The sequence below is a fragment of the Rhizobium sp. 62_C5_N11_2 genome (assembly GCF_051811185.1).
Taxonomy (GTDB): Bacteria; Pseudomonadota; Alphaproteobacteria; order Rhizobiales; family Rhizobiaceae; genus Rhizobium; species Rhizobium leguminosarum.
Window position 1 is genome coordinate 4,500,001 of sequence record NZ_JBPWPW010000001.1, and the last position, 57,671, is coordinate 4,557,671.

Annotated in this window: 44 protein-coding genes, 1 tRNA gene and 2 rRNA genes (2 of these 47 only partly in view); 26 read left to right on the forward strand and 21 right to left on the reverse strand. The window is 60.3% G+C overall.

The window, feature by feature from the left end; all coding sequences use genetic code 11:
- Positions 1-1,059: ribosomal RNA gene (locus tag AB8B31_RS22000) — 23S ribosomal RNA — on the forward strand; it begins 1,756 nt to the left of the window's first position.
- 242 nt (positions 1,060-1,301) lie between these two features.
- A 5S ribosomal RNA gene (gene rrf, locus AB8B31_RS22005) occupies positions 1,302-1,416 on the forward strand.
- A gap of 13 nt (positions 1,417-1,429) precedes the next feature.
- Here the strand turns inward: rrf and AB8B31_RS22010 are convergent.
- Positions 1,430-1,600, reverse strand: coding sequence for a hypothetical protein (locus AB8B31_RS22010; protein WP_165403101.1), 171 nt, complete (start codon positions 1,598-1,600; stop codon positions 1,430-1,432).
- Between the two features lie 64 nt (positions 1,601-1,664).
- Between AB8B31_RS22010 and AB8B31_RS22015 the strand changes: the two genes are divergently transcribed.
- The 3 genes from AB8B31_RS22015 to AB8B31_RS22025 all read left to right on the forward strand — a co-directional run bounded on the left by AB8B31_RS22015 (position 1,665) and on the right by AB8B31_RS22025 (position 5,676).
- A tRNA-Met gene (locus tag AB8B31_RS22015) sits at positions 1,665-1,741 on the forward strand.
- 726 nt (positions 1,742-2,467) lie between these two features.
- Positions 2,468-3,700: an HlyD family secretion protein gene (locus tag AB8B31_RS22020; protein WP_131607305.1), complete on the forward strand. Its 1,233-nt coding sequence runs from the start codon at positions 2,468-2,470 to the stop codon at positions 3,698-3,700.
- Entirely contained in the window at positions 3,682-5,676 is a 1,995-nt protein-coding gene (locus AB8B31_RS22025; RefSeq protein WP_131607307.1) for a glycosyltransferase, read from the forward strand. Before AB8B31_RS22020 ends, AB8B31_RS22025 begins: the two co-directional genes overlap by 19 nt.
- A gap of 146 nt (positions 5,677-5,822) precedes the next feature.
- On the opposite strand, the gene AB8B31_RS22030 is transcribed toward AB8B31_RS22025, so the two are convergent.
- From AB8B31_RS22030 to AB8B31_RS22055, 6 genes are all read right to left on the reverse strand, one after another.
- Positions 5,823-7,475, reverse strand: coding sequence for a GNAT family N-acetyltransferase (locus tag AB8B31_RS22030; protein WP_131607309.1), 1,653 nt, complete (start codon positions 7,473-7,475; stop codon positions 5,823-5,825).
- 270 nt (positions 7,476-7,745) lie between these two features.
- A complete protein-coding gene (locus AB8B31_RS22035; protein WP_018244207.1) occupies positions 7,746-8,237 on the reverse strand; it encodes a hypothetical protein in 492 nt (163 codons plus the stop codon).
- Positions 8,238-8,341: 104 nt separating this feature from the next.
- A complete protein-coding gene (locus tag AB8B31_RS22040) occupies positions 8,342-9,691 on the reverse strand; it encodes an HlyD family type I secretion periplasmic adaptor subunit (protein ID WP_026188567.1) in 1,350 nt (449 codons plus the stop codon).
- Between the two features lie 5 nt (positions 9,692-9,696).
- The gene (locus AB8B31_RS22045) at positions 9,697-11,997 is read right to left on the reverse strand and encodes a type I secretion system permease/ATPase (protein ID WP_247265845.1); all 2,301 of its coding nucleotides are present in this window, start codon (positions 11,995-11,997) and stop codon (positions 9,697-9,699) included.
- 25 nt (positions 11,998-12,022) lie between these two features.
- Positions 12,023-14,062, reverse strand: coding sequence for a hypothetical protein (locus AB8B31_RS22050; protein WP_032981543.1), 2,040 nt, complete (start codon positions 14,060-14,062; stop codon positions 12,023-12,025).
- Positions 14,063-14,207: 145 nt separating this feature from the next.
- The gene (locus AB8B31_RS22055) at positions 14,208-15,149 is read right to left on the reverse strand and encodes a fibrinogen-binding protein (RefSeq protein ID WP_439007507.1); all 942 of its coding nucleotides are present in this window, start codon (positions 15,147-15,149) and stop codon (positions 14,208-14,210) included.
- 846 nt (positions 15,150-15,995) lie between these two features.
- On the opposite strand from AB8B31_RS22055, the gene AB8B31_RS22060 reads away from it, so the two are divergent.
- Positions 15,996-16,778, forward strand: a complete 783-nt coding sequence (locus tag AB8B31_RS22060; RefSeq protein WP_018244212.1) for a helix-turn-helix transcriptional regulator — start codon at positions 15,996-15,998, stop codon at positions 16,776-16,778.
- 19 nt (positions 16,779-16,797) lie between these two features.
- On the opposite strand, the gene AB8B31_RS22065 is transcribed toward AB8B31_RS22060, so the two are convergent.
- Positions 16,798-17,112, reverse strand: coding sequence for a hypothetical protein (locus AB8B31_RS22065; RefSeq protein ID WP_131605364.1), 315 nt, complete (start codon positions 17,110-17,112; stop codon positions 16,798-16,800).
- Between the two features lie 386 nt (positions 17,113-17,498).
- Here AB8B31_RS22065 and AB8B31_RS22070 point away from each other — a divergent pair, with 386 nt between their 5' ends.
- The 5 genes from AB8B31_RS22070 to AB8B31_RS22090 are packed head-to-tail and all read left to right on the forward strand — an operon-like array spanning position 17,499 to position 22,906.
- Positions 17,499-18,521: a UDP-glucuronic acid decarboxylase family protein gene (locus AB8B31_RS22070; protein WP_018244214.1), complete on the forward strand. Its 1,023-nt coding sequence runs from the start codon at positions 17,499-17,501 to the stop codon at positions 18,519-18,521.
- Between the two features lies 1 nt (position 18,522).
- Positions 18,523-19,506 carry a UDP-glucose 4-epimerase GalE gene (gene galE, locus AB8B31_RS22075; RefSeq protein ID WP_131605365.1) on the forward strand — a complete coding sequence of 328 codons (984 nt, stop codon included), beginning with the start codon at positions 18,523-18,525 and terminating at the stop codon, positions 19,504-19,506.
- Positions 19,503-21,371, forward strand: a complete 1,869-nt coding sequence (locus AB8B31_RS22080) for a glycosyltransferase family 2 protein (protein ID WP_439007508.1) — start codon at positions 19,503-19,505, stop codon at positions 21,369-21,371. Before galE ends, AB8B31_RS22080 begins: the two co-directional genes overlap by 4 nt.
- A gap of 37 nt (positions 21,372-21,408) precedes the next feature.
- Positions 21,409-21,930: a DUF995 domain-containing protein gene (locus tag AB8B31_RS22085; protein ID WP_065276719.1), complete on the forward strand. Its 522-nt coding sequence runs from the start codon at positions 21,409-21,411 to the stop codon at positions 21,928-21,930.
- A 4-nt stretch (positions 21,931-21,934) separates the two neighbouring features.
- Positions 21,935-22,906, forward strand: a complete 972-nt coding sequence (locus tag AB8B31_RS22090) for a glycoside hydrolase family 26 protein (protein WP_065276720.1) — start codon at positions 21,935-21,937, stop codon at positions 22,904-22,906.
- Positions 22,907-22,984: 78 nt separating this feature from the next.
- On the opposite strand, the gene AB8B31_RS22095 is transcribed toward AB8B31_RS22090, so the two are convergent.
- Positions 22,985-24,271, reverse strand: coding sequence for an ABC transporter substrate-binding protein (locus AB8B31_RS22095; RefSeq protein WP_065276721.1), 1,287 nt, complete (start codon positions 24,269-24,271; stop codon positions 22,985-22,987).
- Between the two features lie 144 nt (positions 24,272-24,415).
- Between AB8B31_RS22095 and AB8B31_RS22100 the strand changes: the two genes are divergently transcribed.
- Genes AB8B31_RS22100 through AB8B31_RS22110 form a run of 3 tightly spaced genes read left to right on the forward strand, consistent with a single transcriptional unit; the run spans position 24,416 to position 28,317 of the window.
- The gene (locus AB8B31_RS22100) at positions 24,416-25,444 is read left to right on the forward strand and encodes a LacI family DNA-binding transcriptional regulator (protein ID WP_112905626.1); all 1,029 of its coding nucleotides are present in this window, start codon (positions 24,416-24,418) and stop codon (positions 25,442-25,444) included.
- A gap of 9 nt (positions 25,445-25,453) precedes the next feature.
- Positions 25,454-27,310: a DUF2264 domain-containing protein gene (locus AB8B31_RS22105; RefSeq protein WP_065276736.1), complete on the forward strand. Its 1,857-nt coding sequence runs from the start codon at positions 25,454-25,456 to the stop codon at positions 27,308-27,310.
- Positions 27,307-28,317: a hydroxyacid dehydrogenase gene (locus AB8B31_RS22110; RefSeq protein WP_065276723.1), complete on the forward strand. Its 1,011-nt coding sequence runs from the start codon at positions 27,307-27,309 to the stop codon at positions 28,315-28,317. Before AB8B31_RS22105 ends, AB8B31_RS22110 begins: the two co-directional genes overlap by 4 nt.
- Positions 28,318-28,415: 98 nt before the next feature.
- Here the strand turns inward: AB8B31_RS22110 and AB8B31_RS22115 are convergent, their stop codons facing one another.
- The 5 genes from AB8B31_RS22115 to AB8B31_RS22135 all read right to left on the reverse strand — a co-directional run bounded on the left by AB8B31_RS22115 (position 28,416) and on the right by AB8B31_RS22135 (position 33,836).
- Positions 28,416-29,693 (reverse strand): Gfo/Idh/MocA family protein, encoded by a 1,278-nt coding sequence (locus AB8B31_RS22115; protein ID WP_065276724.1) that lies wholly within the window; start codon positions 29,691-29,693, stop codon positions 28,416-28,418.
- Between the two features lie 154 nt (positions 29,694-29,847).
- The gene (locus tag AB8B31_RS22120; RefSeq protein WP_065276725.1) at positions 29,848-30,672 is read right to left on the reverse strand and encodes a sugar phosphate isomerase/epimerase family protein; all 825 of its coding nucleotides are present in this window, start codon (positions 30,670-30,672) and stop codon (positions 29,848-29,850) included.
- 28 nt (positions 30,673-30,700) lie between these two features.
- Entirely contained in the window at positions 30,701-31,864 is a 1,164-nt protein-coding gene (locus AB8B31_RS22125) for a dihydrodipicolinate synthase family protein (protein ID WP_018244225.1), read from the reverse strand.
- A 3-nt stretch (positions 31,865-31,867) separates the two neighbouring features.
- Positions 31,868-33,016 carry a Gfo/Idh/MocA family protein gene (locus AB8B31_RS22130; protein ID WP_028731882.1) on the reverse strand — a complete coding sequence of 383 codons (1,149 nt, stop codon included), beginning with the start codon at positions 33,014-33,016 and terminating at the stop codon, positions 31,868-31,870.
- A gap of 142 nt (positions 33,017-33,158) precedes the next feature.
- On the reverse strand, positions 33,159-33,836 hold the full coding sequence (locus AB8B31_RS22135) for a TetR/AcrR family transcriptional regulator (RefSeq protein ID WP_018448053.1): 678 nt from the start codon (positions 33,834-33,836) through the stop codon (positions 33,159-33,161).
- Positions 33,837-34,033: 197 nt separating this feature from the next.
- Here AB8B31_RS22135 and AB8B31_RS22140 point away from each other — a divergent pair, with 197 nt between their 5' ends.
- The 7 genes from AB8B31_RS22140 to AB8B31_RS22170 all read left to right on the forward strand — a co-directional run bounded on the left by AB8B31_RS22140 (position 34,034) and on the right by AB8B31_RS22170 (position 42,881).
- Positions 34,034-35,320, forward strand: coding sequence for an ABC transporter substrate-binding protein (locus AB8B31_RS22140; RefSeq protein ID WP_026230929.1), 1,287 nt, complete (start codon positions 34,034-34,036; stop codon positions 35,318-35,320).
- 6 nt (positions 35,321-35,326) lie between these two features.
- Positions 35,327-36,286 (forward strand): carbohydrate ABC transporter permease, encoded by a 960-nt coding sequence (locus AB8B31_RS22145; RefSeq protein ID WP_018244229.1) that lies wholly within the window; start codon positions 35,327-35,329, stop codon positions 36,284-36,286.
- Positions 36,279-37,166, forward strand: a complete 888-nt coding sequence (locus AB8B31_RS22150; protein ID WP_027682265.1) for a carbohydrate ABC transporter permease — start codon at positions 36,279-36,281, stop codon at positions 37,164-37,166. The genes AB8B31_RS22145 and AB8B31_RS22150 overlap by 8 nt, the downstream gene beginning before the upstream one ends.
- On the forward strand, positions 37,166-38,263 hold the full coding sequence (locus AB8B31_RS22155; protein ID WP_028731881.1) for a Gfo/Idh/MocA family protein: 1,098 nt from the start codon (positions 37,166-37,168) through the stop codon (positions 38,261-38,263). The genes AB8B31_RS22150 and AB8B31_RS22155 overlap by 1 nt, the downstream gene beginning before the upstream one ends.
- Positions 38,264-38,295: 32 nt before the next feature.
- A complete protein-coding gene (locus tag AB8B31_RS22160; protein WP_018448050.1) occupies positions 38,296-39,372 on the forward strand; it encodes an ABC transporter ATP-binding protein in 1,077 nt (358 codons plus the stop codon).
- Positions 39,373-39,554: 182 nt separating this feature from the next.
- On the forward strand, positions 39,555-40,430 hold the full coding sequence (locus AB8B31_RS22165) for a phosphotransferase (RefSeq protein ID WP_028731880.1): 876 nt from the start codon (positions 39,555-39,557) through the stop codon (positions 40,428-40,430).
- Complete coding sequence (locus AB8B31_RS22170; protein ID WP_028731879.1) at positions 40,431-42,881, forward strand: GcvT family protein; 2,451 nt, start codon at positions 40,431-40,433, stop codon at positions 42,879-42,881.
- A gap of 6 nt (positions 42,882-42,887) precedes the next feature.
- On the opposite strand, the gene AB8B31_RS22175 is transcribed toward AB8B31_RS22170, so the two are convergent.
- Together AB8B31_RS22175 and uxaC are read right to left on the reverse strand one after the other, a co-directional pair.
- On the reverse strand, positions 42,888-44,342 hold the full coding sequence (locus tag AB8B31_RS22175) for a mannitol dehydrogenase family protein (protein WP_028731878.1): 1,455 nt from the start codon (positions 44,340-44,342) through the stop codon (positions 42,888-42,890).
- Positions 44,339-45,754 carry a glucuronate isomerase gene (uxaC, locus tag AB8B31_RS22180; RefSeq protein ID WP_018244236.1) on the reverse strand — a complete coding sequence of 472 codons (1,416 nt, stop codon included), beginning with the start codon at positions 45,752-45,754 and terminating at the stop codon, positions 44,339-44,341. The genes AB8B31_RS22175 and uxaC overlap by 4 nt, the downstream gene beginning before the upstream one ends.
- Before the next feature lie 532 nt (positions 45,755-46,286).
- On the opposite strand from uxaC, the gene AB8B31_RS22185 reads away from it, so the two are divergent.
- Entirely contained in the window at positions 46,287-46,496 is a 210-nt protein-coding gene (locus AB8B31_RS22185) for a SlyX family protein (protein WP_012759624.1), read from the forward strand.
- Positions 46,497-46,542: 46 nt separating this feature from the next.
- On the opposite strand, the gene AB8B31_RS22190 is transcribed toward AB8B31_RS22185, so the two are convergent.
- Together AB8B31_RS22190 and AB8B31_RS22195 are read right to left on the reverse strand one after the other, a co-directional pair.
- Positions 46,543-48,024 (reverse strand): NAD-dependent succinate-semialdehyde dehydrogenase, encoded by a 1,482-nt coding sequence (locus AB8B31_RS22190; RefSeq protein WP_028731876.1) that lies wholly within the window; start codon positions 48,022-48,024, stop codon positions 46,543-46,545.
- Positions 48,025-48,090: 66 nt separating this feature from the next.
- The gene (locus AB8B31_RS22195; protein WP_018244239.1) at positions 48,091-49,371 is read right to left on the reverse strand and encodes a 4-aminobutyrate--2-oxoglutarate transaminase; all 1,281 of its coding nucleotides are present in this window, start codon (positions 49,369-49,371) and stop codon (positions 48,091-48,093) included.
- A gap of 171 nt (positions 49,372-49,542) precedes the next feature.
- Here AB8B31_RS22195 and AB8B31_RS22200 point away from each other — a divergent pair, with 171 nt between their 5' ends.
- From AB8B31_RS22200 to AB8B31_RS22210, 3 genes are all read left to right on the forward strand, one after another.
- Entirely contained in the window at positions 49,543-50,352 is an 810-nt protein-coding gene (locus tag AB8B31_RS22200) for a MerR family transcriptional regulator (RefSeq protein ID WP_065276729.1), read from the forward strand.
- Positions 50,353-50,606: 254 nt separating this feature from the next.
- A complete protein-coding gene (locus AB8B31_RS22205; protein ID WP_028731874.1) occupies positions 50,607-51,233 on the forward strand; it encodes a ribonuclease D in 627 nt (208 codons plus the stop codon).
- A gap of 230 nt (positions 51,234-51,463) precedes the next feature.
- Positions 51,464-53,005, forward strand: a complete 1,542-nt coding sequence (locus AB8B31_RS22210) for a hypothetical protein (protein WP_065276730.1) — start codon at positions 51,464-51,466, stop codon at positions 53,003-53,005.
- A 76-nt stretch (positions 53,006-53,081) separates the two neighbouring features.
- Here the strand turns inward: AB8B31_RS22210 and rpsA are convergent, their stop codons facing one another.
- From rpsA to aroA, 3 genes are all read right to left on the reverse strand, one after another.
- Positions 53,082-54,785 carry a 30S ribosomal protein S1 gene (gene rpsA / locus AB8B31_RS22215; RefSeq protein ID WP_003544285.1) on the reverse strand — a complete coding sequence of 568 codons (1,704 nt, stop codon included), beginning with the start codon at positions 54,783-54,785 and terminating at the stop codon, positions 53,082-53,084.
- Between the two features lie 174 nt (positions 54,786-54,959).
- Positions 54,960-55,607: a (d)CMP kinase gene (cmk, locus tag AB8B31_RS22220; protein ID WP_065276737.1), complete on the reverse strand. Its 648-nt coding sequence runs from the start codon at positions 55,605-55,607 to the stop codon at positions 54,960-54,962.
- Positions 55,608-55,679: 72 nt separating this feature from the next.
- Entirely contained in the window at positions 55,680-57,038 is a 1,359-nt protein-coding gene (gene aroA, locus AB8B31_RS22225; RefSeq protein ID WP_065276731.1) for a 3-phosphoshikimate 1-carboxyvinyltransferase, read from the reverse strand.
- A gap of 275 nt (positions 57,039-57,313) precedes the next feature.
- Here aroA and AB8B31_RS22230 point away from each other — a divergent pair, with 275 nt between their 5' ends.
- On the forward strand, positions 57,314-57,671 hold the 5' portion of the coding sequence (locus tag AB8B31_RS22230) for a TIGR02300 family protein (protein WP_003544290.1). It continues 26 nt past the right edge of the window; only the first 358 of its 384 coding nucleotides appear in the window; the start codon lies at positions 57,314-57,316; its stop codon lies beyond the right edge, outside the window.

Sequence of the window (57,671 nt, forward strand, 5' to 3'; positions counted from 1 at the left end):
AGGGTCTGACGCCTGCCCGGTGCTGGAAGGTTAAGAGGAGAGGTGCAAGCTTTGAATCGAAGCCCCAGTAAACGGCGGCCGTAACTATAACGGTCCTAAGGTAGCGAAATTCCTTGTCGGGTAAGTTCCGACCTGCACGAATGGCGTAACGACTTCCCCGCTGTCTCCAACATAGACTCAGTGAAATTGAATTCCCCGTGAAGATGCGGGGTTCCTGCGGTCAGACGGAAAGACCCCGTGCACCTTTACTATAGCTTTACACTGGCATTCGTGTCGGCATGTGTAGGATAGGTGGTAGGCTTTGAAGCGGGGACGCCAGTTTCCGTGGAGCCATCCTTGAAATACCACCCTTATCGTCATGGATGTCTAACCGCGGCCCGTTATCCGGGTCCGGGACAGTGTATGGTGGGTAGTTTGACTGGGGCGGTCGCCTCCGAAAGAGTAACGGAGGCGCGCGATGGTGGGCTCAGACCGGTCGGAAATCGGTCGTCGAGTGCAATGGCATAAGCCCGCCTGACTGCGAGACTGACAAGTCGAGCAGAGACGAAAGTCGGTCATAGTGATCCGGTGGTCCCGCGTGGAAGGGCCATCGCTCAACGGATAAAAGGTACGCCGGGGATAACAGGCTGATGACCCCCAAGAGTCCATATCGACGGGGTTGTTTGGCACCTCGATGTCGGCTCATCGCATCCTGGGGCTGGAGCAGGTCCCAAGGGTTTGGCTGTTCGCCAATTAAAGCGGTACGTGAGCTGGGTTCAGAACGTCGTGAGACAGTTCGGTCCCTATCTGCCGTGGGTGTAGGAATATTGACAGGATCTGTCCCTAGTACGAGAGGACCGGGATGGACATATCTCTGGTGGACCTGTTGTCCTGCCAAGGGCATAGCAGGGTAGCTATATATGGACGGGATAACCGCTGAAGGCATCTAAGCGGGAAACCCACCTGAAAACGAGTATTCCCTATCAGAGCCGTGGAAGACGACCACGTTGATAGGCCGGGTGTGGAAGTGCGGCAACGCATGAAGCTTACCGGTACTAATAGCTCGATCGGCTTGATCGTTCTCATTGACTATGCTCATCTCAAGGCGACCGCAAAGCGGTCGTCCGGATCGATGATGCAAGACCTTTGTCCTGACGCGCCAATGGCGCTGCGGACGGCCCGCGCTACCAAGCGCGACGGCCTCTGGCCTGTATGGGTGCCACAAGCATCCGCAGTCAGAAGAGGTTCCAAAGACGTGTTCAAAAAAAGAAAACAGGCTAATGCCTGCCAGCTTCTCAAAACATATAGTTGCGCTTTGCCGACCTGGTGGTTATGGCGGGGTGGCTGCACCCGTTCCCTTTCCGAACACGGCCGTGAAACGCCCCTGCGCCCATGGTACTTCGTCTTAAGACGCGGGAGAGTAGGTCGCTGCCAGGTCTGCAAAGCGCAACTAATCAATCTTCTCATCACTAAACAAACGGCCCAAAGCCGAAACAAAAGGGCCGCTCACAAAGCGGCCTTTCGTGTTATAATACACCAGCAAATCCCAGCGATTTGCGCATGGCGCGGGGTGGAGCAGCCCGTTCGGCCTGAAATCGATCCACTGGATCGATTCCTTCACGGCCTCACCTCGTCAGGCTACGCCTGACAGCGCTCCCGGGCTCAAACAGCTCGGAATACATTAACGCGGGGTGGAGCAGCCCGGTAGCTCGTCAGGCTCATAACCTGAAGGCCGCAGGTTCAAATCCTGCCCCCGCAACCAGATACACAAAGGCCCGCCTCGTGCGGGCTTTTGTGTATCTGGTAACGGGTCGAGGATTTAACGCCTCCTCAGGGGCCCGCCAAGAAGGCGAAGCCGACGCAGCGGGACAGAAACTTCAAATCCTGCCCCCGCAACCAATCCTTCATTCCAAAAATCAAAACGCTCCTCGTGGAGCAGCCCGCTCGGCGGGCAATCGATTCACTGGATCGATTGCTTATCCGCCTCGCCTCGGCAGGCTCATAACCTGAAGGGTCCGAAGGACGGTTCAAATCCTCCCCCGCAACCAAATCCCAAATATACGAACATTGACACACAAATGCCCGCCACTCCGGCGGGCTTTTTTTGCGTCTAGTCTACGGTACATCGCAGCAACAATCGTCAATGCAGACGCGGTCGGCGTCGCTCGCTGAGATACCGTCCAAATTTCCAGGGGACGATGGTCTAAAGAAAAGCCCGCCTCGTGCGGGCTTTGTGCGTTTGGTAACGGGGCGAGGTTAACGCCTCTTCAGGGCGCCGGCGCGGTCCATCCTCATACAAAACGAGCCTCCGCTGCAGTACATAGCTAATCCCAGGTTAGCCTTATTGCGACTTTTTACCGAACGTATCGAGTGCAGCCAGCTCGTCCCCTTGTCTATGGCCATGGTGCGCCTACATCTCTACAAGATATGGTTGCAGTTACGCAAGCCTCACACGAGTGCCTTGCGGTTGATGATTTTGGAATTGCCAATGATCTGGAACCACCGCATTACCCGCATTCTGATCGGCATATTACTGTTCGCGCTTGCCATCGTCCTTCTGCTGCCCGGCCTAACTGGCTTTACAAGTCTCGACGGTACAGTCAATGCGCGATTTGCGATCGTGAACGCTCCTATCGACGGTGAAGTCGCAGAAACGCCCCCAAAAGTTGGTGCGCGCGTGTCGGCAGGAGCGCCGCTCGCCGTGATACACAATGCCCGCGTGAACCGCGCAATACTGACTTCGCTGCAGGCCGACCACATGACTGCTGTCGAACATGTTGCGGCGCTAAAGCGGGAACGTGATGAGCTTGTAAGGCTTCGTGATCAATTGGGCGCACGCATGGAAGTCTTTACGCGGACAACCGTTGCCGACTTGGAGCGACAAGTTGAAATTCTAAACAAACGGGTCAAGGTTTCCAAGGCGCAGGACAATGTCGCGCAAGTCGACTTTGACCGGCGGCTCGCGCTTGAGGCGAAGGGTATCCTGTCCACCAAGATGGTCGAGTCCGCCCGAGCCGCCTGGGAAGCGGCGGGGGGCGAACTCGAAATCAGTGGCTTGACCGTAGCCCAGCTCGAACAAAAGCTGGAAGCCGTTCGCAAGGGTGTTTTCGTTTTCGGTGACGGCCAGAACGACGTACCCTATTCTCGCCAGCGACAGGATGAGGTCATCGTTCGGATCAACGATCTCAATACGCGCATCGCCGAAAACGAAACACGGGGCGCGCAGGTACAGATGCAGCTGATTGAGGAGGAAAACCGCGTCCGCAGTCTCACTTCGGCATCAGATCCATCACCTTTCGACGGAGTCGTGTGGAGTAGCAACATCGTCAACGGCTCGAACGTCATCCTCAATACCGAGCTGATGCGCATCCTCGATTGCAGCGATCTTTTCGTCGATATCCTTGTTCCGGAGGTCGATTACCAAGAGATTTATCCAGGCCTTGCTGCGGAGGTGCGCTTGTTAGGCGGAGGCGAGGCCTTCAAAGGCGTTGTCCTATCGGTAAGAGGCAGTTCCGCGGTCGCCGAGAAGGACACGCTGGCAGCCAATCAGCCCGAAACAACCAAACGCAACGATCGAATACGCGTCGGTCTGGCTCCCTCCGCTCTCAATACGGATTATGCGAACTTTTGTCAGGTGGGGCGTTCTGTTCAGGTGCGCCTTCCCAAACCTAACCTCCACATATGGAACTGGGTAGAGAGCCTGTGGTTCAGTATCTCATAGCACTGGCTCCGACATTTTCGGTTTTGGCGTTCTTTTTGCTTGGGCCTTTCAACTGGTCGCGTAACTATAGCTCGACGCGCGCAATCACATGCGTGGTCGTTGGCGCCATTGCGTTGCGCTATATACTCTGGCGGTTATTCGAGACGGTACTTCCCTATCCCAACAATGGCCTCAACTTCTACTGGGTCTGGTTTCTGTTCATCGTAGAAATCCTCGCATTCTTCGAAGTCGTGCTCTTCCTGGTTTTGATGAGTCGATACGTGGACCGGAGCGCAGAAGCCGACAGGCTCGCGCCAGACTTCTTTAGAGGTGACGAGGATGAATTGCCCACGGTGGATGTGTTCATTCCTACCTATAACGAGCCGCTCGACGTCCTGGAACGGACGATCATAGGGGCGCTTGCGCTCGATTATCCGCAAGACAAGCTGAAAGTCTACGTGCTCGACGATCAGCGTCGTAATTGGCTCAAGGCCTACTGCGAGGAGAAGGGAGCAATCCACGTCACACGGCCCGACAACAGCCATGCCAAAGCCGGCAACATGAACAATGGTCTGAAGGTCAGCTCCGGCGACTTCATCGCGATATTCGATGCTGACTTCGTGCCCTATCGTCACTTCCTGCGCCGGACGCTTCCCTTCTTTTCCGATGCGACCATCGGCATCGTTCAAACGCCACAGCATTTCTTCAATACCGATCCGGTGCAAACAAATCTCGGCCTCGAAAATATCTGGCCGGACGAGCAGCGTTTGTTCTTTGATGAAATTGCACCGAGCCGAGATATCTGGGACGTCAGTTTCTGCTGTGGGTCATGTTCAATCGCGCGACGCAAGGCGATCGATGAGATTGGGGGGTTTCCAACGGAATCCATCACGGAGGATCTGTTGACCACCCTTTCCATGCTCAACAAGGGCTACAAGACCCGTTACCTGAATGAGCGCCTGTCGATGGGATTGGCCGCTGAGAATCTGACTGGCTATTTTGTACAGCGTGAGCGCTGGTGTCAGGGGGGAATTCAAACACTTTATCTTCACAACGGCCCACTGCGCGGACCTGGTCTGTCGCTTTTTCAACGCATCATGTTCCTTCCGCTGTCGTGGTTGGTGCAGTATCTGGTGCGCTTTACGATATTGATCATCCCGATCATATATCTCTGGTTCGGCTTGCTGCCGCTCTACTTCACCAACGCTGCAGACTATATCTCCCATCAGGTGCCGTTGCTGACGGCCTATTTCCTTTTGATGCTCTGGATAACACCGACCCGATATTTGCCTGTCGTATCGAGTGCCGTCGGGGCTTTTTCGACGTTTCGGATGTTGCCAACCGTTATTTCCAGTGTGGTGCGTCCCTTCGGCAAGCCATTCAGGGTGACCCCGAAGGGCAGCGGCAACGAGGCGATCGGATTTGACGGATACAGCCTTGCCTGGATAGCGGCGTTGATCGTGGCGACGGCCATCGGTCTTGTCATCAATATTGTCCCTGAGACCTCCCATATCGAGGCGCAGTTCTCGCCGATTGCGGTTTGCTGGTCGGGCATCAACATTCTCGTTCTCGCTATTGCGTCCTTGATCTGCTTCGAAAAACCGCGACGGCTCTTCGATGCGTTCAAACTTGACGAAACGGTTCACGTCGACGGTGTTTCCGGCCGCATAGTCAGTCTGGCGCTCGACAAGGCAGTCGTTGCTGTGCCACCGGAGACGCGCTTTGCATCCGCCGATGTCACGCTGTCGCTCGAGGGGTTCTCGCCCTTCAAGACCGAACTAAGGACGGTCACCCAAAGACGAAGGAGCATTGCCCGCTCAGGCGACAAGGAGGCCTTCTACCTGCACCTTTTTTTCAATCTTAGCGGTTCGCCCCGCGATAAAATGATCGTGAAACTTTATACCGGGCGTTACTCCCAGGACGTTCGTGACATTGACAAAGTCGCTGTCTCGATCAACCTTCTGCTTCGGACATTCGGTCGGACCCGGACGCTTTGAGCGAGGCGTTTCCCGGCCCGGCAGCCGGCCAATCGCCAGGCCGGCCGCAGGTTCAAGTCCTGCCCCCGCAACCAGATACACGAAAGTCCGCCTCGTGCGGGCTTTCGTGTGTTTGGACACTGGGCATCGCGCGTCCACAACAATCGTCAATGCAGCCGCAGGCGGCGCCGCTCGCTCAGATGACGGCCGCGGCTCCAGCGGGCGAGGGTCTCCGGCACGACGTCCGTCTTGCGAGCGGTGGCCTCGGCACTCATGCGGATCCGTTCAAGGGCAACACCCGCCTTGACGGCATAGTCGAGGGCGGCCGGATCGTCCGAATGCACCTCCTGGATCGCGGCGAAGACGGTCTCCGCCTCGGCCAGCCGTTTGCTGGCCGCAAGGGCGATACCGCGCTTGTAATGCGCCTGGATGAGATGCGGCCCGATCTCGCCAACCCGGCGGAAAGTCTCTGCGGCCTGCTCATATTGATGTAGCGCAAGCTGCGTGTCGCCAAGCCGCATATGGATCGGCGTCGGATCGGGCGCTTGCTCGACGAGGGCCTTGTAGGCAGCCAGTGCCTCTGTCAGCTTGCCCCGGTCGAACAGCAGATTGGCGAGCCCGAATTCCGCGCCGGTATGGCCTGGAGCCGATTGCAGGACCTGGTTGAAGGCGATCTCCGCCTTGCTCCGGGCCCCATTGCGGTACATGTCGAGCGCCTGTTCATAGACGAAACGAATGCTGCGCGGGTTGAGCACGCCATGCAGATTCTGGCCGCTGCGGGTGCGGAACAGGGTGCAGCTGATCCGCCTTTCCTCCACCCCGAACATGTACTTATAGGGTTCGTTTCCGCGCAGGAAGTCATAGGTCTTGAAGCCGTGCTCAATAGCTCGCCGGATGCAGTATCCATGCAGGATGAGGCCGGGAGACGGCGTCTTCCAATTCTCGTCGCGGCCGGTGATATAGAAGAGGATGGCCTTCCTCTGCCGGTCGACGATATTCGCCAGCGCCCCGAGCGGCTGGTCGCCATGCCAAAAGACCGGCACCTCGAGATTGCCGCAGTGGAAGCTGTCCATCAGCATCTCGCGCGTGGTGATGATCAGCCGCTCGGTCCGCTCCGCGCCTTTGCGGGCACTCCATTTGATCCGCCAGAGATTGAAGAGGATGTCCATGTCCCGATCGATGGTCTCGGGAGTTGCCATCGTGATCCGGTAAATATCGTCGCCTTCGACCTTGCGCAGGAACCGCCGGAGCTTTTGGCGCGTCTGGCTGCTCATCCGCTGCTCGAGATAGTCGTCGAAGCTGGCCGGCAGGGGGACGATGGGACAGATCGTATTGTCGATATTCTCGCTGTTCTTGGGCGAGCTGTCGCGAAACATCACCTCCGGTCCCTGCAGCGCCTCGATCATCTTCTCGCGCCGGCCGGCAGGGCCGCTGAAATATTCGAGCTTCAGGTCGGTCCAGTTCTGATGTTTGAGAAACGAAGCAAAGCCGGCAATGGCATGATGCTCGTAATCCGGTCTGACGATGAGACCGGTATAATCGGCCGCAAAATTCCCGGCCATGATGATCTCGTCGTAGAAGAGCCCGGTCTTCTCGTTCAGATGCGTGATGAGGCGCAGCGGAAAGAAGGCGACATAAGGTGCTTCGGGGTCGCGTTCGCGCAGAGCAAGGATGAACCAGCGGCGTCGGCGGGACAGATAATTCTTCAGCCAGATCCAGGAGAGGAAATGCTGCGCGTCGGGGTCTTCCATGAAGACCTGATCCCAGTTGTCGCGTACCGCCTCGAGCCCGGCAATGGTGTCGATGATATCTATGCGCATGCCGCCCCCCAATACCCCATACGTCACTCGGGAGATTTCATTCTAATGGCAAACACCGATCTTCAAATAAACCGTCCGGATGATTTGCAGGACCTAAATGTGATTAGTCCGGAGCCGGCGTATAACCCAAAATCGCGACCCGTTTTTGGTGGAAATCATGCATAGATTCAGAGTGATAGAGCGTACCGCCTCTTGGAGGACGGCGCGCTTCAATGTACATCGCCCGAAAGTGTGCAGCGGTTTTGAGAACATGCATACATAAGGATTAGGTCAGAGCTCACCGGCGATCTGCGGGCTCGCATGGATGAAGGCCCAGAGCGTCCGGCTGATGGCGACGATTTCGGCGATCGACTTTTCCAGAAGGTCGATCTCGCGTGCGTCCATCTGCTCGATCTTGCCGTAGCGGATCTCCTTGTCGTCCTCGACGAGCCGCATCAGCTGCGTGCTCGAGATCTCTCCCTTATCGTCGAAGGAATAGATGCAGTGATTGTATTTGTTGCGTGTCTTGGATTCCTTCTTCAGCCGTGACATGGCCGAAAGGATCGCCTTGCGGTCGGAAGGAGAGGTCGAAGCGAGCTTGGAAAGCCGTTCGATGAGATCGATCCGGGCGCGCGTCGTGTTGAGCGTCAGGAACACGACGATTGCTGCTTCCTTTTCGACCCGGAGAAGATGGGCGATGATGTAGATCAGCAGGCTTTCGGTGTTCGTCCAGACATAGTTCAGCCGGCCGACCCGCAACAGGACATCGGACATCGCCGCCATGCTTGACCCTTTCTCCCCGGAGGGGATCCATCCATGAAGGATGGCATATGGACATTACATCAGAACAACGGGCAAGTCCGTCGCATTTACCGGATCGCGGGCGATCAGCGTTCCTTGAAAGCCCGCGACATGCTGTCGGTGATTGGTTTGCTCAAATATTCGAAGAAGGTGCGTTCCGACGTCTGGATCAGCACTTCGGCCGGCATGCCGGGAACGGGATGGAAATTGTGCACCCGTGCAATCTCGGAATCGGGTATTCCGACGCGGACGATATAGACGTCCTTGACTGAAGCTCCCGAATTTTCCTCGATCGAATCGGCTGAGACATAGAAGACCTTGCCCTGCAGAACAGGGGTCGTGCGCCGATTGAGCGCCGTGAGGCGGATCGAGGCCGTTTCGCCCTCATGCAGCTGATCGATCGAGGTGCGCAGCACCTGCGCTTCCAGGATCAGCGGCACATGCGCCGGCAGGATCTCCATGATCGGCTTGCCTGTCGTGATGACACCGCCGGCTGTGTGAAAATAGGAGCGCACGACCGTGCCCGACACCGGCGAACGGATGGTGGTGCGTTCGAGCACGCCGGCGGCCTCGCGCATCTGTTCGCGCACGCTGTCCAGATCGGTTTCGGCGGTCTCGAGTGCATCGAGTGCCGCCTGCTTATTGGAGTTGACGGCGATGACGGCTTCCTGGCGGAATTTGGCGATCTCCGCCTCGCTCTCGTTGAGCTCACCATTCAGTCGAGCAATGTCGCCCATCGCATCGGCGATCGCCCGTTCGATGGCCAGAAGATCCGTCTTGCGCATATAGCCGACCTTGACCAGTCGGGCCTTGGAATCGCGTTCCTCGGTCAGCAGCGACAATTGCCTTTCAAAGGATTCTCGTTGGCCCTTATAGCCGGCGAAACGGTATTCCAGCGACTTGATGTTCTTCTCGATCAGGTTGAGCTGTTCTTCGAGCTTGATCTGCTTGCTGTGGAAGACGACGTTCTGGCTCTGGATGATCGCGTTGATGTCGGGATCGCTTGCCTCTTTCATCACGATATCGGGAAGCTGGAATTCGCGCAGGCCCTGCGCTTCGGCGCGGAGCCTTGCGACGACAGCTTCCAGGCGCAGCCGGCGAAGCTGCAGCATCCGCTCATTCGAGCGGGACGCTGTAGGATCGAGGGTCAGCAGGATATCGCCTTCCTTGACCGTATCGCCCTCGCTGACGCGCATCTCCCTGATGATGCCGCCTTCCAGATGCTGGACGATCTTGTTGTTGCCGGTCGCGACGAAGCTTCCTTGCGCGATAACAGCGGAAGCAAGCGGTGCCGTCGCCGCCCAGAAGCCGAAGCCTCCGAACGAGGTGAAGAGTACCGTCAGGCCGACGATGCTGTGCATCCGGATCGAGCGCGGCACGTCGCTATACCATTCGAGCTGCACCGGACCGGTCGTCTCCTGCTTTTTCCGTCCCATGTCGTTCATCCTTCGATGCGCGGTGCTTGTTGACCGTTATTGCCGTTGTTCTTGGAAAGCGCCTGCAGCACCTCGATCCTTTCCCCGAACATGGCGACAGTGCCCTCCTTGAGCACGAGGATCTTGTCGACGCATTGGAGAAGGGCCGGGCGCTGGGTGATGGTCACGGTGGTGATGCCCTGCTTCTTGGCATGGATCAGCGCCCTGGCAAGCGCGGCCTCGCCCTGGGTATCGAGGTTTGAATTCGGCTCGTCGAGGACGACGAATTTGGGGTTGCCGAAAAAGGCGCGAGCCAGTGCGATTCGCTGCTTCTGGCCGCCCGAGAGCGGAGCGCCATCGGCCGCCACGATGGTTTCGTAGCCCTGGGGGAAGCCTGCGATGAGCTCGTGCACGTCGGCCAGCACTGCGGCTTCGTAGATCTGATGATCGTCGACGTCGTCGCGCATGCGGCAGATATTGGCCTTGATCGTACCGGGAAAGAGCTGCACGTCCTGCGGCAGATAGCCGATGCTTTCGCCGAACTGGCGCTGGTCCCAGTTGCGCAGATCCATCAGATCGAGGCGAACATTTCCCGATGTCGGGACGATCGAGCCGACGAGCATCTTGCCGAGCGTCGTCTTGCCGGACCCGGAATTGCCGATGATTGCAAGCGATTCCCCCTTCCTGAGCGAGAAGGAGATGCCGTTGAGAATGACCTTCTTCTGCGGCGGCGGCACGAAGAGAATGCGTTCGACATCGAGCCGGCCTTCGGGATTGGGAAGGCGCAGGCGCGGGAAGTTCAACGGCGAGTTCAAGAGCAGGCTCTTGATCCTGCCATAGGCGGCGGCCGACCGGTTGAACTGGTGCCAGCCTTCGATGGCGCCTTCGATCGGCGCCAGCGCGCGTCCCGATATGATCGAGGAGGCGATCACCATGCCGCCCGTCAGCTCGCCCGAAAGCGACAGATGCGCGCCCCAGCCGAGCAGGGTGACCTGGGTGATCATGCGGCAGGCCTTCGATATGCCGGAGAAGATGATGTTGCGGTCCTGCGCCTCGACTTGCGATTTCAGCGAGCCCGCCGTTTCCCGGCCCCACATCTTCACCGCTTCGGGGATCATCGCCATTGCGTTGATGATCTGCGAATTGCGCGACATGGAATCGAGGTGGAAATTTGCCCGGCTGAGATAGCCGTTGGATTCGGCAAATTGCCGGGCGGTGAATTTCTGGTTCAGGTAGGCGATCACGAAAAGCACCGCGCAGCAGGTCATGATGATGATGCCGAGATGCGGATGCACGAAATAGACGACGACCACGAAGAACGGCATCAGCGGCGCATCGAGAAATGCGATCAGCGTGCCGGATGTCAGGAAGCCCCGCAAAAGCTGCAGGTCCTGCAGCGTCTGATAATCCTTGCCGCTGCCATGCAGCGATGCTCTCGCTGCAGCGCTGAGGATCGGCGCGCCGAGCTGCACTTCGAGTTCCACTGCGGTGCGCATCAGGATGAAGCGCCGCACCGAATCCATGAAGGCCTGCAGCAGCACGGCGCCGATCACGGCGATCGAGAGCATGACGAGCGTATCGATGGAGCGGCTCGTCAGCACCCGGTCGGATATCTGGAAGAGATAGAGCGGGATTGCCAGCAGAAGGACGTTGATGGCGATCGTGAACATCATGACGACCACCATGTTGCGTCGCACCGCCGCCATGCCACGCGAGAGGCTGGCGGCGAAATTCACAGGCTCGCTGCGCTTGTGAAAACCGCCGCCACTTCCTCCGCCCCCGCCCCCGCCGCCCCCGGGATCGGAATCCTTGCCGTTTCCGCCGCCGCCGGTGCGCAGCCGCCTGTCACTCTCGCTGATCGGGCCACTTTCGCCTTCGATGGTCTTGCCGAAGGGCATCGTCGGGCTCGATTTGAGCTCGGTCTTCTCTTTCGGCAGTTCGGGGGGCACCCGCGCTTCGATCCGCGGCTGGGCGAGTGCTTCCACCGGTTCTGCTGTCGCCGGGCTCTGCGCCACTGCGGCAGGAGGCGCCGTTTTCACATTCGAGGCTTCCGCCGGCACTGTTTTCTGCGTCAGGGGCGGCTGAGTTGCACTTGCGCCTCCGATATCGGCAGCCTCGCGCGCCGCGATTTCGATCGTCTCCTTGCTGCCATCGGGAGACGAAGCAACGGCGCCACTGAGCCTGCGAAGATTCTCGACCGCCTGGTCGATAGCGGAGATGCACACCTCGCTCATCGCAGCGTCCGAGGGGGCAGCGGAAGGAATATTACCCGACCTCAGATCGAGGGCGCTGCCTGCCGCAAAGATTTGTTTTGAAATCTGGTTCATCGTGGTTCCTCCGCAATACTCAAGGTCACGCGACCATGGCTTGCATTACGTCGGCGGGGTGCGCCGACGACCATGAAAAATCATGTCCGGCATTGATGACGCCGTCCGCAGAATCGCTGCCCGCCGGATCGTCGTTGTCGAGAAAGGCAATAACTTCGTTGGCGAGCCTGTCGTCGGCCGGCTGCGGCTGCGTCGTGTCATGCTCCACCAGCCCGCCCTGAATGAGGATGGCGTCTGAATAGAGCTGGCCCGCCAGATAGGTCGTCTGGCCGAAACTGTCGTAGTCGACGATCTCGGCGATGTTGATGACCGCATTGCTGCCTGTGTCGATCGTAACCGTTGCATCGGGATTGTTGTCGAGGATGGTCGATGCCGCCTGAGTCACATCATCGGAATCGCCGAGAATGCTGACCTGTTTTATGATCGTCATGTCGTAGAGATTGCCGGTGATATAGAGCACGTTGAGGCCGGCATATCCCTGGAAATTCACGTCGAACGACAGCCCTTCGGGCATATTGGGATCGCGATCTTCGATCGCCTTCTGCGCCTCGACCATATAGTCCGGCATGGCCGCGAAGGGGCTGTCCGTCCCGACATTGTGGATCGAGGCGAAATTCCAGATCAGGTTGTTGCCGGTCTGGATGTCGGCGCCGGGATCGACGCCGTCTTCCGCCCGCACCCAGTCATTGTCGTAGAGCAGCGAGATCTGCGTGATGCTGTTGATGTCGAGCACATTGCCGCCGATGATCACCAGATCATACTGCATGCCCATCCCGAAAAAGGAGGAGAAGTTGATGGAGGTATTGCCGCCCGTCAGAACCGTGGCTTCGGATCCCGAGGTGGTTACCGTCATCGTGTCGTTGTCGCTGACGAAGTGATATTGCTCGATCCACTGTACGAAGGAGACGTCGCCATCGATGACGCTGACGCGCCAGCTGTTCGGGAACGTCGGCTCGGCAGCATCGCTGTCGGCGTGGCTCGATGCTTCGAAGGTGCTGTGTTCGAAGATGGCGATATTCTTGGCGACCGTTCCCGCCTCCTCGGCCGAATGGCCGGATGAGCGCAGCGCCGAGGCGATCTCGTCGTGATCGCTGTAGACGAAGGCCTGGGAGATCGCGTCGATCTGGTGGTAGTTGCCCATTACCGCGGTGACCGAAGTAATGACGCCGGTGTTGATCACCGAGGCGACGTTGACAAGGAGATTTGCACCGGCGGTCACATCAAGGCTACTGCCGCTGGGATCTGTCTGTTCGACGGACGAATTGCTGTCGTCGGGTTCTTCCTGGAGCTTGGCGAGACCGCGGTCGGGCAGGAAGTCGTCGAGGACGGGTATATCGGTCTCGGCCTTGCCATTGACGTAGACGATGGGGCCGTCGCCCGCGGGATGGGTGGTGACAAAATGATGCGTCGCGTCGGTGCTGGGCGAGGTTGTCCCGCTGTCCTCGGTATTCTGGGCATTCTGGATATAGCTTTCGAGATCCTGGGCGATCTTCAGCGCGCCATCATAGGTGTCGGTTCTGTGGAGGCTCGAAAAAGGCGTGAAGATCTCGGCCTTGGTGCTGAAGTCCGCGAGCTTTTCGATGACAAAAGTCGTGTCTCGCGGCGCATGGACGCCGTTCGTCATGTCGAGATAATCGTCGTCGTAGAGGACGTTGACCTGGAGGACATGACTGATCGTCGAGCCAGGCCCGGCAAAGACGGTCAGTTCCGGCTCATCCATGAGCACGATATCCGTGGGATCGCCGAAATGCGGTAACGGGATGTCCTTTGCGGCAATCGCCGCCAGCTTCTCGAGGCTCTCTTCGAAGACGCGGCCTAAATGGCGCGCCGGACCATATTCGATCTCGTAGCTGCCGCTTTTGTAAATGACGCCTGGATCGTAATCCTTGAGCTGAAGATCGGAAGAGAAGGCAGCCGTATAGGCATCCTGATCCGGCAGAACGGGTCCATCCGCGCCCGGTCCTGCGCCTTCAGCATAGTTGGTGCGCAACCGCATCTCGTCGGTCGTCATCTCGAAGAGACCGATGAAGTGCGCGATGATTTCCGAAATCTTCTCGATATGCATGGTTCGGCCCTCCCATTCGAAATGACGATCGGCCTTCTGGGCGCCCCTCGCTGGGAGCTGCGGTGTGGTCGTCAAACCGTTTTCAAGCAATCAAGCTGCACCGGCCGGGGCCGGTGCAGCTCGTCTTGGTCGTTGGAGGTCCGTGTCAGGTGCTGGTATCCTCGCCGACGTCGGAAACATGAGAATTGCCGCCGATGACGCTGGAGTCAATTGTGTTGCTGAGCAGGTTAGCACCCTGAACAAGCTCGAGGTGGAAGCCGGAATTGGCAAGGATGGCCGAAGCGTCGGCCGTGCTCGAGCCATTGGCATCGTCGCCAGCCTTGAGATCCCAGCCCTTGCCGTCCATCTCAATGCCTTCTGCACTATCGGCGTGGCCGCCATCGGCCTTCAGATGGTTGTCGGCCCCGCCATTGTCCATCTTGATGTTCCAGGCCTGGTCCTGGTCAGCCAGATGGCTCGCCTGGACGGCGCTGAAGCCGCTGTCGTTGCCCTCGCCGGACAGCGAATTGTTGAGGATGCTGTCAACGTCGAGAGTGAAGGAGAAGTCGTCGCCGAGGTTGAAGGTGAGGTCGTGGCCGGCAACGCCGAGATTGTCGAAGTCCTTGACGTCTTCGATGACGGCGAAGTCGGTATCCGTCTTGTTGAAGCTGTCGGCCGTGTTGTTGCTGTCGGAGACCGTCTTGGTATCCGTATCCGTAATGGTCTTGATGTCGGTGTCTGTCACGGTCTTCGTATCGGTGTCCGTGATCGTCTTGGTGTCGGTGTCGTTGTCGCTGTACGACTTGCTGTCATAGCTCCAGTCGTAGTCGTTATTGGAGTCGGTGATCGTCGTGGTCTTGGTGCTCGTATCGTCGTCGGACTTGTAGCTCCAGTCATATTCGTTGTCGCGGTTGTCGCCATTATTTGCGGAGAGCTCGGCCTTGACGTCCACATCTACGCTGTTGTCGGTATTGTCGCGATTGTCGCCATTGGCGACGCCGCCGACATAACCGGTCGAGCCGTCGTCAACTTCAGTTGAATTGATAGCGCTGTTGGCAAAGCCGTCGGCAAGCGCCCCGACCTTCGTGATTTCGATGTCGTCAGACATTCAAGTTTCTCCAGAAAAAAACCGGAGCAGCTTTTCGAAATCCCTCTCATCTCAAATGGGATTTTACTCGCGCTCGCTCCGATGCGGTTAACATCGGCAGATGTATTCGGTACTAGTCATCTGCGGCTTCTTCGCGATTTGTTGATCAAACCGTTGGTATTGGGAACGTACGTACTCAGTACAAGGCCGCACATATCCGGCTCCGAATCCTGAAATGGATAAGGAGTAGTCAGGTCTTCTTTTCGTTGAGTTGCCCTAAATGGAGGCCATGTATAAAAACGCTAAACAGTACATGGGTTTTCCATGTCGCCACTTGGACGACGATCACAGATTGCTGGAAAAAATGCGGATCCGATAGACATCAATTCGGGCTAAGGCGGATCTGCCATGCCCGGCTAGCCCTGGATAGCCCCTGTCGTTGGAGCGTTAAGATCTCTTCGGCGGGAGCGTCGGCGGGCAATGAGAATTCGGGGCTCTCGGCATTCGCTGCCGGGTTGAGGGGCACCTCTCGATGTTTCCCCGTCCTGTATCCGGCCACCACCCTGCATGACGAAATTATGACAATCTGTACTGAAATATTACATTAAGCTGTTCAGCTATAGTCAGAGCAAATATAACCTTGAAGTATCTATCGAAGTGAAAATACAACCAAGGCTTTGTATCGTATCGTTTTTCCCCCGCTAAAACTAATCACTTTGGGCCATTTCCTTCCTTCTCAATCCGTATTAACATAATTAAGAAATGTCTAAAAAATAAGGCGATGACATTCGGGATCGACATTTCATACTATTTAATACCCGCCATCGCTCCACGTTTGAGTAAAGTGTAACGCTAGGGGAGGCGTATATGTTCATGACAGGGTCTGGAATGGAGAATGCGGACCAAGGAAGGAAGTTGAGTTCGTCTGGAGATACTATACTAGTGGTAGCCAAGGCGGATCTGTTTTCGGAATGCATGGTAGAAGCACTGGCGAAGAAATTTCCGAACTGTGAAGTAGCAAGCATAACGAGCACAAAGCCGATGCTGGAAAAAGATACCAGCGATATGAAGCTCGTTTTATTCTATCATATACCTGGCCCTGAGCTTCAAGAAGCGCTGCAGGCTGCCCGCGAAAACCACCCTGAAACCTCGATCGGACTTGTCGTCGAAGCTATCGACATGCTCGAGCCCTATGTCAGCCGGCTGGTGGAGGCAAGGATCATCGATGGCGTCCTGCCGCTCAACCTCCGGCTCGACGTCTTCATGGCCGCTGTGGATCTACTGATGAAGGGCGGCGAACATTTTCCGTCAGCACTTCTAAACCGTCTCAACAACAAGAACACCCAGCTGGAACCTTCGCTCTATCAGACAAAATCGGTCGATGCGGCGCGCAACAATGCGCTCAAGCTGAGACGCGACAGTATCTCCGCTTTGACCACCCGGGAGGTTCAGATCTTGGATCTCATATGCAAGGGGACGCAGAACAAGATCATCGCCGACAAGCTGCATCTTTCCGAAAACACCGTGAAGGTTCACGTCCGCAACATCTACAAGAAGATGAATGTCCGAAACCGCACGGAAGCGGCTTCCCGTTTCTTCAATGAACACCCTGCCGGCGAAGACGATATGTCCGGTCGGTGGCGCAATTGATGTAACGATCAGTTTTGCTTCAGATAGAGGGACGCGCAAAGCAGCGCGACTTCTGTCCGAAGCCGCTTGGGGAGCAGATATAAGGCGCTGAGCCGTGATAGGCGACAGTGCGGGCCGTGACCCCGGCCGGGCGCTCGGCGCGATTTTCCGGATAGGCATAGGCCTTGGAGACGCGCGGCGCCTCGACGATACTCTTCTTCGCGACGACTGCGATATCGTCATCAACGACCGTGCAGGCCGTCTGTCCGATCGCCATAAGCGCCGTTCCCCAGACGAACATCGCCAAGCGAAGACGCCGGCCTTTCAGCTGCGCTGCATCTTGTTTTTTCAACATAGCCCAAACCCCTCGCATATGGCGCTTCCGGATGCAAGACCGGCCTTGCCGTTGAGCGCGGCCGATCACCCGACTTCCCTCGTATATTAGCTGCATTGAGTGAAGCTTGAGAGGCGGATGAGAGGCGTATTGGTGGTAAAGCGTTGAAAGTGATTAATCATTTGTTACTTTGAAGAATACTTGCGTAATTATTTTGGATAGCTGGAATTTTTCAAGTTGACCTTGGCGGAAGTCGTTGTATTGTTTTAATAGTAATTCGGTATCTGGAGAGTAACTACAAAGTTATTCATGTATGGACGCTCAGTTTCATGAATATCCAGAGCGGATAACGGAGGCATGCAGTGCATAAATAATCAAAAGACTAAATACATGGGAAGGAGTTTGTAATGCGTAGTTTCGTTCCCAACGAAGGTTATTCTGAAGTGTCAGGCATACCGGTGCTCCAAGGGCGACGCACCGTTCTTGTGAATGGCGGGGGCGGCTTCCTCGGTTCACATCTCTGCGAAAGGCTCCTGCAGCGCGGCCACAGCGTCATATGCCTCGACAATTTTTCGACCGGCCGCCGTGCGAATGTCGATCATCTCACATCGAACACCCGCTTCCGCATCGTCGAGCACGATGTTAGGCAGCCCTTCGATATCGACGCGTCGCTCATCTTCAATTTCGCCTCCCCAGCCTCTCCGCCCGATTATCAGCGGGATCCGGTGGGAACGCTGCTAACCAATGTGCTCGGCGCCGTCAACACCTTGGACTGCGCGCGAAAGACCGGTGCGATCGTCGTCCAGTCGTCGACGTCGGAGGTCTATGGCGACCCGAGCCAGAGCCCGCAGCACGAATCCTATTGCGGCAATGTCAACCCGATCGGACCGCGCGGCTGTTACGACGAAGGCAAGCGCAGCGCTGAAACGCTGTTCTTCGATTACCACCGGACTTACGGCGTCGACATTAAGGTCGGCCGCATCTTCAACACCTACGGGCCGCGCATGCGCCTGGACGACGGGCGGGTGGTTTCCAATTTCATCGTGCAGGCTCTGCGCAATGCCGATCTGACGATCTATGGTGATGGCCAGCAGACCCGTTCCTTTTGCTACGTCGACGATCTCGTCGACGGTTTCCTGCGTTTTTCGGCTGCCGGCAGTGCTTGCAACGGCCCGATCAACCTCGGCAATCCAGCCGAAATGACCGTTCGCCGCCTGGCGGAAATCATTCGGGACCTGACGAACTCGCGTTCCCGGATCGTCCACCTGCCTGCGGTCACCGACGACCCCCGTCAGCGGCGGCCGGATATTTCCCGGGCCATGGCCGAGCTGGGCTGGGAGCCCCGCATCGGGCTCGAAACCGGCCTGGCTCGCACCGTCGAATATTTCGACGGCCTGCTGGCCGGCACAGAGAAGGCGGAGGTCGTATGAGATGCCCCGCTACATTCTCGTCACCGGCGGCGCCGGTTTCATAGGCAGTCATATCTGCAAAACGCTGTCGCGTGCCGGCATGATCCCTGTCACCTACGACAATCTCTCGACGGGACATGCCGACAGCGTCCGCTGGGGCCCGCTCATCCGGGCAGAGATTGCCGACGCCGCCGCGCTGCGCCGGACTCTTGCAGAGTTTTCGCCCGATTGCGTCATCCATTGTGGTGCCAATGCCTATGTCGGCGAATCCGTCGACATGCCCAGGAAATATTACCGGAATAATGTCGTTGGCAGCCTGACCCTGCTCGAGGCCTGCCTCGATCAGGACATCGACCGGATCGTCTTTTCGAGCAGCTGCGCCACCTATGGCGTTCCCGCCTCGTTGCCGATACGGGAGGAAAGCCCGCAGCACCCGGTCAATCCCTATGGGCGCACCAAGCTGATCTTCGAGATGGCGCTCGAGGATTTTGCCGCTGCCTACGGCGTCCGCTTTGCCGCACTGCGTTATTTCAATGCGGCCGGCGCCGATCCCGATGGCGAGCTTGCCGAACGGCATCACCCCGAGACCCATCTCATCCCTCGCGCCCTTCTTGCCGCCGCCGGCAGGCTGGAGCGGCTCGATATCTTCGGCACCGATTATGCGACCGAGGATGGAACCTGTGTTCGCGATTATGTTCATGTCAGCGATCTGGCGCAGGCGCATCTCGCCGCCGTCAATCATCTGATGGCGGGCGGCGGCTCGCTCAGCGTCAATCTCGGCTCTGGCCGGGGCACCTCGGTGCGCGAGATTCTCGAGGCGATCTATCGCGCGAGCGGCCGTGAAGTCCCCGTGAATTATCGCGCTCGCCGCGCTGGCGATCCGCCGGTCCTCTTTGCCAATACCGCAAGGGCGAAGGCGGAGCTCGGTTTCTCGCCGGTTTTCTCGGATATCGATACGATCATCCGCACCGCCGGCCCCACCTTCGGACTGGAGCTGACGGCATGAGCGACGCACTGCAAGTCGGTCACCGCGCCAGGACGGCGAAGGCCGCCGCAGCTGAGGCATTCGATCCTGTTTTCGCTGGCTGGAACCGCGTCGCCTATGGCTTCGGCATCCTCTGCTGGCTGACAGCACTCGGTTATTTCTGGATCTGGTGGTGCCAGTCCGCCCATATCATTTCCTGGGCCGCCTTCGTGCTTATCACCCTCGTGCTTGCCTGGATCACGCTCGTGCCGGCCTATTTCATCCTGATCTTCCTCGATGCGAGGACGGTCAATCCTGCGGCACGGCTGCCGGAAGGGCGGGTGGCAATGGTCGTCACCAAGGCGCCGTCCGAGCCCTTTGCCGTCGTCCGCGCCACGCTGCAGGCGATGCTTGACCAGATCGACGTCGATTTCGATGTCTGGCTGGCCGACGAGGACCCTTCGGAGGAAACCAGGCGCTGGTGTGCGGCGCACGGCGTGCTGATCTCCACCCGAAAGGGCGTGGCGGAGTATCATCGCACCACCTGGCCGCGCCGGACGCGTTGCAAGGAAGGCAACCTCGCCTATTTCTACGACCATTTCGGCTATGCGCGCTACGATTTCGTCGCCCAGTTCGATGCCGACCATGTGCCGACGCCGACCTACCTCCGTGAAATCCTGCGCCCCTTCGCCGATCCTAAGATCGGCTATGTCTCCGCTCCCAGCATCTGCGATGCCAATGCCGGCGAAAGCTGGGCGGCGCGTGGCAGGCTCTATGCCGAGGCAAGCCTGCACGGTTCGCTGCAGACGGGTTACAATAATGGCTGGGCGCCTCTTTGCATCGGTTCCCATTATGCGGTTCGCACGGCGGCCCTTCGTCAGATCGGCGGCCTCGGCCCGGAACTTGCGGAAGACCATTCGACAACGCTGATGATGAATGCCGGCGGCTGGCGTGGCGTGCATGCCGTCGATGCGATCGCTCATGGCGACGGACCGGCAAACTTCACCGATCTCGTCGTCCAGGAATTCCAGTGGTCGCGCAGCCTCGTCACGATCCTGCTGCAACATTCCCGCCGTCACATCATGCACCTGCCCTGGCGACTGAGATTTCAGTTCGTGTTCTCGCAGCTGTGGTATCCGCTCTTCTCCGCCTTCATGGCCGTGATGTTCCTGCTGCCGGTTGCCGCCTTGATGACGGGCCAAGTCTTCGTCAATGTGACCTATCCGGATTTCCTGCTGCATTTTACGCCGATATCGGTCGTGCTGACGCTGTTTGCCTTCTTCTGGCGGGCTACGGGAACCTTCAGGCCGCACGATGCGAAACTGTTCGGCTGGGAAGGGCTAGCTTTTATCTTCCTGCGCTGGCCGTGGTCGCTTGCCGGCAGCCTCGCTGCGCTTCGCGACTATATCTACGGCTCCTTCGTCGATTTCCGCATCACGCCGAAGGGAAAGCAGCAGCAGCGGTCTTTGCCGTTGCGCGTCATCGCGCCCTATATCGCGCTCGCCGGACTGTGCGCAGCCGCCATGGCACTGGCCAGTGAGGCCGCTGCCGCCCAAGGCTTTTATATTTTCGCGGCGATGAATCTCTCGATCTATCTGTCGCTGACGGTGCTGATCGTCATTCGCCATGCGATCGAGAACGATCTGCCGCGGCTGCCGCAATCACGCGGGCTGTGGCTTGCGACGGCCACGGGGCTTGCGATTTGCATCACCGGCGGCATGCAGGCGGGCAGCCATGGTCTGCATAGCCTCGAGGCCCTTTCCCACGGCCAGACGTTCATCAGTTTCAGCCAATCACAGTTTGCCGTAGCCGGTGCCGGTGTCGGCGGCGGCAAGACCAGGATCGTGAAGTTCCGCCTCAGATGGAATGGGTTCGGAAGCACGGGGCGGGACGAACAAGGTGTCTGAGCCGGCGGAACCGGCAAGTGTCGAGTAGGAGGATGTAATGAGTATCGGATCGAGACTATACGGAGCGGCCCTCGCTTTCAGCCTGTGTCTGCCCATGGCGGCACACGGCGCCGAGGTCGCCAAACAGAAAGCGCCGACGCCGGTCAGCGCCTATGAGCTCTATCGTATCTATGGCGACAAGACCTGGACCTGGAACACCGGCGGCGGCCGTTTCTTCGATGACGGCCGGCGATTTATCGCCTGGAGCAATGACAAGGGGAAGCCGTCCTTCGCCGAAGGCAGATGGGTGGTCGACGATCTCGGCCAGCTCTGCATGCGTGCCACCTGGACGAATGCCGAGGGTGCGGCCCGCGCCAGCACCTGTTTCGGTCACCGCAAGATCGGCAACACGATCTATCAGCGGCGCCAGCCGGACGGCAAGTGGTACGTCTTCCGTCATGCATCGGTGCTCCCGGATGACGAGTTCCGCAAGCTCGTTCCCGTCGATACGGTCAGCGCGAAGGCGCGCGAACTGAAGCAGGTCCTGCTGAGCCAGGAAATAGCCCGAAAAGGAGGGTGAAGCCATGAAGAAGCTAATGAAAAACAACCTCTCGACCACCGCGATTGCGCTGCTGTTGTTGTGTCTCGCGGATCTTCCGGGCCGAAGCGAAGTGCAATATGCGGGCATTGCGCCAAACCCGGCGGCGGCCGTGCAGACGATTATCGACAAGCGCCCCGTCCTTCATGCCGACGGCATCAAGTTCGGGGCCTACGATCCGCACGGCGATTTCGGCGCGCAGGCGAATGTCGCGACCGAAGCCCTGTTCCTGCCGTGGGAGGACGTCGACCTCGAAACGTTGCGCGTCGCCGATGCCTATGCGCTGGCTAGAGGCCGCAACCTGCTGATCACTGTGGAGCCATGGTCCTGGGACGTCGATTGGCGGCTCACCTCGGCACAGCTTCGCGCAAAGGTCCTGCGCGGTGACTACGATGTCAACATGCGTTCGATCGCGCAAATGATATCCGAGCTGAAAAGCCCGGTGATCGTCCGCTGGGGACAGGAGATGGAGGACAAGTCAGGGCGGTTCTCATGGTCCGGCTGGAGCCCGCAGGACTATATCACGGCCTACAAGCGGATGATGGACATTGTCCGCCAGGAGGCGCCTGGCACAGAGCTCATGTGGTCGCCGAAGGGAGAGCCTGGCCTCCAGGCCTATTATCCCGGCGACGATTATGTCGATCTCGTCGGGCTCTCGGTCTTCGGTCTGCAGCGCTACGACGAGCTTGCCCACAATGAGCACCGGACGTTCTCGGAAGCATTGAAGCAGGGGTATGATCTCGTCGCCGGTTACGGAAAGCCCATCTGGGTGGCGGAGCTCGGCTATGAAGGCGGTGACGCCTATATCAGGCCGTGGATCGAAACTGCCACGTTGAAGCAGAGCGCCTTCCCGAATCTGCAGGAAGTCGTCTATTTCAACGACCGGGATGTGCACGCATGGCCGTTCGATCTCGGCCGGCCGGACTGGCGCGTGGTCGAAAACCTGGACAGCAACTGATAGTCCGGAAAACAGAGGCCTGAAAAACGGAGAGGCCCGCCGGGGTGTTGCGGGCCTCTCCTCATGTCGGGCGACCGATCATCCCTTGATCGTTGCCTTACCCTCTTCGATGAGCCGGGTCGCCGCATCGGCGGGCGATATCCGTTCGAAGGCGAGTTCGTCACAAATCGGGCGCAGCACGCGCTGGTCGAATTGCGTTGCGCCCATCGGCACCGGCGGCGGATACTCGCCGACCTGATCCTTGAGCAGGTTCACGTATTTGACCGTTTCCTGCTCCGTCGGGTTGAGTTGCGGCAGGATGGCTTCACGGACGGTAGGCGACATTGGCACGCCGCGTTCCACACCGAGAATCTTGCCGGCTTCGGGATCATTGACAAAGAAGCTGATGAACTTCGCGGCAGCTTCGCCCTGCTTGGTCGTAGCGCCCACACTCCAGATCAGTGCCGGACGGTAATAATGGCCGGATGGTCCGCCCTTCTTTTCACGCGGCAGCATGGTGATGCCAAGCTTGTTCTTGATGATCAGCTGATAGCCGACCATCTGGTTGGAATAGGCCATGCCGATCACCGATTTGCCGAGACCAAGGCAATTGGTGTCGATCGTGTTCTGATCGAGGGTCTGCACGTCGGCAGCAACGGTGCCGCCCGCCTTACGCAGTTTCTCCCAGTAGTCGAACCATTCCCTGGCATCGTCGGCCGTGAAGCCGAGCCCCACGCTTTCCCTCGCAAAGAGGCTCTTGCCGCGCTGGCGCAGCCAGGCATCGAACACATAGTTGTAGCGCGCCGCATAGGGGCCGCCGCCCTTGCCGGAGGACTTGGCGAGTTCTACCGCGAGCTTGGCGTACTCATCCCAGGTGATGTCGGGCGTCGGCAACGGGATGCCTGCCTTTTCGAATTCGACGGTGTCGAAGAACATCGAGAAGGAGTTGAGGCCGAGGCCAACACCATAGAGCTTGCCGTCAATGGTGGTCAGTTTCAGCATGTCGGCGCCAAAGGACTGAACGTTCAGCGTCGAGGGGACGAATTCATCGAGCGGCAGGCAGGCGCCGCGCTTCGAATAGTCTGAGATTGTTCCTGGCTCGAGTTGGAAGATGTCGGCGATCGAGCGGCCGGCCATCTGCGTTGCGAGTTTCGTCCAGTAGCCGTCGCCCGACAGCGATTCGCCGACCAGAGTGACGCCAGGCGTCTTCGACTGATAAAGCTTGGCAACATCGAGCGTACGCTTGGCACGGTCGTTGGACCCCCACCACATGGCACGCAGCTGTGCGTCTTCGGCAAAGGCCGGAATGGCGCTTCCGGCACCGAGGGCGAGACCGGCGGCCGCACCGGCTGAACCCATCAGAAATGAACGGCGATTGACCTGCATGATATTCCTCCTTGTCCCAACTGCCCGCTGCCATCCTCCAACGGCATTATCGAGCACTTCGGCAAACAGATTACGCAAAAAAAATTTTATTGCAAGAAGCAACCATTTTCTTGCAAATTTGCATTATTTGCATAATGTTTGCCTATGAACGACCAAAAGATCAGACGGCCGCGTCAGGCCGATATAGCCACATTGGCCGGCGTTTCCGTTTCCACGGTGTCGCGCGTGCTCGCCAACGAACCTGGTATCAGCGAAACCGTCCGGCGCCAGATATTGAAGGTGGCAGCCGAGAACGGCTATCCCGTCAAACCGGCTTCCGAAGCCGTTGCCGGCGGGCTGGCGCTGATTGCCAGCGACGGCGTCACCGGCACTCTCAGCGTCTTCTATGAAGCGATCGTCGACGGCCTGCGCGCCGGCGCTGCGGAAGCGGGCATGCCCTTCGACGTCCGGCTGGTCCGCGAAGATCGTATCACGCCGGATGCCGTGCGCGACTATATGCAGACCGCGGGAGCTGAAGGTCTCTTTCTCGTCGGTATCGATCCGAACGAGACGTTGCGTGGCTGGCTGCAAGCCAGCATGACACCGACCGTTCTTGTCAACGGCACTGATCCAAGGATGCAGTTTGACGGCGTTTCGCCGGCTAATTTCTTTGGCGCCTACGAGGCCACCCGCCGGCTGACCGAGGCCGGCCATCGTCGGATCCTGCATCTGAGCGGCTCCCACCGCCACACAATCCGCGAGCGCGTGCGCGGCTTCGAGGCGGCGATCGCCGCCGTCCCCGGCGCAGAGGGCCGTCTCGTGTCCCTGACCCTTGACGGCAGCGCCAGCCGGGAGGCGCATGAACGCACCGCCGCCGCACTTGCCGAGGATGCCGGTTTTACCGCCGCTTTCTGTATGAATGATTTTATCGCCGTCGGCGTGCTCGAAGCCGTCACCGAGGCCGGGCTGCGTGTGCCGGAGGATTTCGCGATTGTCGGTTTCGACGATCTGCCCTGCGCGCTGATGACAAGTCCGCAGCTTTCCACCATGCGCGTCGACCGCGCTGCCCTCGGGCGCGAAGCCGTTTCGCTGATGCTGTCGCGCTTCCGCAACAGGACGGCCGCTGCGCGCCATATCTGCCAGGCGGTCATTCCCATTCCGGGAGGAACCGTTCCGAACATCGAAAACCCGTGAGTGATGCCGATGACCTATGATCCCGCCAGCGCCAACCCGCTCGCAGGCAATCCGCTGGAAACCCGCGCCGATATGAGCCGTGCGCTGCTTGCGCTCTTTGATCCGCTGCTTGCCTGTTTCTCGAACGGCAATGCCCGCGTCACCCTCAATGGCGGCGGCGCCCATTTCGACCGGGCAGCGGCCGATCTCGAAGGGTTCGCCCGCCCGCTCTGGGGTTTAGCGCCGCTTGGCGCAGGCAAGGGCGACTTCGCCCATTGGCATCGTTTCGCCGAGGGTCTCGCAAATGGCACCGATCCCGCCCATCCGGAATATTGGGGAACGGTCAATGGCCGCGATCAGCGGATGGTCGAGCTTGCCGCTCTCGGTTTTGCCCTGGCGCTGGTGCCCGAAAAAATCTGGGAACCGCTCGATGCGCGCGCCCGCAGCAATGTCGTCGCCTATCTCAAGCATGTCAGGCAGTTCGATTATGCTGACAACAACTGGAAATTCTTCCGGATCTTCGTCGATATCGCGCTCGATCGTCTCGGCGCCGATTTCGACCGCAGCCTGACGCGGCAATATCTTGAGGAGCTCGAAGGCTTTTATATCGGCGACGGCTGGTATCGCGACGGAAACGTGCGCCGTATCGACCACTACATTCCCTTCGCCATGCATTTCTATGGCCTGATCTATTCGAAGCTCGTCGACGACGATTATGCAAAGCGCTACCGCGAGCGCGCGGTCCTCTTCGCCCGGGATTTCCAGCACTGGTTTGCCGCTGACGGGGCGACGATCCCCTTCGGCCGCAGCCTGACCTATCGTTTTGCCTGCGCCGGCTTCTGGTCCGCGCTCGCCTTTGCCGATGTCGAGGCTCTGCCCTGGGGCGAGGTCAAGCATCTCTGCCTGCAGCATCTGCGCTGGTGGAAGGACAAGCCGATTGCCGATCGCGACGGCGTGCTGTCGATCGGCTTCGGCTATCCGAACCTGCTGATGTCGGAGAGTTACAATTCCGCCGGCTCGCCCTACTGGGCCTTCAAGGCCTTCCTGCCGCTGGCGATCGCTGAGGATCACCCATTTTGGACGGCGAAGGAAAAAGTGCCGGAGCAGGCGCCTGACATCGTTCCCCAGCGTCATCCCGGCATGGTGATCATGCGGGCGGGCGGCGATGTCGTGGCGCTGTCTTCCGGCCAGGAAAACCTGCAGATGCGGTGCGGCACGGAAAAATATGCGAAGTTTGCTTATTCCGCTCGATACGGCTTCAGTGTCGAGGCCGATGAGCGTGCCTTTGCGCTTGCCGCCTTCGATTCAGCGCTTGCCTTCAGCGATGACGGCCTTCACTACCGCGTGCGCGAAACGAACGAGGAAGCCAGGCTCGCAGGTGAGGTGCTCTATGCGAAATGGTCGCCTTTCCCAGATGTCGACGTCGAAACCTGGCTCGTGCCGGTCGCACCCTGGCACATCCGCTTCCACCGGATCAGGACAAGCCGGCCGTTGCGGATTGCCGAAGGCGGATTTGCCATCGGCCGCCGGGATTTCGAGCTGGATACGCTATCCGCGTCGAATGGGGTTGCCTATGCGATCGGCGAAGCCGATTTCACCGGCATTCTCGATCTCGGCTCTTCGGTCAAACGTTCGGGGCTTGTCCAGAAGGCAATGCCCAACACCAATGTGATCGTCGCGAAAACCCTCGTGCCGCAGCTGCGCGGGCAGATTTCGGCCGGTGAAACCATCCTGGTGACGGCAGTGCTGGCACTTGACGATCCTGCTGCTGTCTCGTCTGTCTGGACGAACCCGCCGAAAGCGCCTGACATTGCAGCGCTGGAGGCCCTAGTGAAGGAAAAGGGCGTGACAGTCAGCGCCATCGAAGCGCCGGGACAGATGCCATGAGCCAGCCGGCCATCGTCTTTGCCATGCAACCGTCGCGCACGGAGCATGTGCTGCCGGATGAGGTCCTGCGCCGGCTGAGTGGCATCGGTCGCCTGCTGGATCCCAAACCGCTGCAGCGCTTCGACGACGAGCGTGCGAGACGTCTGCTGGCCCAAGCCGAAATCCTGATCACCGGCTGGGGCGGGCCCTATGTCGGGCCCGAAATCCTCGCCGCCGCGCCGCATCTTAAGCTCATCGTCCATGCGGCGGGCACGGTCAAAGGCGTCATAGACGACGCCATCTTCGAAGCCGGTATCCCGGTCAGCCATTCGGCCGAGGCCAATGCCGTGCCGGTGGCCGAATTCACGCTGGCGGCGATCATCTTCGCCGGCAAGCGCGTTTTCCGTTTCCGCGATCTCTACGTCGCCGACCGAAACCGCAACCGCACCCATCCGATGCAGCGCGAAGCGATCGGAAATTACCGCCGCACCGTTGGCATCGTCGGCGCTTCGCGCATCGGCAGGCGCGTCATCGAGCTCTTGAAACCCTTTGATTATAGACTGCTGCTCGCCGATCCGACGCTTGATGCCGCCGAGGCAGCCGGCCTCGGAACGGAAAAGGTCGATCTCGACGAACTGATGCGGCAAGCGGACATCGTTTCCCTGCATGCGCCGTCGCTGCCGTCGACGCGGCATATGATCGATGCGCGAAGGCTGTCGCTGATGAAGGACGGCGCGACGCTCGTCAACACGGCGCGCGGCATTCTCATCGATGAGGCCGCGCTGCTTTCGGCGCTCAAGACCGGCCGTATCGACGCGGTCCTCGATGTCACCGATCCGGAGATCCCGGAGGCGGGTTCTGCTTTCTACGATCTGCCGAACGTCTTTCTGACACCGCATATTGCCGGCGCTATTGGATTGGAACGGGCGCGCCTCGGCGAGATGGCAGTGGACGAAGTAGAGCGCTTCGTGACTGGTCAGCCGCTGCTCTACCAGATCCATCAGGCTAATCTCGAAAACATCGCCTGAGGCGCGTCGAGCGGCTTAGAGTTCGGAATTGCGTAAAACAAAGAGATAGAGCATTTCCGTGATTCGGAGAAAAACGGAAACCCTCTAGGCAACAGGCATCAGCGCGACGTCCTCAGCGAATTTGGCGAACCGTCATTGGCAAGTTCGGGCATGAGATCGGCAATGTTGACCACCTTGCCGGTGCGCGAACTCGTCAGCGCGGCAATGCCGCAAAGCACGGACATGGCGCCCGCCCGCGTGCCGGCGCGCTGGGCGAGCCTGTCTTCCATATCGGGTTTGAAGATCATATTGCGCATCCGGTCGTCGCCGCCGTAGTGGCCGCCTGTGAAATGCGGAACGACGATGCGCTCCACCGCCTCTTTGCCGTTCGGGAAATTGCGGATGAGGAGGATGGTGTCCTCCTTCGGCTCTTCCCAGGGCTGGGCCTCATATTGACGAAGCTCGATGCGCCCTTTGGTGCCGTTGAAGGCAAGGTGGTGGCCTTCGATCGGTTGGAAAGTGTTCAGCGAATAAGAGACATGGACGTTGTTGCGGTAACGGAGCGACACCACCATCGTATCAGGAATGTCTATGTCCTCGCGGAAGACGCAGCCGTCTCGGAAGTAGCCGTCGATCTTCGAGGGATCCTCGTAGAGTGAATCGAGGAAGGGATCGGCCTCGAGATCGAGGTAGTAGTCGCATTCATGCGTGTGCGGACAGAGCTTGCAGCGCGGGCCGCGGAACGGGCCCTTGCGACCGTAATTCTGCAGGTCGGCGAAGGAGGTGACGGCGTCGGGATCGCTGTCGAGATACCAGTTCAGCAGGTCGAAATGATGGGTCGCCTTGTGGACGAACAGACTGCCGGAATTTTCCGTATAGGCATGCCAGCGGCGGAAGTAGTCGGCGCCGTGCTTGGTGTTCAGATACCAGTGGAAGTCGACCGAGGTGACCCGGCCGATTTCGCCGGCATTCAGCAGTTCCTTGATCTTCGCAGCCGTCGGCGCATAGCGATAGTTGAAGGACACGTCGACCCGGCGACCCGTGCGCTTTTCGGCATCCAGAATCCGGCGAATCTTTTCGACCGAGGTCGTCATTGGCTTTTCGGTGATGACGTCGATGCCGGACTCCAGCGCCCGCACGACAATGTCGTCATGCGTATGGTCGGGCGTACAGACGATGACCAGATCCGGCTTCTGCTCGTTGAGCATCGAATCGATGTTTTCGTAGAGCGGTGCATTGCTGCCGATCATGTTGCGCGCGCGTTCCCCGCGCAGCGAATTCTTCTCGACGATCGCGGTCAGGTCGACATGCTCGCGCCAGCCGGCAAGCAGATCCTTGCCCCACATGGTGGTGCCGCGGTTTCCCGTACCGATCAGGGCAAAACGGCGTTTTTCCATCGAATGATCCTCCTGCATGCGTGATGAAACAAATACTGAAAATCAGGCCTAAAGCGCGTCGCGATCTTTCAGATTCGCGTGGCCCGCGCTTCAGGTCTTTGGTTTTTCGCACATCATGGTCGCAAAACCGCTGCACACTTTTGTGCGACATGCTTTAGCAGCAGCTCCTGAAGCGCTCGACGCAGGTGGCGATCACTTCCTCGGCCGGGCGTTTCCACCAGTTTTCGGCCGAAAAGATCTCCACCTCCTGCGCGCCGAAGAAACCGGCGGTCTCCACCATCCGTCTTATGCCTTTGAGGTCGATCACACCATCGCCCATCATGCCGCGGTCGAGCAGCATGTCCTTTGTCGGCACCAGCCAGTCGCAGATGTGATGGGCAAAGATGCGTTTCATGCGCCCGGCGCGGGCAATCTGGTTGGCAAGATCGGGGTCCCACCAGACGTGATAGACATCGACAGCGACGCCGACATGCTCCCCGAGCTGCTCGCACATGTCGAGCGCCTGGCCGAGTGTATTCACGCAGGCACGGTCGGCGGCATACATTGGATGCAGCGGCTCGATAGCGAGCTTTACACCCGAGGCCTGCGCATGCGGCAGCACGGCGGCGATGCCGTCGAACACCATCTGCCGGGCTGCGACGATGTCCTTCGAACTGCCCGGCAGGCCGCCGACGACGAGCACGAGGCAATCGGCTGAAAATGCCGCCGCTTCGTCGATGGCACGCCTGTTGTCGTCGAGATTTTTCTGCCAGTCGGCATCGTTTGCCGCCGGGAAGAAGCCGCCGCGGCAAAGCCCGGTCAGCTTGATCCCGTTCGATTTGACGATACGCACCGCTTCATCGAGACCGACCTTGGCAACCTGGTCGCGCCAGGGCGCGATCGCGGTGATGCCGTGTTTCAGGCAGATATCGACGGCCTGCGCAAAGCCGCACTGTTCGCGGATCGTCGCCAGATTGATCGAAAGCCCTTCGACCTGCATGTCATTCTCCTCCCATCACCTCAGCGCTTCAGTTGACGCCGTGGACGGCGAGCACCTGGCGCATGCGGCTTGCGGCAAGTTCGGGATCTGCCAGAACCCGTGCCTTGTCGGCCAGGCGGAAGAGTTCGGCCAGATGCGTCAGCGAGCGGGTGCTCTGCTGGCCGCCGACCATGACAAAATGGTCCTGCAGGCCGTTGAGATAGGCGAGGAAGACGACGCCGGTCTTGTAGAAGCGGGTCGGCGCCTTGAAGATGTGGCGCGACAGCGGCACGGTCGGCTCCAGCAGATCGAAGAATTCGTGGTTGCTTTTGCGGCCGAGCGCTTCGAGGGCTGCCGAGGCTGCCGGCGCGATCGCATCGAAAATGCCGAGCAGCGCGTCGGAATGGCCTTCTTCGTCGCCGGCAATCAGTTCGGCATAGTTGAAATCGTCGCCGGTATACATGCGCACGCCTTTCGGCAACCGGCGGCGCATCGCCACTTCCTTCTCCTTGGAGAGCAGCGAGATCTTGATGCCGTCGACCTTGTCGGCATGGGCTTCGATCACCTCAAGGCAGGTGGACATGGCTTGGATATGATCACCATTGCCCCAATAACCCTCGAGTGCCGGATCGAACATTTCCCCGAGCCAATGGATGATGACGGGTTCCCTGACCTGGCGGAGGATGCGGTCATAGACGCTTACATAGTCGTCCGGTCCTTTGGCGGCGGCGGCAAGCGCCCGGCTTGCCATCAGGATGATGCGGCCGCCGGCCGCCTCCACCGTTTCGATCTGCTCCTCATAGGCCCTGAGGATCGTGTCGATAGTGACGTCAGGTCCCGGCGTCAGATGGTCGGTGCCGGCGCCGCAGGCGATCAGCGCGTCCTTGCGGCCGGCCGCCTCACTGAGCGCCCGGCGGATGAGGTCGCGCGCATCCGGCCAGCCGAGGCCCATGCCGCGCTGCGCCGTATCCATCGCTTCGGCAACGCCGAGGCCGAGATCCCAGAGCCGATGGCGGAAGGCGAGCGTCCGCTCCCAGTCGATCGCCGGTGTCAGCCACGGATCGTTGTCGGCCAGCGGATCGGCGACGACATGGGCCGCGGCAAAGGCGATGCGTGGAAAGGCCTTGGCGTCGCGCTTGGCGAGCGCGATCGGCGTGCCTGTCAGCGTGTAGGGGACGATCTTGCCGTCAAGAGGGAGATTGATCGTCGTCACGGCTCAGAACTCCAGTGCGGGAACATCGAGCCAGCGGCGCTCGGCCCATGATTTCAGGCCGAGTTCGGCAAGCTGTACGCCCTTGGCGCCGGCTTCCAGGCCATAGGGCCACGGCGCATCTTCGACGACATGGCGGATGAACATTTCCCACTGGGCCTTGAAGCCGTTGTCGAATGGCTGCGTGTCAGGAACCTCGTCCCAGGTCTTGTAGAAGTCGATCGTTTGCGGCTGGTCCGGGTTCCAGACTGGCTTCGGCGTGTTGACGCGGTGCTGGCTCCAGCATTTCGTCAGGCCGGCGACGGCCGAACCATGTGTGCCGTCGACCTGGAAGGTGACGAGGTCGTCGCGGCGGACGCGAACGGCCCAGGAGGAATTGATCTGCGCGATCGCGCCGCCTTCGAGCTCGAAGGTCGCATAGGCCGCATCGTCCGTGTCGCAATCATAGGGCTTGCCCTGCTCGTCGATGCGCTGGCCGATATGAGTGGCGCCGAGGCAGGAGACAGCCTTGACCTCCCCGAACAGATTGTCGAGCACGTAGCGCCAGTGGCAGAGCATGTCGAGAATGATGCCGCCGCCGTCGCCTTTACGGTAGTTCCAGGACGGGCGCTGAGCCGGCACGCCCCAATCGCCTTCGAAAACCCAGTAGCCGAATTCGCCGCGCACCGAGAGGATCTTGCCGAAGAAGCCGGAATCCCTGAGCAGCGCCAGCTTACGCAGGCCGGGCAGGAAGAGCTTGTCCTGCACGACGCCGTGCTTGAGGCCGGAGCCGCGCGCCTTGCGCGCAAGGTCGAGTGCCACCTGCAGATCGTCGGAGATCGGCTTTTCGCAATAAACATGCTTGCCGGCATCGAGCGCCTTGGACAGCAGCTCGGCCCGCATCAGCGTCGTGCCGGCGTCGAAGAAGATCGTGTCGTCGGGATTGGCAAGAGCCGCATCGAGATCGGTCGACCAGCGCTTGATGCCGTGCTTCTTCGCCAACTCTTCCATCTTGGCGCCGTTGCGGCCGACGATGATCGGGTCGATCTCGAGTTTCTCGCCCGATTTGAGCGTGATGCCGCCCTGGTCGCGGAAAGCGAGAATCGAACGCACCAGGTGCTGATTGTACCCCATGCGGCCGGTGACGCCGTGCAAGATGATCCCCAAGCGTGCCATTTTTTCCTCCCAGCAATCTTTTGCGGCGGGAGCGGGCATCTTGGCCCGGCCCTCCCAAGCCGGTAACTAAACAGTTACTTGATGGCAGAAGATCGGAGCGGCTGTCAAGAGTCAAATCCGATTTTCGAGATCAGGAAAGGCTCTAGCGCTTGATCGAGGCGAGCGTGACGTGGACGATATGCCTCTCCCAGGCATTGAGATGGGTCGGCTCGATCAGGTCGCGGCCGAAGATCGTCGACAGCGTGTACTGGTTGGAAAGGTAGAAATAACCGAGCGAGGCGATCGTCAGGTAGACATGCAGGGGATCGGCGGTCTGGATGAAGACGCCCTGCTTCTTTCCCTGCTCGAGCACTTGAGAAAGCTCGCCGATCAAATGTGAATGCAGTTCCTTGAGCCGGACGGACTGACGCAGCCAGCGGGCGCGATGCAGATTTTCCGTGCCGAGCAGGCTGAGAAATTCCGGATGCTGGAGAAAATAACGCCAGGTGAAGAGTGCCAGTTCGCCGATGCCTTCCTCCGGGCTGCGGTCGCCGATATGAAGCGCGCGCTCGGCGGTGCGGATGCCGACATAGGCTTCTTCGAGCACCTTGAGGTAGAGCTGCTCCTTGTCGCCGAAATAATGATAGAGCATCCGCTTGTTGGTGCCAGCGCGCTCGGCGATCGCATCGACGCGAGCCCCACCCATGCCGTTTTCAGCGAATTCCCGGGTTGCCGCTTCGAGGATCGCAGCGCGTGTCCGCTCCGGATCGCGGTGGGCCGTCCGTTCCGCGACCGGGCGTCGAGACCGTTTCTTCGCCCCCTTCTCCCCGCTGTCGTTCATCTCTCCACCTCCGTCTTCACATGTTGCGCTCATAAGCCTTCGGTGCGAAATTGTAAAAACCGAATTTGAACGGCCCGCGAGCGACACCGCTTGACACGCTCGCCGCTTTGCCCGTAGCTTGTAACCAATTAGTTATTTATGCAAGGGTAACTAGGTTCGGAAGCGTGTGGAGGCGCTTCCCTTTGGAGGAGGAAAAAATGAGCCTACGTGTAAGCAGACGTAATTTCGTTGCGGGAGGAGCGACGCTTCTTTCGCTCTCGGCGCTGGGAACCAGCGCTTTGGCACAGGAAACGCGCCTGCGTCTCCTGTGGTGGGGCTCGCAGCCGCGCGCCGATCGCACCAACAAGGTATCGCAGCTCTATCAGACGAAGAAGCCGGGCACGTCGATCACCGGCGAATTCCTCGGCTGGGGCGACTACTGGCCGCGCCTTGCGACCCAGGTCGCCGGCCGCAACGCGCCCGATGTCATCCAGATGGACTATCGCTATATCGTCCAGTATGCGCGGCGCGGCGCGCTCGCCCCGCTCGAATCCTATATGCCGGCCAAGCTCAACCTCGACGATTTCGACAAGGCGCAGATCGAAGGCGGCAGTGTCGACGGCCACCTCTACGGCGTCAGCCTCGGGGCGAATTCGGCGGCCACGGTCCTGAACACCACTGCCTTCAAGGAGGCCGGCGTCGATCTGCCGACCCAGGCAACCACCTGGGAAGAATTCGGCCGCATCGGTGCGGAGATCACCAAGGCGGGCAAACGCAAGGGCATGTTCGGCATGGCCGACGGCAGCGGCGGTGAACCACTGTTCGAAAATTGGCTGCGTCAGCGCGGCAAGGCGCTTTATACTGCCGACGGCAAGATCGCCTTCGGCGTGGACGATGCCTCGGAATGGTACGACATGTGGGCCAAGTTCCGGGCTGCCGGCGCCTGCGTTCCTGCCGATGTCCAGGCCCTCGATAAGAACGATATCGAAACCAACACGGTATCGCTCGGCAAGTCGGCCGCTGGTTTCGCCCATTCCAACCAGTTCGTCGCCTATCAGGCAATGAACAAGGACAAGCTGGCGCTGACCAACTACATGCGCGTCAAGGCGGATTCGAAGGGCGGCCACTACCGCAAGCCGTCGATGTTCTTCTCGGTCTCAGCCCAGTCGAAAGCCGTGGACCTGGCCGTGGACTACGTCAATTTCTTCGTCAAGGACCCCGAGGCAGCGCTGCTTCTGGATGTCGAACGCGGCATTCCGGAATCGAGCGCCATGCGTGAGGTCGTCGCGGCGAAGCTCGACGAGAACGGCAAGATTGCGCTGGCCTATGTCAGCGGCCTTGGCGAACTCGCCGGCAAATTGCCGCCGCCACCGCCCGCCGGCGCCGGTGAAGGCGAGCTGACCCTACGCAACATCGCCGAACAAGTGGCCTTTGGACAGGTATCTCCTTCCGATGGCGGCAAACAGCTTGTCGATGAAATCACGCAGATTCTCGCACGAGGCTGATCCCGTATGAGCAATGCGATGCGCACGCCCGCAGGGGCCATAAATGTGGAAAGATATCAGGGGGCCGTGGCCGAAGGACGCTTCAGGCGTCTCTGGAATGCCAATGCTCCCGGCTATCTCTTCCTTCTTCCGTGGCTCATCGGCTTTTTCGGGCTGACGCTCGGGCCGGCCCTGATTTCGCTCTACCTCTCCTTCACCGACTTCGACATGCTGCAGTCGCCGAGGTGGGTGGGAATGGCGAATTATGTGCGCATCGCCACGGCCGATCCGAAATTCTCGGCCGCCATGCACGTCACCCTGACTTATGTCGTCTTCTCGGTGCCGTTCAAACTGACCTTCGCCTTGCTGGTCGCCATGGCCCTGAACCGCGGCCTGCGTGGGCTGTCGATCTACCGCGCCATCTTCTATCTCCCCTCATTGCTGGGCGGCAGCGTGGCGATCGCCGTGCTCTGGCGTCAGCTTTTCGCCAGCGATGGCCTCGTCAATGCCGCACTCTCGCATTTCGGCATCGAAGGCCCAAGCTGGATCTCGCATCCGAACTATTCGATCTACACGCTGGTGGCTCTGTCCGTCTGGCAGTTCGGCTCGCCGATGATTATTTTCCTGGCCGGCCTGCGCCAGATCCCGCAGGATATGTATGAGGCCGCCAGCCTCGACGGCGCCTCGAAGTTCCGGCAATTCTACAAGATCACGCTGCCACTTCTGACCCCGGTGATCTTCTTCAACGCCGTCGTCCAGACGATTGAAGCCTTCAAGGCATTCACACCAGCCTTCATCATCTCCGGCGGCACGGGCGGTCCGATCAATTCGACGCTCTTCTACACGCTCTACCTCTATCAGGAAGCCTTCGGCAATTTCCGCATGGGCTACGCCTCGGCACTCGCCTGGATCCTGGTGGTGATCATCGCGATCTTCACCGCCTTCTCCTTCCTGACCTCACGTTATTGGGTGCACTACGATGACTGAGATGACCGCTTCCGTCACTGCGGCCAGGCCGCCATCCGACATCACCAAACGCAGCCTGCCGGCGTCGCTCATCATCCACGCCCTGCTGATCGCCGCTTCACTTCTCATGCTCTATCCGCTGTTGTGGATGGTTTCGGCATCGGTAAGGCCGGAAAACGAGATCTTCTCGTCGACCTCGCTCATCCCGTCGTCGATCGATCTCTCCTCCTATGCGCGCGGTTGGGTCGGTCTCGATGTCAGCTTCGGCCGGTTCTTCTGGAATTCGCTCGTCATTTCGCTGCTGGTGGTGACGGGTAATGTCATCGCCTGTTCGCTGACCGCCTTCGCCTTCGCGCGGCTGCGTTTTGCCGGCCGGAACTTCTGGTTCGCGATCATGCTCGGCACGTTGATGATCCCCTACCACGTGACGCTGATCCCGCAATATGTACTCTTCCTCAACCTCGGCTGGGTGAACACCATCCTGCCGCTAGTTGTGCCGAAGTTCCTGGCAAGCGATGCCTTCTTCATCTTCCTCATGGTGCAGTTCTTCCGCGGCATCCCGCGCGAACTCGATGAGGCGGCGATGATGGATGGCTGCAGCGCTTGGCGCATCTATTGGAAGATCATGCTGCCGCTATCGCTGCCGGTTTTGGCAACGGCCGCCATCTTCTCCTTCATCTGGACCTGGGACGATTTCTTCGGTCCGCTGATCTACCTGAACGATATGAACACCTACACGATCCAGCTCGGCCTGCGCACTTTCGTGGATTCCACCAGTGCATCGGATTGGGGCGGTTTGTTCGCCATGTCGACCCTGACGCTCGTGCCGGTCTTCTTCTTCTTCCTGTTCTTCCAGCGCCTGCTGATCGAGGGCATCGCCACAACGGGCATGAAGCGTTGATGGCGATAACGGGAAAGAGCGACATGAGCATCAGGACGGTCGCGATCGTTGGTTGCGGTATCGGCCGCTCCCATATCGTCGAGGGTTACCTGCCGCATTCCGACAAGTTCAAGGTCGTGGCGATCTGCGACCTGAACGAGCAGCGCATGGCAGCGGTCGGCGACGAGTTCGGCATCGAACGACGCACGACTTCCTTCGCGGAACTGCTGGTCGACGACACGATCGACATCATCGATATCTGCACTCCTCCCGGCATCCATCTGGAACAGGTGGTCGCAGCCCTGGCTGCCGGTAAACATGTCGTCTGCGAAAAGCCGCTGACGGGCTCGCTTGCCGCTGTCGATACCATCATGGCAGCGGAAAAGACCGCCAAGGGCGTGCTGATGCCGATCTTCCAGTACCGTTACGGCGACGGCATCCAGAAGGCCAAGCGGATCATCGACGCCGGTATTGCCGGCAAGCCCTATACCGCTTCGGTCGAAACCTTCTGGCTGCGCAAGCCGGAATATTACGCCGTGCCTTGGCGCGGCAAATGGGCGACGGAGCTCGGCGGCGTTCTCGTCACCCATGCCCTGCACCTACACGACATGCTGATGCATCTGATGGGCCCGGCTGCGAGGGTCTTCGGCCGCGTCGCCACCCGTGTCAACGATATCGAGGTCGAGGATTGTGCCTCCGCCAGCCTGCTGATGGAAAACGGCGCCTTTGTCTCGCTTTCCTGCACCCTTGGTTCGCAGGAGCAGATTAGCCGGCTCAGGCTGCATTTCGAGAATGTCACTTTCGAAAGCAGCCACGAGCCCTATACGCCAGGTAAGGATCCCTGGAAGATCATCGCCGCGAATGACGACGTCCGGGAACAGATCGACAAGGTGGTTGGCGACTGGCAGCCGGTTGCGCCGCGTTTCACCACCCAGATGGGCCAGTTCCACGCCTTCCTCAGCGGCCATGCGCCGCTGCCGGTGACGACGGTGGATGCCCGCCGTGCGCTGGAACTCGTCACCGCCATCTACCAGTCTTCCGACAGCGGCGCTGACGTGCCGCTGCCGGTCGGCCCCGACAGTCCGAAATACGCCGATTGGCGCGCAAGAACGAAGTAACCGACAAAATAAAACGAGAGGGTTTTGAGAAGATGGCAACCAGTGTCGTTCTTCAGAAGGTCGAGAAGCGCTACGGCGCGATGGATGTGATCCATGGCATCGACCTGACGATCGATCCCGGCGAATTCGTCGTTTTTGTCGGCCCCTCCGGCTGCGGAAAATCGACCCTTCTGCGCATGATCGCCGGTCTCGAGGAGATATCGGGCGGCGCGCTTTTGCTCGACAGCGAGCGCATGAACGAGGTGGCGCCCGCCAAGCGCGGCATCGCCATGGTCTTCCAGTCCTATGCGCTCTATCCCCATATGTCGGTTTACAAGAACCTCGCCTTCGGCCTGGAGACGGCGGGTTATAAGAAGGCCGAGATCCAGCCGAAGGTGAAGCGCGCCGCCGAGATCCTGCAGATCGAGAAGCTGTTGGAGCGCAAGCCGAAGGCGCTCTCCGGCGGCCAGCGCCAGCGTGTCGCGATCGGCCGCGCCATCGTGCGCGAGCCGCGGATATTCCTGTTCGACGAGCCGCTGTCGAACCTCGATGCCGAGCTGCGCGTGCAGATGCGCGTCGAGATCTCCCGCCTGCACCGCAGCCTCGGCAATACGATGATCTATGTCACCCATGACCAGGTCGAAGCCATGACGATGGCGGACAAGATCGTGGTGTTGAATTCCGGCCGTATCGAGCAGGTCGGCGCGCCGCTCGATCTCTATAACAATCCGGCCAACCGCTTCGTCGCCGGTTTCATCGGCAGCCCGAAGATGAATTTCCTGAAGGCCCGCATCGAGCAGGTCGGCGAGGCCGAAACCAGCATCCATGTCTGCGGCAATTCCGTCCGCCTGCCGCGCCGCCTGAACGGCGGGGCGGGAGAGGACGTCACCTTCGGCATCCGTCCCGAGCATCTTTCGCTGGCCGAAGGTACAATCGCCCTGTCGACCGTCAACGTCGATCTCGTTGAAAATCTCGGCGGTGCCACCATGCTCTACACCACGACGCCGGATAACCAGCTCCTGACCGTCGCGCTTGACGGCCAGCAGAAGGTGGAGCGCGGCGCCAATGTGAAGGCCTCCTTCGATCCGGCCCGCTGTCACGTCTTCGACGCGGCCGGCAAGACGATCTAAGCGCACCGCCGCTTGACATCAGATCCTCCTCTGCCCCATCATTTCGGAAGGGGTCGCTAGAACAGGATGATTTTAGGCCGGGTCGGCCTAAAATCTGAATCCTGTTCTAAGTTAAATAGTTAGAGCATGATGTCGTCCGAAAACCGCTCACACTTTTCGGCATCATGCTCTGGGGGATGAGCATGACGCCTGAAGATAGGATTCATGCGCTTGGTATCTGGCAGGGCCCGATCGAAATCTCGCCGATAGCAGGCGGCATCACCAACAGGAATTATCTGGTCAGCGACGCCGTCGCGCGCTGCGTGGTCAGGCTCGGCACCGATATTCCGATCCACCACATCAGCCGGCAAAACGAGCTTGCCGCAAGCCGTGCCGCCCATGCAGCCGGTATTTCGCCGGCGGTCATCCACCATTCGCCGGGCGTCCTGGTGCTCGAATATATCGAGGCAAGAGCGCTTTCGCCGGAGGATATCAGGAGGCCGCAAATGCTGGCCCAGGTCGTGCCGCTGGTCCGCGCTTGCCATCGCGACATCGCCCGGCATTTCCGCGGCCAGGCGATGATCTTCTGGGTCTTCCACGTCATCCGCGACTACGCCGCCAATCTGAAGGCGTCGAAGAGCGCCTATCTTCCGTTGCTGCCGGGGCTCCTCGGCAGGGCTGATATGTTGGAAGAAGCGGCAGGACCTTTCGAGATCGCCTTCGGCCACAACGACCTGCTGGCCGCCAACTTTCTCGATGACGGCAAACGGCTCTGGCTGATCGACTGGGACTATGCCGGTTTCAACACGCCGCTTTTCGATCTTGGCGGATTGGCCTCCAACAACGAACTCTCGGAAGAGGCCGAGCGCACGATGCTGGAGACCTATTTCGACCAGCCGCTGACCGATAATCTCAGCAGGCGCTATGCCGCGATGAAATGCGCCTCGCTGCTGCGCGAGGCGCTCTGGAGCATGATTTCGGAAATTCATTCCACCATTGATTTCGATTACGCCGGCTACACCGCCGAAAATATCGCGCGCTTCGAGCGCGCCTATCAAGCCTTTGAACAGGACCAATAAATGACGAAGGAATTACCGAAGACGGCGAAGGCCGTGGTCATCGGCGGCGGCATCATCGGCTGCTCGACGGCCTATCATCTCGGCAAGCTTGGCTGGACCGATACCGTCCTGCTGGAGCGCAAGAAGCTTACGTCGGGCACCACCTTCCACGCCGCCGGCCTCGTCGGCCAGCTGCGCACCAGCGCCAACATCACCCAGCTTCTTGGCTATTCGGTCGATCTCTACAAGCGGCTGGAGGCGGAAACGGGTCTCGGCACCGGCTGGAAGATGAATGGCGGCCTGCGCCTTGCCTGTAATGAGGAACGCTGGACCGAGGTCAGGCGCCAGGCGACTACCGCCCAGTCCTTCGGCCTCGAAATGCAGTTGCTGACCCCGCAGGAAGCCTTCGATCTCTGGCCGCTAATGACAACAGACGATCTCGTCGGCGCCGCCTTCCTCCCAACCGACGGCCAGGCCAATCCCTCCGACATCACCCAGGCGCTGGCAAAGGGCGCTCGCATGTCAGGCGTTTCGATCTTCGAGGATATGGAAGTCCTCGACCTTGAAATCGACAAGGGAAAGATCCGCGCCGTCGTCACGGCGCAAGGGCGCATCGAATGCGAGCGCGTCGTCGTCTGCGCCGGCCAATGGACGCGCGCCTTCGCCGCCCGCTTCGGCGTCAACGTACCGCTGGTCTCCGTCGAGCATCAATACATCATCACCGAATCCTTCGGCGTGCCCTCCAACCTGCCGACGCTGCGCGATCCCGATCGCCTGACCTACTATAAGGAGGAGGTCGGGGGCATCGTCATGGGCGGCTACGAGCCGAACCCCATTCCCTGGGCAAAGAGCGGCATCCCCGAGGGTTTCCACTACACGCTGCTCGACAGCAATTTCGACCATTTCGAACAGATCATGGAACAGGCACTCGGCCGCGTCCCGGCGCTGGAAAATGTCGGCGTCAAGCAGCTGCTGAACGGCCCGGAAAGCTTCACGCCGGATGGTAACTTCATTCTCGGCGAGGCCCCGGAGCTGAAGAATTTCTTCGTCGGCGCTGGTTTCAACGCCTTCGGCATCGCCTCGGCTGGCGGCGCCGGCATGGCGCTTGCCGAATGGGTGACAAAGGGCGAACCGCCTTATGATCTCTGGCCGGTCGATATCCGCCGTTTCGGCCGGCCGCATTTCGATACCGACTGGGTGCGGACACGCACGCTCGAAGCCTATGGCAAACATTACACCATGGCCTGGCCGTTCGAGGAACATTCGAGCGGCCGCCCCTGCCGCAAATCGCCGCTCTATGACCGGCTGAAGGCGCAGGGCGCCTGTTTCGGCGAAAAGCTTGGCTGGGAAAGGCCGAACTGGTTTGCCGATCTCTTCGCCAACGAGGAGCCGAAGGATATCTACAGCTACACCAGGCAGAACTGGTTCGACGCCGTCGGCCGCGAGCATAAGGCCGTGCGCGAAGCGGCCGTCATCTTCGACCAGACCTCCTTTGCCAAATTCGTGCTGAAGGGCAGGGATGCCGAGGCAGCGCTGTCCTGGATCGCCGCCAACGATGTCGCAAGGCCTGTGGGATCGCTTGTCTACACGCAGATGCTGAACGACAAGGGCGGCATCGAATGCGACGTGACGGTCGCCCGCATCGCCGAGAACGAATATTACATCGTCACCGGTACCGGCTTCGCCACCCATGACTTCGACTGGATCGCACGCAATATCCCGGCGGCAATGCATGCCGAGCTGGTCGACGTCACCTCAGCCTATTCCGTGCTGTCGCTGATGGGACCGAATTCGCGCGCCGTGCTGGAAAAGGTAACGGGCAGCGATGTCTCGAATGCTGCCTTCCCCTTCGGCAAGGTCAGGACCATCGGCATATCGGGCTGCCCGGTGCGGGCGCTGCGCATCACCTATGTCGGCGAGCTCGGCTACGAACTGCATGTTCCCATCGAGTATGCGACCACGGTCTATGACGTGCTGATGGCATCAGGCGGCGAGCTCGGCCTCGTCAATGCCGGCTACCGCGCCATTGAGAGCTGCCGCCTGGAAAAGGGTTATCGCGCCTGGGGTTCGGATATCGGTCCCGACCATACGCCTGTTGAAGCCGGTCTCGGCTGGGCGGTGAAGATGCGAAAGAATATTCCGTTCCGCGGCCGTGAGGCGATCGAACGGCAGCTTGCGGGCGGGGTAAAGAAGCGCCTCGCCTGCTTCATTCCGGAGGATGCCGATGCCGTGCTGCTCGGCCGCGAAACGATTTATCGCGACGGCAAGCGCGTCGGCTGGCTGTCGAGCGGCGGCTTCGGTTATACGCTGGGCAAGCCGATCGGCTACGGCTACGTCCGCAATCCCGACGGCGTGACCGAGGATTTCGTCCTCTCCGGCACCTATGAGCTTGATGTCGCGCGGGAACGCATCCCCTGCAAGGTGTCGCTGTCGCCGCTCTACGATCCGGATATGGCGCGCATCAAGGCGTAGCCGGGTCTAGAACAGCGGCAGCCGGTCGTCCTGAATCAGGATCTCCAGCTTGTCGGAGACGTCCTGCGTCCACGCGCGGTGTCCTGTCAAAGCTGCCGGGAAGAGTCCGGGAAGGGTGAAAAGAGCCGCCGAGATCGCCAGGCCGGTGCGCGGGACATCGGCGATGAGAGCGGCGATTTCGCCTGCACGGGGATCGCGCAGTTCATAGCGCTCGCCGTTGCCGTGCTCGCCGATCGCATAGCGCATCCATGCCGCAACGGCGATCGCATAGGTCTCCGCCTTGTCGCCATGCGCCAGTGCCTCGGTTGCCGGTTCCAGCAGCCGCTGCGGCAGTTTCTGCGTGCCGTCCATGGCAATCTGATAGGTGCGATGCGCAATCGCCTTGTTTGCAAAGCGCGCTATCAATTCGCTGGCATAGTCATCGAGGTCGATGCCGGGAACCGCATCGAGCGTTCTTGCGGCCGCATGCATGTGGCGGTAGGCAAGGGCCGCCAGGCCGGCATCACCCATCACGTCGCGGATGAATTCATAGCCACCGATATAACCGAGATAGGCGAGCAGCGAATGCGCGCCGTTCAGCATCCGGAGCTTCATCTTCTCATAGGCCGAAACATCCGTGACCATCAAGGCGCCGGCCTTCTCCCAGGCCGGCCGGCCATTGGCGAAATGATCTTCGATCACCCATTGCGTGAAGGGTTCGGTCTCGATCGCCGCCAGATCCTGCCGTCCGGTCAGCCGTTCGGCATCCTGGTAGGTCGCCTCGGTGCTCGCCGGCGTGATGCGGTCGACCATGGTCGAGGGGAAGGGCACATTTGCCTCGATCCATTGACGAAGTGAGGGGTCGACGCGTTCGGCGAAATCGAGAACCAGTCGTTTCAGAACGGCGCCGTTGCTCGGAAGATTGTCGCAGCTGAGCGGTGTGAAGGGGGCGATGCCCTTCGCCCGACGCCGGGAAAGTCCCTCGACCAGATAGCCGATGACGCCGCGCGGCGCATGGCGGTTGGCAAGGTCGGCCGCCACATCGGCATGGTTGAGGTCGAGCCCTCCCGTCGCGGTATCCATGCCATAGGCCTTTTCCGTCACCGTCAGGCTGACGACGCGGATCGCCGGATCTTCCAGCCGATCGAGCAGTCCTGCCGGATCACGTGTCGCCACATGTGCCCGCAGAATGGGGCCGATCACCTGCGCTACCGTGCCCGACGTATCGCGGATCAGCATCGTATAGAGGCCGTTCTGCTCGTTCAGGTGATCGGCGACATCGGCAGTACGCAGGCTCGCCACTTCGATGCCCCAGTCTCCGCCGCTTGTCGCAAGTGCGGCATCGGTAAACGGCGCGAAATGCGCGCGGAAGAAAGCGCCCGGCCCGAGATGCAGGATGCCGCTTTTCAGCTGGTTACGGTCATAGGCGGGAAGCTTCGCCGTCGGGGCGAGGCCGGAAAGGGTCTGCAGTCGTTCGCTCACAGCTTGTAGGCCTTCTTCGCATTGCCATAGGAGAGCTCGCCTGCAACGATCTCGGCTTCCCGCTTGGAAATCCGGTGCTCGGCGGCGAGCTGGGCGAGGAAACGGCAGACTTCGCGGCGCCAGACGTCATGCCGGGCCGGAATCGAAAGCAGCGCACGCGTATCGTCGTTGAAACCCGCCATATTGGCAAAGCCCGCCGTCTCGACGACTTGGTCGAGGTAGCGCCGGATGCCGTTCGGGCTGTCGTGGAACCACCAGGGCGGGCCGATCATCAGGCAGGGCCAATGGCCGACCATTGGCGCCATCTCGCGCGCATAGGTCGTCTCGTCGAGCGTGAAGAGCAGCACGCGCAGCCCCGGCGCGTGGCCGTATCTGGAAAGCAGCGCATTCAGGCCGCCGACCCAGTCGGTGCTTGTCGGGATATCGGCGCCCATATTGGGGCCTCGGGTCGAGAAAAGTCCGCGGTCGGTGTTGCGTCTGGAGCCGGCATGGATCTGCATCACCATGCCGTCCTCAGCCGAAAGCCCGGCCATTTCGGTCATCATCTGGCCACGGAAGAGCTCGGCCTCCCCGGCCGAAAGCGGCCCCTTCAGCGCCTTCTCGAGCAGCGCCTGCTTTTCGGCAAGCGGCAGATCTGATGTAAAGGCTGTGGGCACGCCGTGATCGGTCGCGGTGGCGCCGAACTGGCGGAAATAGGCGCGTCGGCGCCGATGCGCCTCGATCAGACCGTCCCAGCGCGTCACGTCGGTGCCGGTGATCTCTCCGAACTTGACAAGATTGTCGCGGAAGCCGACGGCGTCGGGATCGGTGACACTGTCCGGCCTGTAGGTGGTGCGCACCTTGCCGATCCATCCGTCGGCCGCCATCTTCTGGTGATGCGCCAGAGGATCGAGCGCCCCATCCGTCGTCGCGATCGTTTCGATGCCGAATCGCTGATGCAGCGCCCGCGGGCGGAATTCGGGAAGGGCAAGCTGGGCATTGATATGATCGTAGAGCGCATCGGCATTGTCAGCCGTCAGCGGCTCGGTGCAGCCGAGTACGGCCGACATGGCGTGGTCGACCCAGAGGCTCGAAGGCGTTCCGCGGAAGAGATGATAATGTGCGGCAAATGTCCGCCAGATCGCCCGCCCCTCAGCCACCGGCTTGCCGTCGAGCCGCGGCACGCCGAGTTCGTCCAAAGTGACGCCGACGCTGTGCAGCATGCGGAAGAGATAGTGATCGGGAATGACCAGCAGCGAGGCCGCGTCTTCAAAGGGCTTGTCGTCGGCGAACCAGGAAGGTTCAGTATGCCCGTGCGGACTGACGATCGGAAGATTGCGCACTGTCTCGTAGAGGTCTCGCGCGATGGTCCGTGTTGCCGGATCAGCCGGGAAAAGCCGGTCCGGATGAAGAAAGCCGTTTCCTGCATCCATCAGTATTCCTCCCTGATGGCTAAGGGCCTACCCCACAACATCAGGCACGGCAAGGTCTTTTAGTAACCAAACGGTACAGTTTTGCGCATGGCTGCGCCGGGTAGGGAAAGCATTGACGCGGCGGCCTATTTCCGCTTTGCAGAACCATCTGTTCTGCCGGTTTCGGCAAAGGAGGGTCTAGAGCCTTTCCGGGTTAGATTGTAGCATTCTGTTGGCTCAAACGGAGTCGGATGGTCGACCCGCCGGCGCGCGTCGTAGCCCAGCTCTACGGCCAAGCCGGCCGGTCGATCAGCCGGCCCGTTTCAGCCAACCCTCCCGCAGATTTGCATGGCAAATCTGCAAGACTTAAAATCGCCGGGCGCACCCATTGCTTCGCATGGCGAAGCAGTGCGGCCGGTGGGCCGGGCATCTTTCCGCCAGGGCAAAGGCGATCGGCTCGGACGTACCAAGAGGTATGCCCTTCGCCAATCGCCTTTGCCCTGACGAAAATCTGCTCCGGCAGAATGCTGCAATCTAACCCGGAAAGGCTCTAATGTCCGACGAGACGAACCGCATCACCCAGCTGGAAGAAATGCTGGCCCACCAGGCAAAGACGATCGAAGAGCTTTCCGATCAGCTCGCCGAGCAGTGGAAGACGGTCGAACAGATGCGCACCAAGCTCGACCGGCTCACCGAACGCTTCCTGTCGCTCGAGGAGCAGTCGCTGGAAGCTCCTGGCATCACCCGCCCGCCGCATTATTGACGGCACGCGGCGCAATGCCGCGTGCCTGTCTCATTAGGATGGTGAATCAGACGCCGCCGATGCAGAGATATTTCATTTCCAGATAGTCGTCGGCGCCGTGCCGCGAGCCTTCGCGGCCGAGGCCGGATTGCTTGATGCCGCCGAAGGGCGCCGTCTCGGAGGACATCAGGCCGGTATTGATGCCGATCATGCCGTATTCCAGCGCTTCCGCCACCCGCCAGACCTTTTTCAGATCGCCGGCGTAGAAATAGGCGGCGAGGCCGAACTCCGTGTCGTTTGCCTGTTGAATGACATCCTCGACTGTGTCGAAGCGAAAGAGCGGCGCCACCGGCCCGAAGGTCTCCTCGCGCGCCACCTTCATGCCGCGCGCAACGCCGGTCAGCACCGTCGGCGTGAAGAAGGTGCCGGCGCCGTCGATGCGCTTGCCGCCGGTCAGCACCTTGGCGCCCTTGGCAAGCGCGTCGCTGACATGATCTTCCACCTTGGCAAGGCCTTGCGCGTCGATCAGCGGTCCGATCACGACACCCGGCTTGAAGCCATCGCCGACCGACATCTCGGCGACCTTGGCGGCAAGCTTGGCTGCAAAGGCGTCATAGACGTTCGACTGGACATAGAGGCGGTTGGCACAGACGCAGGTCTGGCCGGCATTGCGGTATTTGGAGGCGATCGCGCCTTCGACGGCAGCGTCGAGATCGGCATCGTCAAAGACGATGAAGGGCGCGTTGCCGCCGAGCTCCAGGCTCACCTTCTTGATCTGGTCGGCGCACTGCCGCATCAGGATACGGCCGACCTCCGTCGAACCGGTGAAGCTGATTTTGCGCACCTTTTCGTTGCCGCAGAGTTCGCGGCCGATTGCCGGGCCGTCGACCCCGACGATGACGTTGAAGACGCCGGCCGGAATGCCGGCCTGCTCGGCGAGTACGGCAAGTGCTATCGCCGTCAGCGGCGTCTGTTCTGCGGGCTTCGAGACCACGGTGCAGCCGACGGCAAGCGCCGGGGCGATCTTGCGGGTGATCATCGCCGCCGGGAAATTCCACGGCGTGATCGTGCCGACGACGCCGACCGGCTGCCTGATGACGATCATCCGTTTATCATCGGAAGGCGCGGGGATCGTCTCGCCATAGATGCGTTTGGCTTCTTCCGCATACCATTCGATATAGGCCGCGGCATAGAGGATCTCGCCGCGCGCTTCCGGGAACGGCTTGCCCATTTCGGCGGTCAGGATTGCGGCGAGTTCGTCGGCATTGGCAACCATCAGGTCGAACCATTTGCGCAGGATCGCGCTGCGCTCCTTGGCCGGACGAGCCGCCCAGGCCGGCTGGGCGGCATGAGCCGCATCGATCGCCGCCCGCGTCTCGGCCGCACCCATATCGGGCAGCGAGGCGAGCAGCTCGCCGGTTGCCGGGTTCAGAACGTCGAATGTCCGAGTGGCATCGCCTGGTGTCCAGACCCCGTCGATATAGCCGGCATCGCGCAGCAGCGGCGAGGAGAAGTGAACGTGTTTGGTCAGCGCGTTGGTGAAAGCCATGTCATATCCTCCTTGGGAGTGCGGCTGCCGGTTGCCGGCAGCCGCTGAAATCCGGGTTCGGTGCGGTCACTTGCCCGCGCTCGCCTCCAGCATTGAGGCTTCGAGAATATCGAGCGCTTCGCCGAGGACCTCGTCCTGGATGGTAATCGGCGCGAGGAAGCGGATGACGTTTCCGTGGGTGCCGCAGGTGAGCAGGATCAGACCCTTGTCGAGCGCGATCAGCCGCACCCGGTTGGCGAATTCCGCGCTCGGCAGTCCCGTCGTCCGGTCGTTGAATTCGACCGCGTTCATGAAACCCGGCCCGCGGATGTCGACGATCTCCGGCACCGTCTCGCGCAACGATTCCAGCCGCTGCTTCAGCCGCCCGCCGAGCTGGTTGGCCCGGTTGCAGAGATCCTCGTCGACAATGACGTCGAGCACGGCATGGGCGGCCGCGATACCGAGCGGATTGCCGCCATAGGTGCCGCCGAGCCCGCCCGGTCCCGGCGCATCCATGATTTCGGCGCGGCCGGTAACCGCGGCGAGCGGAAAGCCGCCGGCCAGGCTCTTTGCCATCGTTGTCAGGTCAGGCGCCACCTCGTGGTGATCCATTGCGAACATCCTGCCGGTGCGGGCAAAACCGGTCTGCACCTCGTCGGCGATCAGCAGGATGCCGTGCTGGTCGCAGAGCTCGCGCAGCGCCTTCATGAAGGCGGCGGGGGCCGCATAGAAGCCGCCTTCCCCCTGCACCGGCTCGATGATGATGGCGGCGACGCGCTGCGGATCGACATCGGCGGCAAAGAGCTTCTTCAACGCCGCCAGCGACTGATCGGCGGTGACGCCGTGCAGCTCGATCGGGAAGGGAACGTGGAACACATCGCCCGGCATCGCGCCGAAACCGACCTTGTAGGGCACGACCTTGCCGGTCAGCGCCATGCCCATGAAGGTGCGGCCATGGAAGCCGCCGCCAAAGGCGATGACGGCCGAACGGCCGGTTGCGGCGCGCGCGATCTTGACGGCGTTCTCGACCGCTTCGGCGCCTGTCGTCACGAAGATCGTCTTCTTCTCGAAGTCGCCGGGCACCAGCACGTTCAGCCGTTCGGCCAGATGGACGTAGCTTTCATAGGGCACCACCTGATGGCAGGTATGGGTGAAGCGGTCGAGCTGATCCTTGACCGCTGCGATGACCCGGGGATGGCGGTGGCCGGTGTTGAGAACGGCGATGCCGGCGGCGAAATCGATGTAACGGCGGCCCTCCTTGTCCCAGATCTCCGCATTCTCTGCGCGATCCGCATAAATCTGTGTCGTCATGCCGACGCCGCGTGAAATAGCAGCGTTCTTCCGGTCCGTAAGGTTGATCGCGTTCATCGATGCGCTCCTGCGCTGAAAAGGGGCTTCAGAACTATCTTGCATAAGTTCTGCAAGATTTGTAGAAAGTTCCTACATTTTTCCTGCAAGAAATCAAGCGACATTTTTTGCTTCAAACATCGCGCTTTTTGATGAAGGCTCTGGGGCGATTGGAATCGGGGATACTTTCGGATGAACGATAATGGACCTGTACGCTACAAGGTGGCGGAAGCCGCGCGGCTGGCAGGCGTTTCGGCCTCGACGCTGCGCCTCTGGGAAAGCCAGGGTCTGGTGGTTCCCGGCCGTTCGGAAACCGGTCATCGGCAATACAGCGCCGACGACGTGGCGCGGTTGAAGCGCATCTCCTGGTATCGTGTCGAGCGTGGCCTCAATCCCGCGGCAATCCGCGAGGCGCTGGAGAGCGAGGAGCCCTCCGCTGATAGCGCCGAGGCAAGCCAGGACAACGGTCTCGGCCGCAAGCTGCGCAGCCTGCGCCATGCGAGCGGCAAGACGCTCGATCAGGTGGCCGGCGACATCGGCGTCACCTCGTCGACGCTCTCGACGCTGGAGCGCACCTCGCAGGGCGTCGGTTTCAAGACGCTGCATGATCTTGCCGAATATTACGGCACCACCGTCTCCCGCCTTTCCGGCGAAGAAAGCGGGGACGTGCCGGTGCTGGTGCGCGCCGGCGAATGGCGCAAGTGGCCGGAAACAACGCCGGGTGTCACGGTGCAGCTCCTTGCCGAAGGCCGCAGGATGATGGATTGCCATCGTTTCGTGCTGGCGCCGGGTGCTGCCAGCGAAGGCGCCTATCGCCACGAGGGCGAGGAATTCATGCATGTTCTGTCCGGCCGGCTCGAACTGGTGCTCGACAGCGATCAATTCTTCGATCTCGGGCCTGGCGATTCACTTTATTTCGAAAGCCGCCGCGACCATTCCTGGCGCAATCGCCACGATGGCGAAACCGTGCTTCTCTGGATCAACACGCCGCCGACATTCTGAACCGCCAGCACGATGCGGAGATTAAGAGAGGTAGAGCGTCCTAAATCCGTCCGAGAGGACGCACGGCACTCTAGTGGCAGGAAAGCGGTTTCGCATTCTGCGCCTTTGCGCTATAGCGCTGCTGCATAATTCCTTAAATCGGAATCGATTTGAGGATAAAATTATGCAGCCATTCAAAGTGCTACAGCGTCATTTGCGGCTCTCGAAAAGACGCGCGGCGCTGTAGGGGATGCATTCGAACGAAAGACAGTCTCATGGCGGCGACCATACGTTTTCACGAAGGCGATATTTCCGCGGCCGATGCCGCCCGCTACACCGGCGCGATAGCAATCGACACCGAAACGCTCGGCCTGGTGCCGCGCCGCGATCGGCTCTGCGTCGTCCAGCTTTCGCCGGGTGACGGCACCGCCGATATCATCCGCATCGCCGCCGGCCAGAAGCAGGCGCCAAATCTTGTCGCCCTGCTCGAAGACCCCACCCATCAGAAGATCTTTCATTACGGCCGCTTCGATATTGCCGTGCTCTTCCATACTTTCGGCGTCACGACGACCCCGGTTTTCTGCACCAAGATCGCCTCGCGCCTGATCCGAACTTATACGGATCGCCACGGCCTCAAGGATAATCTCAAGGAGATGCTCGACGTCGATGTCTCCAAGGCGCAGCAATCTTCCGATTGGGCGGCCGAGACGCTGTCTCCGGCCCAGCTCGAATATGCCGCGTCCGACGTGCTTTATCTGCATGCGTTGCGCGATAAGCTGACGGAACGCCTGATCCGCGACGGCCGCTACGATCATGCGACGGCCTGCTTCGAATTCCTGCCGACCCGCGCCAAGCTCGACCTGCTTGGCTGGGAAGAGGCCGATATCTTCGCCCACAGCTGAGCGAATGGCCTTCATTCTGCGTTTGCTAATAACCCTGCGGCAGACTTGTCCGCGGCCGTTAGCGATTCATTAACGCCTGTTTATTAACATTCCTGTTAATTTTTATGCATTCGATGACGCCGAAACTGCGTCATGCGGACAGGAGGATCTGCTGGGATGCAAGGGGACCGGATGAGCGCGGTCCTTTTCTAGAGCCTGCTTTCATCGTCACTTTACGAAAGGAGCATGCCATGTTGACTCCCGTTCGTGCAGCGTCCAATGCAAGCTTTTCGTCCCAGGGTCAGACAGCGGCGATCGTCGCCAGCGGTCTCGGCCACTCCGTGATTGCCCCCCCGCCCGTCAACGCCGTCGAAGCCGCAGACCTCAATTCCGCCATTGCCGGCAAGCTCAATATTCTGCTCCTTGCGGCGCGTGAGCGCATGGTCGAAGCCCTTTTCGATGTCATCGATGCGGCAGGCCGCTCGATCTCGCTGGATCGTGGCGAGGACGAGAGCAATCTTGCCTTCGCCTCTCGGCTGGCCGATGCCATCCGGCAGCTGCCAACCGCTGGGATCGACGAGGTTGAGCGCCAGCTCACCGAGCAGGGGCATAGCGTGCCGCTCCGGACAATCGCCGAGGCCCTGAAGAACCCGACAGGCCCTGAAGCCGCCCGCATCGTCGCCTATCTGGAAATCGTCCGCTACAAGGATCGCGACCTCGCCGCCCGCGCCGTCGTCCGCTCCTATGGCCAGAATGACGCTTCGCCGATGCGCGCCGAAGCTCGCCCCGAGATCCGGCTGCATGAGGACAGCCTGCCTGCCGCCATGCGCCAGCCGGCAGACAAGGTGGCCGCGCCGGCCGATTCGCTGATCGAGGCCGCAGCTCTGACGACCACCGAAGAAGCGCTTATCGCCGAAGCCGTGGAAGCTGCCGATCCGGAAACGCCGCATGCTGAAAACCGGGCTCAGCCCACCCCTGCGACGGCAAGGGAGGTCGCCCTGGAAAAGTCTGCGTCGCAGGAGATCGAAACCCGGCAACCCTTGTCGACGGAAGCCGCGGCGGCCGGCGATACGCAGGAAACGCCGGAGCCGCCCGCCATCCAACCCCACGCGATGTCGGAAAAGGTCGATCCTGTCATTCCCAGGAACTGGGCAGGAATCGTTGCCTCCATGACCGAAGAAGTCTCCGAGCTGATCGCCACGATCATCCGCGAGCAAGACGTCGAAACCGTGCTGGAGGATGTTGCCGTCGAGGCGGCCGTGGAGATTGATGCGATCCTCGACGACGCCGTCATCAGCGATGCGACCGAGACCTTGAGGCAGCCGGCCGAATTCACAGCACCCGATCCCCGCCAATCGACAGCACTCCGCCCACCGCAGATGGATATTGAGGCGGCGGCGGCAGCCCGTCAGCCGAAAGAAATCTCTGCGCAACCGCAGATGATGCCGATCCCCGAGACGGCCGAGGCCTCCTATGTGCCGCTGGCGGCAAAGATGCCGGAGGGCCTTGCCTATAGCCAGCTGCCCTACCAATTCGCCAAGGATACGCCATCGAACGAGAAGGCGGGCGAAACGCACCACCAGCATCAGCACCACCGCGACGACGAGTCCGAGGATCAGCAGCAGGCACGGTCCGGTGGCGAGGATGCCGAGCCCGATGCCGAAACGACCGACGCGACACCCGAGCGGAGGACGCCGAGGATGATCGATACCGAACCGTCGGCCTATCAGCCCGGCCGCCCGGCCGACGACCCGGTCTATGCGCTCTATCAGCGCATGGTCGGCTGGGAATAACACTTTGATTGCCTGAAAATGAAGAACCCGCCGGATCGCTCCGGCGGGTTCTTCAATTCAAAGGCGGATGCGAGGCTTATTCGCCGCCGCGGTTCTTCAGGGCTGCGCCCAGGATGTCGCCGAGCGAAGCGCCGCTGTCGGACGAACCGAACTGGGCAACGGCTTCCTTCTCTTCCGCAATCTCCAGAGCCTTGATGGACAGCATGATCTTGCGGTCCTTCTTGGAGAAGTTGGTGACGCGGGCGTCGAAGACCTGGCCGACCGAGAAGCGCTCAGGGCGCTGTTCGTCGCGGTCGCGGGCGAGATCGGCGCGACGGATGAAGGAAGTGATATCCTCGTGGTTGACGAGCTTCACTTCGACACCGCCGTCGTTGACTGCGATGACTTCGCAGGAAACGACTGCATTCTTGCGCAGGTCGCCAGAAGCAGCGGCGTCGCCGACTGCATCCTTGCCGAGCTGCTTGATGCCGAGCGAGATGCGTTCCTTCTCGACATCGACGTCGAGAACGACGGCCTTGACGACGTCACCCTTGTTGAACTCCTCGATGACCTGTTCGCCTGGACGGTTCCAGTCGAGGTCGGAGAGGTGCACCATGCCGTCGACATCGCCGTCGAGGCCGATGAACAGGCCGAATTCGGTCTTGTTCTTGACTTCGCCTTCGACTTCAGTGCCGGCCGGATGGCTGCGGGCGAATGCTGCCCACGGGTTTTCCAGCGTCTGCTTGAGGCCGAGCGAAATACGGCGCTTGGACGGGTCGACTTCGAGAACGACGACTTCGACTTCCTGGCTCGTGGACAGGATCTTGCCGGGGTGAACGTTCTTCTTGGTCCAGGACATTTCCGAGATGTGGATCAGGCCTTCGATGCCCGGCTCCAGCTCGACGAATGCACCATAGTCGGTGATATTCGTAACGGTACCGGAAATCTTCTTGCCTTCCGGATACTTGGCCTGGATGCCATCCCACGGATCGCTCTCGAGCTGCTTCATGCCGAGCGAGATACGGTGGGTTTCCTGGTTGATACGGATGATCTGAACCTTGACCTGCTGGCCGATGTTCAGGATTTCCGACGGATGGTTCACACGGCGCCATGCCATGTCGGTGACGTGCAGCAGGCCGTCGATGCCGCCGAGGTCAACGAACGCACCGTAATCGGTGATGTTCTTGACGACGCCGTCAACAACCTGGCCTTCTTCGAGGTTCTGGACGATTTCAGAACGCTGCTCGGCACGGGATTCTTCCAGAACCGTACGGCGCGAAACCACGATGTTGCCGCGGCGCTTGTCCATCTTGAGGATTTCGAAGGGCTGCGGATTGTGCATCAGCGGGGTCACGTCGCGGATCGGGCGAATATCGACCTGAGAACGCGGCAGGAAGGCGATCGCACCGTCGAGGTCGACCGTGAAGCCGCCCTTGACCTGGTTGAAGATCACGCCTTCGACGCGCTCGCCAGCTTCGAACTTGGCTTCGAGCTTGACCCAGCTTTCTTCGCGGCGAGCCTTCTCGCGCGACAGAACGGCTTCGCCAAGCGCGTTTTCGATGCGCTCGACATAAACTTCGACTTCGTCGCCGACCTTCAACAGGCCGTCCTTGGCGCGCGCGCCGAATTCCTTGAGCGCGATGCGGCCTTCAACCTTCAGGCCGACGTCGACAACGGCGACGTCCTTCTCGATGCCCGTGACGATGCCCTTGGTGACATAGCCTTCGGCCAGGTCGTTCTTGGCAAAGGACTCTTCGAGAAGAGCCGCGAAATCCTCGCGGGAGGGGGTAGCTACTGACATAAAATCTCCTGCGTGTCCTGAAACGGAAGCGGACACGTATGCGCCGGTTGGTTTGCGTTGAACGGGCCTGAACCCAGTCCGCCCTCTCACGAAGGCAATCCGGCGCTTGGACGGAATTTCAGGCTTGCTATATTAGAAGCGATCCATGCTCAGAGCACGCAAAATCGCTTGAATTTAGGCATTTCGGCTCAAGACCGCATCGATGATCGATTGAGCAGCTTGAAACGCGGCCTCTATACTCATTTCCGACGTATCAAGCAAGTGCGCATCATCAGCTGGTTTCAAAGGGCTGTCGGCCCGTCCCATGTCACGTTCGTCCCGCCGCTTGACGTCCTCGAAGATCGCATCGAAATCTGCCGCAGCGCCCCTGCCGAGGATCTCGTCATAACGGCGTCGTGCGCGAACTTCCGGCGACGCCGTTACATAGAGTTTCACTGGCGCGTCCGGGCAGACGACCGTGCCGATATCGCGCCCGTCGAGCACGGTTCCCGGCGCTTTCGCCGAAAACCGCCGTTGCGCCTCGACCAGAGCCCGGCGCACCGCCGGCATGACGGCAATCTTCGAGGCGGCTTCGCCGATCTCATGTTTGGAAAGTATATCGCGATCCAATCCAGCGAGTTCAACCTCTCTTGCGATCTTTTCCGCCACCGCCTCATCGTCCAGCGGCAGGCCGGCATCGAGCAGCGCCTTGGCCGTGGCGCGATAGGTCAGGCCGGTATCCAGATGATGGAAGCCGTATTGGTCGGCGATGCGGCGTGAAAGCGTGCCCTTGCCGGCCGCCGCCGGGCCATCGATGGCGATGGTGAAGGTCTCGTTTGTCATATGATCAATCCTGCGGCAGCACGCCGAAACGGCGAATGAGGTCGTCTTTGCGGACATGCGGCAGCTGGCACATCATTCCGCCACCAGCTCGATCTTCGCTCCAAGGCCGGTCATCAGCTGCATGAATTCCGGAAAACTAGTCGCGATCATCGCCGCGTCGTCGATCGTGACAGGATGCTCCGAGGCGAGCCCCATGACAAGGAAGCTCATGGCGATGCGATGGTCGAGATGTGTGCTGACCTTGCCGTCGGCAGCGTTGCCGAGGCCCGTGCCGTCTGGCCGGCCGCGCACGATGAGAAAATCCTCGCCCTCGTCGCAATCCACACCATTGAGTTTCAGCCCGTCGGCCACAGCGGAAAGACGGTCGGACTCCTTGACGCGCAATTCCTCAAGCCCCTTCATGATCGTCGCGCCCTCGGCGAAACAGGCAGCGACAGCCAGGATAGGATATTCGTCGATCATCGACGGCGCGCGATCTTCGGGAACGGTCACGCCCTTGAGCTCGGAATGGCGCACGCGCAGATCCGCCACGTCTTCGCCGCCGGCAAGACGTGCGTTCAGCACCTCGATATCAGCCCCCATCTCCTGCAGCGTCAGGATCAGCCCGGTGCGGGTCGGGTTCATCAGCACGTTGACGATGGTGATGTCGGAGCCGGGGACAAGCAGCGCCGCAACCAGCGGGAAGGCGGTGGAGGAGGGATCGCCCGGAACGTCGATCACCTGGCCCGCCAACTTGCCGCGGCCTTCGAGCCGGATTGTGCGCACACCCTCGCTGTCCGTTTCGACGGAAAGGGTGGCGCCAAAACCCTGCAGCATCTTTTCGGTATGGTCGCGCGTCATCACCGGCTCGATGACGGTGGTGACACCCGGCGTATTGAGACCGGCAAGCAGGACGGCCGATTTCACCTGGGCGGATGCCATCGGCACCCGATAGCGGATCGGGCTCGGCGTTCCCGGGCCTCTGAGCGTCACCGGCAGCCTGTCGCCCTCGGAGGCGCTGACCTGCACGCCCATTTCGCGCAGCGGATTGAGCACGCGGCCCATCGGCCGTTTCGAAAGCGAGGCGTCGCCGATGAAGGTGGAGCGAAAGTCGTAGGTGCCGACGAGGCCCATGGTCAGCCGCACGCCGGTGCCGGCATTGCCGAAGTCGAGCGGCGCGTCAGGTGCAAGCAGCGCACCGTTGCCGGTGCCCTCGATCACCCATTGTTCGCCCACCTTGCGGATTCTGGCGCCCATTGCCTGCATTGCGCGGCCGGTATTGATCACGTCCTCGCCTTCGAGCAGGCCGGTGATCCGGGTTTCGCCGGAAGCAAGCCCGCCGAACATAAAGGAACGATGCGAGATCGACTTGTCGCCCGGAATACGCACGCTGCCCGTAAGACCGGCGGATTTGCGGGCGGTGGCGGGCCTGGGCGCAGAGCCGTGCAACATGCGTAATCCTTTGCAAATGCAGTCTATTTTTGCCACAAGACAGGCTTGGCCGGTCGCAATTCCCGTCCGCTTCTGCAGCTGTTGCGGCTCGTTAACACAAACGCGCCGGGCGGTCATCCGTCGGCTTGCCAAAAACCCCGGGCTTCGATCGCAAAGTTTGGCTTTGACATGGGAAGCCACAGCGATTAAGGGGACCGGCTTATAAATTCCGATGGAACGCCGGCTTGATCGGCATTTGCCGAATCTCTTATTCGGTCATTCACACGAGGCTTATAGTGGCGAAAGCGGAACTTGGAACCAAGCGTACCGATCCGGAAACCGGCAAGAAGTTTTATGATCTGAACCGGGATCCGATCGTTTCTCCTTATACCGGCAAGTCCTATCCTCTGTCCTTCTTCGAAGAAACCTCGGCGATCGCCGAAGTTGCCGAAGAAGACGAGGTCGCGGAAGTCGATACTGAAAACACCGAAGTCGAACTGGTTTCGCTGGAAGATGCCGATGAAGCCGCCGGCGGCGACGACATTCCCGATATCGGCGATGACGATGTTGAAATCGAAGGCGACGACGACGACGATACCTTCCTCACACCGGACGAAGACGACGACGATGACGACATGAGCGACATCATCGGCG

Coding starts and splice junctions, on each gene's coding strand:
- AB8B31_RS22090 (WP_065276720.1), top strand. CDS start 21,935: ATGAAGAAGCTAATGAAAAACAACCTCTCGACCACCGCGATTGCGCTG.
- AB8B31_RS22105 (WP_065276736.1), top strand. CDS start 25,454: ATGACCTATGATCCCGCCAGCGCCAACCCGCTCGCAGGCAATCCGCTG.
- AB8B31_RS22190 (WP_028731876.1), bottom strand. CDS start 48,024: ATGGCTTTCACCAACGCGCTGACCAAACACGTTCACTTCTCCTCGCCG.
- rpsA (WP_003544285.1), bottom strand. CDS start 54,785: ATGTCAGTAGCTACCCCCTCCCGCGAGGATTTCGCGGCTCTTCTCGAA.
- AB8B31_RS22170 (WP_028731879.1), top strand. CDS start 40,431: ATGACGAAGGAATTACCGAAGACGGCGAAGGCCGTGGTCATCGGCGGC.
- AB8B31_RS22135 (WP_018448053.1), bottom strand. CDS start 33,836: ATGAACGACAGCGGGGAGAAGGGGGCGAAGAAACGGTCTCGACGCCCG.
- AB8B31_RS22065 (WP_131605364.1), bottom strand. CDS start 17,112: ATGTTGAAAAAACAAGATGCAGCGCAGCTGAAAGGCCGGCGTCTTCGC.
- AB8B31_RS22120 (WP_065276725.1), bottom strand. CDS start 30,672: ATGCAGGTCGAAGGGCTTTCGATCAATCTGGCGACGATCCGCGAACAG.
- AB8B31_RS22020 (WP_131607305.1), top strand. CDS start 2,468: ATGATCTGGAACCACCGCATTACCCGCATTCTGATCGGCATATTACTG.
- AB8B31_RS22100 (WP_112905626.1), top strand. CDS start 24,416: ATGAACGACCAAAAGATCAGACGGCCGCGTCAGGCCGATATAGCCACA.
- AB8B31_RS22150 (WP_027682265.1), top strand. CDS start 36,279: ATGACTGAGATGACCGCTTCCGTCACTGCGGCCAGGCCGCCATCCGAC.
- AB8B31_RS22095 (WP_065276721.1), bottom strand. CDS start 24,271: ATGCAGGTCAATCGCCGTTCATTTCTGATGGGTTCAGCCGGTGCGGCC.
- AB8B31_RS22200 (WP_065276729.1), top strand. CDS start 49,543: ATGAACGATAATGGACCTGTACGCTACAAGGTGGCGGAAGCCGCGCGG.
- AB8B31_RS22035 (WP_018244207.1), bottom strand. CDS start 8,237: ATGGCGGCGATGTCCGATGTCCTGTTGCGGGTCGGCCGGCTGAACTAT.
- AB8B31_RS22195 (WP_018244239.1), bottom strand. CDS start 49,371: ATGAACGCGATCAACCTTACGGACCGGAAGAACGCTGCTATTTCACGC.
- AB8B31_RS22110 (WP_065276723.1), top strand. CDS start 27,307: ATGAGCCAGCCGGCCATCGTCTTTGCCATGCAACCGTCGCGCACGGAG.
- AB8B31_RS22185 (WP_012759624.1), top strand. CDS start 46,287: ATGTCCGACGAGACGAACCGCATCACCCAGCTGGAAGAAATGCTGGCC.
- AB8B31_RS22165 (WP_028731880.1), top strand. CDS start 39,555: ATGACGCCTGAAGATAGGATTCATGCGCTTGGTATCTGGCAGGGCCCG.
- AB8B31_RS22130 (WP_028731882.1), bottom strand. CDS start 33,016: ATGGCACGCTTGGGGATCATCTTGCACGGCGTCACCGGCCGCATGGGG.
- AB8B31_RS22140 (WP_026230929.1), top strand. CDS start 34,034: ATGAGCCTACGTGTAAGCAGACGTAATTTCGTTGCGGGAGGAGCGACG.
- AB8B31_RS22210 (WP_065276730.1), top strand. CDS start 51,464: ATGTTGACTCCCGTTCGTGCAGCGTCCAATGCAAGCTTTTCGTCCCAG.
- AB8B31_RS22070 (WP_018244214.1), top strand. CDS start 17,499: ATGCGTAGTTTCGTTCCCAACGAAGGTTATTCTGAAGTGTCAGGCATA.
- cmk (WP_065276737.1), bottom strand. CDS start 55,607: ATGACAAACGAGACCTTCACCATCGCCATCGATGGCCCGGCGGCGGCC.
- AB8B31_RS22080 (WP_439007508.1), top strand. CDS start 19,503: ATGAGCGACGCACTGCAAGTCGGTCACCGCGCCAGGACGGCGAAGGCC.
- AB8B31_RS22205 (WP_028731874.1), top strand. CDS start 50,607: ATGGCGGCGACCATACGTTTTCACGAAGGCGATATTTCCGCGGCCGAT.
- AB8B31_RS22030 (WP_131607309.1), bottom strand. CDS start 7,475: ATGCGCATAGATATCATCGACACCATTGCCGGGCTCGAGGCGGTACGC.
- uxaC (WP_018244236.1), bottom strand. CDS start 45,754: ATGGATGCAGGAAACGGCTTTCTTCATCCGGACCGGCTTTTCCCGGCT.
- AB8B31_RS22115 (WP_065276724.1), bottom strand. CDS start 29,693: ATGGAAAAACGCCGTTTTGCCCTGATCGGTACGGGAAACCGCGGCACC.
- AB8B31_RS22060 (WP_018244212.1), top strand. CDS start 15,996: ATGTTCATGACAGGGTCTGGAATGGAGAATGCGGACCAAGGAAGGAAG.
- AB8B31_RS22085 (WP_065276719.1), top strand. CDS start 21,409: ATGAGTATCGGATCGAGACTATACGGAGCGGCCCTCGCTTTCAGCCTG.
- AB8B31_RS22145 (WP_018244229.1), top strand. CDS start 35,327: ATGAGCAATGCGATGCGCACGCCCGCAGGGGCCATAAATGTGGAAAGA.
- AB8B31_RS22055 (WP_439007507.1), bottom strand. CDS start 15,149: ATGTCTGACGACATCGAAATCACGAAGGTCGGGGCGCTTGCCGACGGC.
- AB8B31_RS22045 (WP_247265845.1), bottom strand. CDS start 11,997: ATGAACCAGATTTCAAAACAAATCTTTGCGGCAGGCAGCGCCCTCGAT.
- AB8B31_RS22160 (WP_018448050.1), top strand. CDS start 38,296: ATGGCAACCAGTGTCGTTCTTCAGAAGGTCGAGAAGCGCTACGGCGCG.
- AB8B31_RS22155 (WP_028731881.1), top strand. CDS start 37,166: ATGGCGATAACGGGAAAGAGCGACATGAGCATCAGGACGGTCGCGATC.
- aroA (WP_065276731.1), bottom strand. CDS start 57,038: ATGTTGCACGGCTCTGCGCCCAGGCCCGCCACCGCCCGCAAATCCGCC.
- AB8B31_RS22050 (WP_032981543.1), bottom strand. CDS start 14,062: ATGCATATCGAGAAGATTTCGGAAATCATCGCGCACTTCATCGGTCTC.
- galE (WP_131605365.1), top strand. CDS start 18,523: ATGCCCCGCTACATTCTCGTCACCGGCGGCGCCGGTTTCATAGGCAGT.
- AB8B31_RS22040 (WP_026188567.1), bottom strand. CDS start 9,691: ATGGGACGGAAAAAGCAGGAGACGACCGGTCCGGTGCAGCTCGAATGG.